General features: G+C 59.7%; 48 protein-coding genes, 1 tRNA gene, 2 rRNA genes and 4 pseudogenes (2 of these 55 cut by a window edge). 33 read left to right on the top strand and 22 right to left on the bottom strand.

All coding sequences use genetic code 11. The features are described from left to right. A protein-coding gene (locus LZK81_RS00575; protein ID WP_233954864.1) for an NADH:flavin oxidoreductase/NADH oxidase crosses the window boundary here: on the top strand, positions 1-901 show its 3' portion. Its footprint begins 203 nt before the window's first position; only the last 901 of its 1,104 coding nucleotides appear in the window; its start codon lies off the left edge, out of view; it ends in the stop codon at positions 899-901. 6 nt (positions 902-907) lie between these two features. Here LZK81_RS00575 and LZK81_RS00570 read toward each other — a convergent pair whose 3' ends face one another. Genes LZK81_RS00570 through LZK81_RS00545 form a run of 6 tightly spaced genes read right to left on the bottom strand, consistent with a single transcriptional unit; the run spans position 908 to position 5,553 of the window. Next, positions 908-1,411, bottom strand: a complete 504-nt coding sequence (locus tag LZK81_RS00570) for a hypothetical protein (protein WP_233954863.1) — start codon at positions 1,409-1,411, stop codon at positions 908-910. Next, on the bottom strand, positions 1,408-2,028 hold the full coding sequence (locus tag LZK81_RS00565; protein WP_233954862.1) for a hypothetical protein: 621 nt from the start codon (positions 2,026-2,028) through the stop codon (positions 1,408-1,410). Before LZK81_RS00565 ends, LZK81_RS00570 begins: the two co-directional genes overlap by 4 nt. Further along, positions 2,028-2,642, bottom strand: coding sequence for a hypothetical protein (locus tag LZK81_RS00560; RefSeq protein ID WP_046607782.1), 615 nt, complete (start codon positions 2,640-2,642; stop codon positions 2,028-2,030). The genes LZK81_RS00565 and LZK81_RS00560 overlap by 1 nt, the downstream gene beginning before the upstream one ends. Then, positions 2,639-3,400, bottom strand: a complete 762-nt coding sequence (locus tag LZK81_RS00555; RefSeq protein WP_233954861.1) for an ABC transporter ATP-binding protein — start codon at positions 3,398-3,400, stop codon at positions 2,639-2,641. The genes LZK81_RS00560 and LZK81_RS00555 overlap by 4 nt, the downstream gene beginning before the upstream one ends. Beyond that, positions 3,397-4,458 carry a FecCD family ABC transporter permease gene (locus LZK81_RS00550; protein WP_233954860.1) on the bottom strand — a complete coding sequence of 354 codons (1,062 nt, stop codon included), beginning with the start codon at positions 4,456-4,458 and terminating at the stop codon, positions 3,397-3,399. The genes LZK81_RS00555 and LZK81_RS00550 overlap by 4 nt, the downstream gene beginning before the upstream one ends. Before the next feature lie 3 nt (positions 4,459-4,461). Continuing rightward, positions 4,462-5,553 carry an ABC transporter substrate-binding protein gene (locus tag LZK81_RS00545; protein WP_233954859.1) on the bottom strand — a complete coding sequence of 364 codons (1,092 nt, stop codon included), beginning with the start codon at positions 5,551-5,553 and terminating at the stop codon, positions 4,462-4,464. 228 nt (positions 5,554-5,781) lie between these two features. On the opposite strand from LZK81_RS00545, the gene LZK81_RS00540 reads away from it, so the two are divergent. Then, a complete protein-coding gene (locus tag LZK81_RS00540) occupies positions 5,782-6,339 on the top strand; it encodes a nucleoside 2-deoxyribosyltransferase (protein ID WP_046607779.1) in 558 nt (185 codons plus the stop codon). Here the strand turns inward: LZK81_RS00540 and LZK81_RS00535 are convergent. Then, on the bottom strand, positions 6,336-7,064 hold the full coding sequence (locus LZK81_RS00535; RefSeq protein WP_046607778.1) for a GntR family transcriptional regulator: 729 nt from the start codon (positions 7,062-7,064) through the stop codon (positions 6,336-6,338). The genes LZK81_RS00540 and LZK81_RS00535 overlap by 4 nt on opposite strands. Before the next feature lie 240 nt (positions 7,065-7,304). On the opposite strand from LZK81_RS00535, the gene LZK81_RS00530 reads away from it, so the two are divergent. The 6 genes from LZK81_RS00530 (at position 7,305) to LZK81_RS00505 (ending at position 13,145) form a co-directional block, all read left to right on the top strand. Further along, positions 7,305-8,396 carry an ABC transporter ATP-binding protein gene (locus LZK81_RS00530; protein ID WP_233954857.1) on the top strand — a complete coding sequence of 364 codons (1,092 nt, stop codon included), beginning with the start codon at positions 7,305-7,307 and terminating at the stop codon, positions 8,394-8,396. Positions 8,397-8,432: 36 nt separating this feature from the next. Next, entirely contained in the window at positions 8,433-9,722 is a 1,290-nt protein-coding gene (locus LZK81_RS00525) for an ABC transporter substrate-binding protein (protein WP_046607776.1), read from the top strand. An 82-nt stretch (positions 9,723-9,804) separates the two neighbouring features. After that, entirely contained in the window at positions 9,805-10,722 is a 918-nt protein-coding gene (locus tag LZK81_RS00520) for an ABC transporter permease (protein ID WP_233954856.1), read from the top strand. A 19-nt stretch (positions 10,723-10,741) separates the two neighbouring features. Continuing rightward, the gene (locus LZK81_RS00515) at positions 10,742-11,560 is read left to right on the top strand and encodes an ABC transporter permease (RefSeq protein ID WP_046629103.1); all 819 of its coding nucleotides are present in this window, start codon (positions 10,742-10,744) and stop codon (positions 11,558-11,560) included. Positions 11,561-11,565: 5 nt separating this feature from the next. Further along, a complete protein-coding gene (locus LZK81_RS00510; protein ID WP_233954855.1) occupies positions 11,566-12,312 on the top strand; it encodes an aspartate/glutamate racemase family protein in 747 nt (248 codons plus the stop codon). Next, on the top strand, positions 12,309-13,145 hold the full coding sequence (locus LZK81_RS00505) for a GNAT family N-acetyltransferase (protein WP_233954854.1): 837 nt from the start codon (positions 12,309-12,311) through the stop codon (positions 13,143-13,145). Before LZK81_RS00510 ends, LZK81_RS00505 begins: the two co-directional genes overlap by 4 nt. Before the next feature lie 45 nt (positions 13,146-13,190). Here LZK81_RS00505 and LZK81_RS00500 read toward each other — a convergent pair whose 3' ends face one another. Beyond that, positions 13,191-14,012, bottom strand: a complete 822-nt coding sequence (locus tag LZK81_RS00500) for a bifunctional allantoicase/(S)-ureidoglycine aminohydrolase (protein WP_037086505.1) — start codon at positions 14,010-14,012, stop codon at positions 13,191-13,193. Positions 14,013-14,592: 580 nt separating this feature from the next. Between LZK81_RS00500 and LZK81_RS00495 the strand changes: the two genes are divergently transcribed. From LZK81_RS00495 to LZK81_RS00465, 7 genes are all read left to right on the top strand, one after another. Continuing rightward, positions 14,593-16,101 (top strand): ABC transporter substrate-binding protein, encoded by a 1,509-nt coding sequence (locus LZK81_RS00495; protein ID WP_233956409.1) that lies wholly within the window; start codon positions 14,593-14,595, stop codon positions 16,099-16,101. A 78-nt stretch (positions 16,102-16,179) separates the two neighbouring features. Continuing rightward, positions 16,180-17,133 (top strand): ABC transporter permease, encoded by a 954-nt coding sequence (locus LZK81_RS00490; RefSeq protein WP_046607771.1) that lies wholly within the window; start codon positions 16,180-16,182, stop codon positions 17,131-17,133. 3 nt (positions 17,134-17,136) lie between these two features. After that, the gene (locus LZK81_RS00485) at positions 17,137-18,030 is read left to right on the top strand and encodes an ABC transporter permease (protein WP_046629088.1); all 894 of its coding nucleotides are present in this window, start codon (positions 17,137-17,139) and stop codon (positions 18,028-18,030) included. Then, on the top strand, positions 18,027-19,088 hold the full coding sequence (locus LZK81_RS00480; RefSeq protein ID WP_233954853.1) for an ABC transporter ATP-binding protein: 1,062 nt from the start codon (positions 18,027-18,029) through the stop codon (positions 19,086-19,088). The genes LZK81_RS00485 and LZK81_RS00480 overlap by 4 nt, the downstream gene beginning before the upstream one ends. Before the next feature lie 2 nt (positions 19,089-19,090). Beyond that, positions 19,091-20,056 carry an ABC transporter ATP-binding protein gene (locus LZK81_RS00475; RefSeq protein ID WP_371674053.1) on the top strand — a complete coding sequence of 322 codons (966 nt, stop codon included), beginning with the start codon at positions 19,091-19,093 and terminating at the stop codon, positions 20,054-20,056. A gap of 69 nt (positions 20,057-20,125) precedes the next feature. Continuing rightward, entirely contained in the window at positions 20,126-20,803 is a 678-nt protein-coding gene (locus tag LZK81_RS00470; protein ID WP_233954852.1) for an aspartate/glutamate racemase family protein, read from the top strand. A gap of 104 nt (positions 20,804-20,907) precedes the next feature. Further along, a complete protein-coding gene (locus LZK81_RS00465) occupies positions 20,908-21,747 on the top strand; it encodes a MurR/RpiR family transcriptional regulator (protein WP_233954851.1) in 840 nt (279 codons plus the stop codon). A 52-nt stretch (positions 21,748-21,799) separates the two neighbouring features. Here the strand turns inward: LZK81_RS00465 and LZK81_RS00460 are convergent, their stop codons facing one another. Further along, positions 21,800-22,246 carry a hypothetical protein gene (locus tag LZK81_RS00460; RefSeq protein ID WP_233954850.1) on the bottom strand — a complete coding sequence of 149 codons (447 nt, stop codon included), beginning with the start codon at positions 22,244-22,246 and terminating at the stop codon, positions 21,800-21,802. Further along, on the bottom strand, positions 22,233-22,712 hold the full coding sequence (locus LZK81_RS00455) for a hypothetical protein (RefSeq protein ID WP_233954848.1): 480 nt from the start codon (positions 22,710-22,712) through the stop codon (positions 22,233-22,235). Before LZK81_RS00455 ends, LZK81_RS00460 begins: the two co-directional genes overlap by 14 nt. Positions 22,713-23,095: 383 nt before the next feature. Between LZK81_RS00455 and LZK81_RS00450 the strand changes: the two genes are divergently transcribed. The 7 genes and pseudogenes from LZK81_RS00450 to LZK81_RS00420 all read left to right on the top strand — a co-directional run bounded on the left by LZK81_RS00450 (position 23,096) and on the right by LZK81_RS00420 (position 30,328). After that, on the top strand, positions 23,096-23,851 hold the full coding sequence (locus LZK81_RS00450) for a response regulator (RefSeq protein ID WP_046629078.1): 756 nt from the start codon (positions 23,096-23,098) through the stop codon (positions 23,849-23,851). Then, positions 23,848-25,257 (top strand): sensor histidine kinase, encoded by a 1,410-nt coding sequence (locus LZK81_RS00445; RefSeq protein WP_233954847.1) that lies wholly within the window; start codon positions 23,848-23,850, stop codon positions 25,255-25,257. The genes LZK81_RS00450 and LZK81_RS00445 overlap by 4 nt, the downstream gene beginning before the upstream one ends. 777 nt (positions 25,258-26,034) lie before the next feature. Beyond that, positions 26,035-26,187 (top strand): annotated as a pseudogene (locus LZK81_RS00440) (alpha/beta hydrolase); the annotation flags it as partial. Positions 26,188-26,222: 35 nt separating this feature from the next. After that, the gene (locus LZK81_RS00435) at positions 26,223-27,083 is read left to right on the top strand and encodes a DUF3313 domain-containing protein (protein ID WP_233954845.1); all 861 of its coding nucleotides are present in this window, start codon (positions 26,223-26,225) and stop codon (positions 27,081-27,083) included. A 244-nt stretch (positions 27,084-27,327) separates the two neighbouring features. Beyond that, positions 27,328-27,459, top strand: a pseudogene (locus tag LZK81_RS00430) (ANTAR domain-containing protein); the annotation flags it as partial. A 336-nt stretch (positions 27,460-27,795) separates the two neighbouring features. Then, positions 27,796-28,896 (top strand): sterol desaturase family protein, encoded by a 1,101-nt coding sequence (locus LZK81_RS00425; protein WP_233954844.1) that lies wholly within the window; start codon positions 27,796-27,798, stop codon positions 28,894-28,896. Positions 28,897-28,924: 28 nt separating this feature from the next. Continuing rightward, on the top strand, positions 28,925-30,328 hold the full coding sequence (locus tag LZK81_RS00420) for a hypothetical protein (protein ID WP_233954843.1): 1,404 nt from the start codon (positions 28,925-28,927) through the stop codon (positions 30,326-30,328). Between the two features lie 22 nt (positions 30,329-30,350). Here LZK81_RS00420 and LZK81_RS00415 read toward each other — a convergent pair whose 3' ends face one another. Continuing rightward, on the bottom strand, positions 30,351-31,280 hold the full coding sequence (locus LZK81_RS00415; RefSeq protein WP_233954842.1) for a family 16 glycosylhydrolase: 930 nt from the start codon (positions 31,278-31,280) through the stop codon (positions 30,351-30,353). A gap of 42 nt (positions 31,281-31,322) precedes the next feature. Then, positions 31,323-32,465 carry a glycosyltransferase gene (locus LZK81_RS00410; RefSeq protein ID WP_233954841.1) on the bottom strand — a complete coding sequence of 381 codons (1,143 nt, stop codon included), beginning with the start codon at positions 32,463-32,465 and terminating at the stop codon, positions 31,323-31,325. A gap of 184 nt (positions 32,466-32,649) precedes the next feature. Here LZK81_RS00410 and LZK81_RS00405 point away from each other — a divergent pair, with 184 nt between their 5' ends. Together LZK81_RS00405 and LZK81_RS00400 are read left to right on the top strand one after the other, a co-directional pair. Beyond that, the gene (locus LZK81_RS00405; protein ID WP_233954840.1) at positions 32,650-34,296 is read left to right on the top strand and encodes a GMC oxidoreductase; all 1,647 of its coding nucleotides are present in this window, start codon (positions 32,650-32,652) and stop codon (positions 34,294-34,296) included. A gap of 61 nt (positions 34,297-34,357) precedes the next feature. Continuing rightward, positions 34,358-35,293 (top strand): NAD-dependent epimerase/dehydratase family protein, encoded by a 936-nt coding sequence (locus tag LZK81_RS00400; RefSeq protein ID WP_233954839.1) that lies wholly within the window; start codon positions 34,358-34,360, stop codon positions 35,291-35,293. Positions 35,294-35,337: 44 nt separating this feature from the next. Here the strand turns inward: LZK81_RS00400 and LZK81_RS00395 are convergent, their stop codons facing one another. From LZK81_RS00395 to LZK81_RS00385, 3 genes are all read right to left on the bottom strand, one after another. Further along, positions 35,338-35,619, bottom strand: a complete 282-nt coding sequence (locus tag LZK81_RS00395) for a hypothetical protein (RefSeq protein ID WP_233954838.1) — start codon at positions 35,617-35,619, stop codon at positions 35,338-35,340. Between the two features lie 152 nt (positions 35,620-35,771). Next, on the bottom strand, positions 35,772-37,106 hold the full coding sequence (locus tag LZK81_RS00390; RefSeq protein ID WP_233954837.1) for a polysaccharide biosynthesis/export family protein: 1,335 nt from the start codon (positions 37,104-37,106) through the stop codon (positions 35,772-35,774). Positions 37,107-37,132: 26 nt separating this feature from the next. Continuing rightward, the gene (locus tag LZK81_RS00385; RefSeq protein ID WP_233954836.1) at positions 37,133-38,251 is read right to left on the bottom strand and encodes a glycosyltransferase; all 1,119 of its coding nucleotides are present in this window, start codon (positions 38,249-38,251) and stop codon (positions 37,133-37,135) included. Between the two features lie 286 nt (positions 38,252-38,537). Here LZK81_RS00385 and LZK81_RS00380 point away from each other — a divergent pair, with 286 nt between their 5' ends. The 4 genes from LZK81_RS00380 (at position 38,538) to LZK81_RS00365 (ending at position 44,336) form a co-directional block, all read left to right on the top strand. Continuing rightward, positions 38,538-39,257, top strand: a complete 720-nt coding sequence (locus tag LZK81_RS00380) for a sugar transferase (RefSeq protein ID WP_080952669.1) — start codon at positions 38,538-38,540, stop codon at positions 39,255-39,257. Positions 39,258-39,625: 368 nt separating this feature from the next. Further along, positions 39,626-41,581, top strand: coding sequence for a glycosyltransferase family 4 protein (locus LZK81_RS00375; protein ID WP_233954835.1), 1,956 nt, complete (start codon positions 39,626-39,628; stop codon positions 41,579-41,581). A gap of 38 nt (positions 41,582-41,619) precedes the next feature. Beyond that, the gene (locus LZK81_RS00370; RefSeq protein WP_233954834.1) at positions 41,620-43,251 is read left to right on the top strand and encodes a Wzz/FepE/Etk N-terminal domain-containing protein; all 1,632 of its coding nucleotides are present in this window, start codon (positions 41,620-41,622) and stop codon (positions 43,249-43,251) included. Next, positions 43,248-44,336 carry a glycosyltransferase family 2 protein gene (locus tag LZK81_RS00365; protein WP_080954635.1) on the top strand — a complete coding sequence of 363 codons (1,089 nt, stop codon included), beginning with the start codon at positions 43,248-43,250 and terminating at the stop codon, positions 44,334-44,336. Before LZK81_RS00370 ends, LZK81_RS00365 begins: the two co-directional genes overlap by 4 nt. Before the next feature lie 5 nt (positions 44,337-44,341). Here the strand turns inward: LZK81_RS00365 and LZK81_RS00360 are convergent, their stop codons facing one another. Both LZK81_RS00360 and LZK81_RS00355 read right to left on the bottom strand, forming a co-directional pair. Continuing rightward, positions 44,342-45,778: an oligosaccharide flippase family protein gene (locus tag LZK81_RS00360; RefSeq protein WP_233954832.1), complete on the bottom strand. Its 1,437-nt coding sequence runs from the start codon at positions 45,776-45,778 to the stop codon at positions 44,342-44,344. 84 nt (positions 45,779-45,862) lie between these two features. Beyond that, a complete protein-coding gene (locus LZK81_RS00355) occupies positions 45,863-47,827 on the bottom strand; it encodes a hydrolase (RefSeq protein ID WP_233954831.1) in 1,965 nt (654 codons plus the stop codon). Between the two features lie 304 nt (positions 47,828-48,131). Here LZK81_RS00355 and LZK81_RS29300 point away from each other — a divergent pair, with 304 nt between their 5' ends. The 3 genes from LZK81_RS29300 (at position 48,132) to LZK81_RS00345 (ending at position 50,633) form a co-directional block, all read left to right on the top strand. Next, entirely contained in the window at positions 48,132-48,371 is a 240-nt protein-coding gene (locus LZK81_RS29300) for an FAD/NAD(P)-binding protein (RefSeq protein WP_326491501.1), read from the top strand. 71 nt (positions 48,372-48,442) lie between these two features. Then, on the top strand, positions 48,443-49,549 hold the full coding sequence (locus LZK81_RS00350; RefSeq protein WP_326491500.1) for an FAD-binding protein: 1,107 nt from the start codon (positions 48,443-48,445) through the stop codon (positions 49,547-49,549). Positions 49,550-49,556: 7 nt separating this feature from the next. Beyond that, positions 49,557-50,633 carry a glycosyltransferase family 4 protein gene (locus LZK81_RS00345; RefSeq protein WP_233954830.1) on the top strand — a complete coding sequence of 359 codons (1,077 nt, stop codon included), beginning with the start codon at positions 49,557-49,559 and terminating at the stop codon, positions 50,631-50,633. 21 nt (positions 50,634-50,654) lie between these two features. Here LZK81_RS00345 and LZK81_RS00340 read toward each other — a convergent pair whose 3' ends face one another. After that, entirely contained in the window at positions 50,655-51,386 is a 732-nt protein-coding gene (locus LZK81_RS00340; protein WP_233954829.1) for a hypothetical protein, read from the bottom strand. A 115-nt stretch (positions 51,387-51,501) separates the two neighbouring features. Beyond that, positions 51,502-51,666: a hypothetical protein gene (locus tag LZK81_RS00335; protein ID WP_233954828.1), complete on the bottom strand. Its 165-nt coding sequence runs from the start codon at positions 51,664-51,666 to the stop codon at positions 51,502-51,504. Positions 51,667-52,193: 527 nt separating this feature from the next. Between LZK81_RS00335 and LZK81_RS00330 the strand changes: the two are divergent. After that, a pseudogene (locus tag LZK81_RS00330) lies at positions 52,194-52,379 on the top strand (transposase); the annotation flags it as partial. Between the two features lie 62 nt (positions 52,380-52,441). Further along, positions 52,442-53,431 (top strand): annotated as a pseudogene (gene tnpC, locus LZK81_RS00325) (IS66 family transposase); the annotation flags it as partial. Between the two features lie 94 nt (positions 53,432-53,525). On the opposite strand, the gene LZK81_RS00320 reads toward tnpC, so the two are convergent. The 3 genes from LZK81_RS00320 to LZK81_RS00310 form a co-directional block, all read right to left on the bottom strand. Then, positions 53,526-53,602 (bottom strand) — tRNA-Met (locus LZK81_RS00320). Between the two features lie 255 nt (positions 53,603-53,857). Beyond that, positions 53,858-53,972, bottom strand: a 5S ribosomal RNA gene (gene rrf / locus LZK81_RS00315). Between the two features lie 260 nt (positions 53,973-54,232). Beyond that, a 23S ribosomal RNA gene (locus tag LZK81_RS00310) occupies positions 54,233-56,814 on the bottom strand (it continues 218 nt past the right edge of the window).

Here is a 56,814-nt window from a genome sequence, read left to right as displayed (position 1 = left end):
CACCTATGCGGATGTCGGGCTCTACGACGACGCGACCGAGAAGGCGATGGGCCGCACGCTCGACAGCATCCGCAAATGGTCGGACATGCCGATCTCGGTGCAGCTCGCCCATGCCGGCCGCAAGGCCTCGACCGACAAGCCCTGGTTCGGCGGCGCTCAGATCGCCCCGGATCATCCGAACGGCTGGCAGACCGAGTCGGCCTCGGCGATCCCCTTCAATCCGAAATACGTGGCCCCCGTCGCGCTCGACAAGAATGGGCTGAAGCGCGTGCGCGATGCGTTTGCGGCTTCCGCCGTGCGGGCAGCAAGGATCGGCCTCGATGCGATCCAGATTCATGCCGCGCATGGCTACCTGCTGCACCAGTTCCTGTCGCCGCTCTCCAACCAGCGTACCGACGAATATGGCGGCTCGCTCGAGAATCGGGCGCGTTTCCCGCTCGAAGTTTTCGATGCCGTGCGCCAGGCTTTTCCGTCCGACAAGGCGGTGACGGTGCGCGTTTCGGCGACCGACTGGGTCGACGGCGGACTCGACAGCGACCAGACCATCGCGTTTGCCCAGATGCTGGACGAAAAGGGGTGCGACGCCATCCATGTGTCGAGCGGCGGGCTGCATATCGAACAGAAAATCCCGCTCGGCCCGAACTATCAGGTGCCCTTGGCGCGCGCCGTCAAGGCTGCGGTAAAGATGCCGGTCGTGGCGGTCGGCCTGATCACCGAACCGACGCAGGCGGAAGCGATCGTTTCGACCGGCGATGCGGATATCGTCGCAATCGCCCGCGCTGCACTCTACGACCCGCGCTGGCCCTGGCATGCGGCGGCGGAACTCGGCGCCCAGGTGAAGCCGGCACCGCAATATCTCCGCTGCCAGCCGTCGCAGTTCAGGAACCTGTTTATCGCCTGAGGAGGCTCAGGCCTCTTCGTAGACCGCGTCGGCCGGCGCCAGCAGCAGCCGGTCGGCCATTTCCTGCTTCAGCCAAACCAGGCGTTCCTCTTCGGCCGGCGTCCGGTCCGGTTTGCGGCTGACGGCAATGAATTCCTCGCGGACATGGCCTTCCTTGAGCTGCAACGTCACGGTCTTACCGCGATAGCTGAGCTCGAAGACGTAGCGTTCGAGAATATTGCCGCGCTCCGGCTTTTCGAGCCCGTGATCGACCGTATAGCGGCCTTCGGTCAGGCCGCGCGTCACCATTTCGAAGGCGTCGCGGCCGCCGGGACCGCGGAACGCGGTGCGGATGACGATGTCGCGGCGCTCCGGCGGGCCATCGGGGCTCAAGAGCGGCATGGCCCGCTGCATCACCTTGAAGGCATGGGCGACACCGCCCGGAAAGCCGAAGCCGTGGAAATGCATCATGTCCGCATAGGTGTAGGAGAGTGGCTTGCCGTCTTCGAGAACGTCGATCTTGTCGGTCATTTTGTCCTTGCTCCGTCCAGCTCTTCGCGCATCCAGGGCAGAAAACCGTCCAGGAAACGAGTCGTCGCCGGCATGAAATGTGACCCGTGATGGAAGCACGGATCGAGGCTGGTGATGATCATGCGGCCGGGCGTCGTTACCTCGTCCACATAGAGAATAGGCTTTCCCTCGCCGTTGACGGCCAGCACGTCAACACCATCAGGCGGATCGAACCAGCCGTGCAGGTGCCAGGTGAGATCGTCCTGGCCGAGATGGCGGAACAGCGAATGGTCGGGGGAAGCGACGCGCACGCCGAGATCGGCACCGGGCGTCAGCCACCACCACCAGTTCGTCAACTGCGGCGTGAAGGTTATGCCCGGCAGGAAGACATCCCAGTTGGTTTCGCCGGTGGCGACGATCGTGCCTCCCTGCTCGAGATAGGCGCGCAGCTGGGCGGCATGCGGCACCAGGCGATCGGCCGGCGTGCGGCAGGGAATGAAGACGACGGCGTGTTCGGCAAGGTCCACGGAGGCCAGGTCTTCCGGCCGCACGAGCATGTCGAAATGGTGGGCGTAACGCGGCGCCTCAAGCGTCTCGATATGGTAATAGGCGCCGGGATGGATCGCGAGAATGCTCATCAGTTCAGCTCTCCGGCAAGCCAGGCGACGGCGCGGCTCGCCAATTGCTTCTTGATTTCGGGATCGTCGCCGCAACCCCAGAATTCGTTACCGGCATGGCTGAGGAACTCGCCGCCCTGTGGCCGGGCCCAGACCCAGTCGACCGGGGTTTGTGACGGGCCGAGTGCATTGATGACGACGGCTCCTTCGGGCGGAGGGTTGTGGCCGCGGCCGTAGAAGCCGGCGACGCCATGGTTGGTTTCCAGCATCTTCTGGTCGATGCCGGCGAAGATCGGGTGCTCGGAAAGCCGCGTCTGCACGAAATCCACCCGCTTCGGATCGGGGATTGGCTGATAGGTGCCGAGTTCGGCCAAGATCGGGCGAAGGATATGGCCGTGATAGATCCAGCGGCCGCCGCGGTCGAGGAACGCGGTAACATCGGTTGAGAACCGCTGGAAACCGACCTGATCGAGATGGGTGGTGGTAATCAGCCCGCGCGCCGTGGCGAAATCCTCGCCGGTCAGCTCCATCTCGCGCACGACCTTCATGAGGCCGGAGGCGATGGCATCGCCGAACAGCGGCGCGGTCATCGAGAACGGCTCCTGGTAATGCGACTGGATCATCAGGATGGTCATGCGGCACGGATTCCAGCAAAGGCGGGCAGAACGGCCCGATGGGTTTCGCCGGACGGGCCGGCCAGTTCGACGACGCGCATCGGCACGCCATAGAGGCTTTCCAGATGTTCCGGCGTGATCGTCTCGGCGACCGGGCCGAAGAGCGGGGGCTGGCCGTCCGGCATCATCAGCAGCGCATCGTCGGCGGACGAAAGCGCGTGGTTCGGATCGTGAGTGGTGAAGACGATCGCCTTGTCGCGCGGCTGGCGCAGCGTATTGAGCAGTGTCAGCAGCCGTTCCTGATTGTGCAGGTCGAGGGCCGCCGCCGGTTCGTCGAGGACCAGCACTTGCGAGCCCGTGGCAATCGCGCGGGCAAGCAGCACGAGCTGGCGTTCGCCGCCGGACAGGCGATCGAAATAGTGATCGGCGAAACGGGCGGCACCGGCCCGTTCCAGCGCCGAATGAGCGATCCGGAAATCCTCCGGCCCCGGCTGGCCGAAGATGCCGAGATGGGCGGCGCGGCCCATGACCACGACGTCAAGCGCGCGGTAACGCTGGTTGCTGGTACCGGTCTGCGGCACATAGCCGACGATATCGGGTGCAACCCTGCGGCCATCATCGAGCCGCTGAAAACCGAGCATGGCCTTCAGCGTCGTCGTCTTGCCGCGGCCGTTCGGGCCGAGGATGGCGAGCGTGCGGCCGACCGGAACCGAGAAGCTTAAGGCTTCGATGATGATGCGCGATCCGAAACGGACGGTGGCGTCTTCGAGGCCGATCATGAGCCGTTCCTTTCGCGGTAGTGATTGCGCAGGAGCATCGCGAAAATCGGCGCACCGACCAGGGCGGTGATGACGCCGAGCGGGATTTCGGCGGCAGTCGCGGTGCGGGCGAGCGTATCGATGATCACCATGAAACCGGCGCCAAGCACGACCGAGGCCGGCAGCAGGGCGCGGTGGTCGTGGCCGACCAGCAGGCGGGAAGCGTGCGGGATGACGATGCCGATCCAGCCGATAATGCCGGAGACGGCCACCTGGCTGCCGACGATGACGGCGATCAGCCCGAAGACCATCCAGCGTTCGCGGTTTGTCCTGGCGCCGAGGCTCTGGGCCTCCGACTCGTCCAGCGACAGGATGTTGAGGCGGAAGCGCAGCATCCAGAGAAGCACGCCGCCGATGATGAGGCCGGGCGCTGCGATCAGGGTACGCTCCCAGGTCGCGGTCGCGAAGGATCCCATCAGCCAGTAGACGATGGCGGGAAGCGAAGTGTTCGGATCGGCGACGAATTGCAGCAGCGAGACGACGGCCGAGAACATCGAGCTGACCACGAGGCCGGAAAGGATCACGGTGATCGTTTCGCTGCGGCCGTTGATGCGCGAGATCAGGCCAACGAGGATCACCGCCGCCATGCCGGAGATGAAGACCATGGCGATCAGCGGGAAACCCCAGACGCCGAGCATGATGCCGAGCGCGCCGCCGAAGGCCGCGCCTTGCGAGATGCCGAGGATATCCGGCGAGACCAGCGGGTTGCGGAAAACGCCCTGCAGGGCCGCACCCGACAGAGCGAGCCCGGCGCCGGCGAGCGCTGCGAGCACCACGCGCGGTGCCCGGACCAGAAGAACGATGCGCTCGTCGATCGTGGTGAGCTCCCGCCACGGGTCGGTGACGCCGAGCCAGATCAGCTCCAGCGCACGGGTTGCCGGGACAGAAAAACGGCCGACGCAGAGGCTGACCACGAAGGCGACCGCAAACAGCGCCAGCAACGCTGCAAAAACCAGCGCCTGCCGGGCCAGATGCGAGCGGACCATCGGAGCCGCCTCGTCTTCAGTCAGCGCCGCCATGACCTACTTCGCCTTGAACTGAGCGTAGTTGGCCGAGCCGCTCTGATCCTTCATCCACAGGATGCCGTCGATATCGGCATCGGTGATGTCGTAGTTGTAGAGGGTCTTGTAGGCAGTCTTCATCTCGGCACGCAGATCGTATTTGAAGACGTCCGGCTGGGTGATATTGGCCGTCCACATCCAGGCCAGCGGCGATTCCTGGTTCGGCGGATCCCAGCGGTAGCCACCAAGCGGCATCTTGTAGACGCGCTTGTTCCTGGCCGCCTTGGTCAGCGACAGGATCGGGTCGTTATAGACCCAGTCGATGTTGAGCCTGGCTTCGAAGGCGTTGAGGAAGATGATTTCCGGATCCCACTGAGCGATCTGCTCCTTGTTGATCGTCACCGTGCCGTTGAGTTCGGCCGAGGCGTTCCTGCCGCCGACGAGTTCCATGTACCAGGCGTTATAGCTGCCCTTGGTTCCCGTCGTGGCGATGTCGGTCAGCGCGCGGGCGATATAAAGCGTGGTCGGCTTCTTGCCCTCCGGGATCGCCTTGGCCTTGGCCTCGATGTCCTTCTGCACCCGGTCGCGCCACTCGACCAGTTCCTTGATGCGCTCCGGCTTGCCGATCGCCTTGGCGGTCATCGTCATGTAGTCGCGGGTCAGCTGCTCGGTTCCGTAGAGGATCAGCATGGCGTTGAGGCCGGCATTGGTGATCGGCGCGACGATATCGTTGCCGCGGCCGCCCCACTGGATGACGAGATCGGGATTGGTCGCCGTCAGCGCCTCGATGTTCGGCACGAAATTCGGCGCGGTCACGTCGGACGGGATGTCCTTGGTTTCCGGAAAAATCTTGCTCAGGATGCCTTCGAGCACGGCGCTCTTGGCGGTCGGGTTCATGCCGACGAGCTTCTTCGTCCCGCCGTCAAGCGCGATTACCGTGGAGGCCATCGGAATGACGATCGAGACGATGCGCTCGGCGGCTTTCGCGAGTTTCACCTCGCGATTTTCCTGATCCTTGAAAACAATCTCCTGGGCGGCCGCACCATGCGCCAGCAGGCCGGAAAGTGCGGCGGCCTGAAGGCCGCGCGAAGCGAAACGAGTGAGCGAAACCATGATCTATCCCCTGCCGGTAACGTCGTCGGGGAGCATTCCTAATGCGCGTGATTATTCTTGTCTACAAATCTCCACTTTTAAAACACGCTTTGGCCCAACCTGATACAAAGAGATGAACTGAACAGCTTCTCGGCGACTCAAGTCGGTCGGCCGGCGCATTCATGCTCGCAATGCACCGGACAGGGCGCTATGGAACACTAGCGCTGACCGATTCATCAAAGGATTTTCATGCCGACCATCTATCTCGCCGGCCCCGAAGTATTTTTGCCCGACGCCCAGACCGTGATGGGCGAGAAACGCCGACTCGCTCGCAGCTTCGGTTTTGAGCCGACCGGCCCCGGCAGCGACGAAAACCAGGCGCCCGTAGGCCAGCTGACGGCAGCCGCGATCTACCAGCGCAACGATGGCGCGATGCGGCGGGCGGATGTCTGCCTCGCCAATATCACGCCGTTCCGCGGCATCAGCGCCGATCCCGGCACCGTCTACGAAATCGGCTTCATGATCGCGCTCGGCAAACGGGTCTGGGCCTATACCAACCATCCCGACGACTATGGCACGCGGGTGCGGTCGATCTGGTATTCCGGGCTCGATATCGACGAGAGTAGCGGGAGACCTCGCGGCCCGGACGGCCTGTCGATCGAGAACCATGGCAAGGCCGACAATCTGATGATCGACATCGGCATCGAGGAAGGTGGCGGCCGGGTCATTCGCGCCGCCGCACTGCCCGCCGACCCGGAACGGGACCTGGCCGCCTATACCGAGGCCTTGCGACACTTGCGCGGTTAGGCGAGCGACAGGGCGTCCTTGAGACCCGACCCCTGCTTCAACTGAAGATCGAGATCCGCTTCGATATGGTCGATGTGGTGGATCATAAGCTTGGCGGCCCGCTCGCCGTCGCCCTTTTCCAGGGCATCGAGAACGGCGGTATGTTCCGAATGCCCGCAGCTCGACACGCCGGAGCGGCCATAGAGTGCGATCACCAGCGATGAACGCGCAACGAGTTCGTCCATGAAGCGCTGCAGGATGACATTGCCGGCAACGGATGCCAGCATCAGATGGAAATCGCCGGACGCCTTGATCTCGGCGCGGCGGGCGGCCGGACCGCGCTCGTTCAGATAACGCTGTTCCTCGTCGAGCTGACGACGGAACTTCGCAATGTCCTCAGGCGTGATCCGCTCGACCGCGGCCGCGACGATGCCGGGCTCGATGAGCCGGCGGGACGCAAAAATCTGCCGCGCTTCTTCCGGCGACGGATTGGAGACGAAGGCGCCGCGATTGCGTTCGGTCTTCACCAAGCCTTCGAAGGCGAGCATCTGCAGGGCGGCGCGGGCGACCGTGCGGCTGACGTCGAACAGGGAGCCGACTTCGCTTTCGGAAAGTTTCGTGCCGGGCGCCAGACGTCGGTCGATAATCGCATTCCGCAAGGATTCCCGAATCGCCATGGAGCGGTCTTCCTGGGAGCGGTCCTCTGGCGCGGTATCCGTAAAATTGATTTTTTCGCTGATATTCATCTCTGCGGTCCAATGTACGGCCTTTGTAACCCGAGTGTCCACTGGATGCCAAGCAACTTGTTTTTGATCCAATACTCAGATTGCATACGATTTGCCCAATGGATCGAAAACGATCGCCTGATTTTTGCGCACCGGCAAAACCCGACCGCTGACCCTTTCAGGTAAACTCAAGCCTTTCTAGACGTTTAATCGAGTTGGCATGGCTGATGCATAACAATATCAGACGCAAGGGAGCGCCTGATGAGCAAAGCCGCCGAAATCGACATCGCTTCAGTCTCTAAGATCTACGGAACAACCACTGCCGTTCATGCGATCAGCTTGAAGATTCCCGCCGGAACCTATTGCTGCCTGCTCGGCCCTTCCGGCTGCGGCAAGACCTCGACGCTCCGGATGATCGCCGGGCACGAGAGCATTTCCTCGGGCGACGTCCGCCTCGGCAATACGGTTGTCACCGACCTGCCGCCGGCCAAACGCGGCACGGCGATGATGTTCCAGTCCTACGCCCTATTCCCGCATCTCGACCTCGTCGACAACATCGCCTTCAGCCTGAAGATGAAGGGCGTCGACAAGGACGAACGGCGCGCCAAGGCGATGGACATGTTGCGGCTGATGCAGCTCGAAGCCTACGCGACCCGCCGCCCGGCCCAGCTTTCCGGCGGCCAGCAGCAGCGCGTGGCGCTTGCCCGCGCGCTGATCACCGATCCGGAAGCGCTGCTTCTCGACGAGCCGCTCTCGGCGCTCGACCCGTTCCTGAAGATTCGCATGCGCGCCGAGCTGAAAAAGCTGCAGACGTCGCTCGGTATCACCTTCGTGCATGTGACGCACAGCCAGGAAGAGGCGATGGCGCTCGCCGACCTGATCGTCGTCATGAACGACGGCCGCATCGAACAGGCCGCCCATCCGCGCATCGTGTTCGAAAAGCCGGCGACCGCCTTCGTCGCCAAGTTCATGGGTGACCATAACGTCATCTCCGGCCGGGTGACGCAGAGTTCCGGCGACAAGCTGATGCTGTCAGTGCCCGCAGGCGGCGATTTCCTCGCCACCGACGATGGAGCCGCCGGGTTGACCGACGTGGCCGACATCGCCATCCGCACCGACCATGTGCGCATCGGCGAGCCTTCGGAAAAAGGCCTCGGCTTCACCGGCTCGGTCTCGAACGTCGAATATCGCGGTTCCTCGGTAAAACTCTCGGTCAATGGTGCCGGGATCGAGGATTTCACTGCGATCCTGACCGACGCCGAATTTTTCGCCAATCCGGTCAAGGTCGGAGAAGCGATCCCGCTTTCCTGGGGCCGCGAGGACGCGATCGTCCTCGGCCGCCTCAAGAACTGATGCCACCAAAAAACTCAACCAGAGGAGAACAAGGCAATGACTGAGACCAAGAAGACGACCAAGGGAATTTCGCGCCGCACGCTTCTGAAGACGGCGTCCGCCGCGGCCGGTCTTGCCGCCGGCTCCGGCGCCATCACCGGCTTCCCGACCATCTGGGCCCAGAACCCGATCACGCTGCGCCAGTTCGGCACCGGCGTTTCCAACCTCAACGCGATCGCCGAGAAGTGCAAGGCCGACCTCGGCATCACGCTCGAAATGACCGCGACGGATAGCGACGCCGCCGCCCAGCGTGCCGTCACCCAGCCGAACTCCTACGATATTGCCGATATCGAATACTGGATCCTCAAGAAGGTCTATCCGGCCGGCGTCATCCAGCCGATGGATACGACCAAGCTCAAGTATTACGACAAGATCGTGCCGCTGTTCAAAAACGGCAAGCTGAAGCCGGACAGCGTGATCGCTCAAGGGACCGCGCCGCACACGGTCGGTTATGTCGCCAAGCCCGGCGACAAGACCTTCGCCAAGGAAGAAACCAAGTGGTTCACGATGGTTCCGACCATCTACAACGCCGACACGCTCGGCATCCGCCCGGACCTCGTCGGCCGCGAGATCTCGACCTGGGCCGATATCATGGACCCGAAGTTCAAGGGCAAGGCCTCGATCCTCAACATCCCCTCGATCGGCATCATGGACGCCGCGATGATCATGGAAGCCATGGGCAACATCAAGTATGCCGACAAGGGCAACATGACCAAGGCGGAAATCGACAAGACGATCGACTTCCTGATCAAGGCCAAGCAGGCCGGCCAGTTCCGCGCTTTCTGGAAGTCGTTCGACGAGAGCGTCAACCTGATGGCGTCGGGCGAAGTCGTGATCCAGTCCATGTGGTCGCCGGCCGTCGCCGCCGTCCGCTCCAAGGGCATCGCCTGCAAATACCAGCCGCTGAAGGAAGGTTATCGCTCCTGGGGCGGCGGTCTCGGCCTTGCTGCCCATCTTTCGGGCGCCAAGCTCGATGCTGCTTATGAATATCTCAACTGGTACACGTCCGGCTGGGTCGGCGCCTATCTCAATCGCCAGGGCTACTATTCGGCCGCGATGGAAACCGCCAAGGCACACATGTCCGCCGACGAATGGGGCTACTGGATCGAAGGCAAGGCTGCCAAGGGCGATATCGTTGCTCCGGACGGCAAGGTCATGGAAAAGGCCGGCGCAATCCGTGACGGCGGCTCCTTCGAGGAACGCATGGGCCACGTGGCCTGCTGGAACTCGGTGATGGACGAGGACCGTTACATGGTCCGCCGCTGGAACGAGTTCATCGCGGCGTAAGGCATCTGCCGGCCTGTCCCTCCCCCTTGTGGGGAGGGAAACCCACTGCACCGCTGAAGCCTCCAGAGGGAGACATCAAGACATGGCGACGATTGCATCATCCGAGCCGGAAACGGCCAAGACCGAGGGCGCAAAGCCCAGAAGCTTTCGTCTGTCGCCGGCGCTGATCTCCTATCTTCAGGCAACGCCGCTGGCGCTGATCCTCGGCGCCTTCCTGCTGCTGCCGATCCTGATGATTACAGTCGTCAGCTTCTGGGACTACGACTTCGCCCAGATGTATCCGGATTTCCTGTCGATGAACTATGCCGAGACGCTCGGTTCGTGGGTGACCTGGAAGACCTATCTGAATACCTTGAAATTTGCCTTCCTGGTTTGGGCGATCACGCTGTTCGTCGGTTTCTGGGTTGCCTATTTCCTCGCCTTCCACATCCGCACCACGGCCATGCAGATGGTGCTTTTCCTCGTCTGCACGGTGCCGTTTCTCACCTCCAACATCATCCGCATGATCTCGTGGATTCCGGTTCTCGGGCGCAACGGCCTCGTCAACACGACGCTGATCAATGCCGGGATCATCCCAGAACCGATCGAATGGCTGCTCTATTCGGATTTCGCGGTCGTGCTGGCGATGGTGCATCTCTACACGCTGTTCATGGTGACGCCGATCTTCAACACGCTGATGCGCATCGACAAGTCGCTGGTCGAAGCCGCACGCGACGCCGGTGCCACGAGCACCCAGATCCTCACCAACGTCATCATTCCGCTTGCCAAGCCCGGCATGGCGATCGGCACCATCTTCGTCGTGACCCTGGTCATGGCCGACTTTTCGACCGTTCAGGTGATGTCCGGCGGCCAGAGCGCTTCGGTGGCGCTGATGATGAAGAACCAGATGTCGCTGCTTCAATACCCGGCAGCCGCCGCCAACGCGGTCGTGCTGCTCGTCCTCGTTCTCCTGATGGTCGCGGGCATTCTTCGCATCGTCGACATCCGCAAAGAACTTTAGGAAAAAGGGGAGCTCTGAGATGCACAGCGACAAGCGCGGCCGCGAATTCTACCTTCTCGCCATCTTCTTTACGATCTTCGTGCTGTTCCTCTACGGCCCGCTTTCGGCGATCCTGATCCTCTCCTTCCAGGGGCCGAACGGCGGCCTGACCTTCCCGCTGAACGGCGTGTCGCTGCGCTGGTTCGCCAACCTGTTCGAGACCCAGGCGGTCGGCGATTTCGGCGGATCGTTCCGCCGTTCCGCGATGCTCGGCATCATGGTGATGATCGTCACCGTCGTCGTCTCGCTGCTCGCGGGCCTCGCCTTCCGCCGCCGCTTCATCGGCTCGACTGCGCTGTTCTATCTGGCCGTAGCGAGCCTCGTCGTGCCGTCGATCATCATCTCGCTCGGCATCGGCGTCGTCTTCCAGCAGCTTGGTTTCCAGCCGTCCTGGTACACGTCGGCTTTCGGCGCGCACCTCACCTGGACGCTGCCCTTCGGCGTGCTGATCATGTTCGCCGTCTTCAACCGCTTTTCGCCGGCCTACGAGGAAGCCGCGCGCGATCTCGGCGCTTCGTCCTGGCAGACCTTCCGCCACGTCGTGCTGCCGATGATCGCGCCGAGCCTCGTCGGTGTCGGCCTGTTCGGCTTCACGCTGTCCTATGACGAATTCGCCCGCACGCTGATGACGTCAGGCTCGTTCAACACGCTGCCGCTCGAAATCTACGGCATGACCACCAATGTTACGACGCCGGTGCTCTACGCGCTCGGCACGGTGACGACGGTGTTCTCCTTCCTCGTCATCGCCGGCACGCTCGGCCTGATCGTCCACCTCAATCGCCGCCGCCTGCGGTCGTGAACAGAATGCGCATTCTTGTCGTAAACCCGAATACCACCGCCAGCATGACGGCGACGATCGCCGATTCCGCAACCCGCGTCGCAAATGCCGGCACCGAAATCCTTGCCGTCACCTCCTCCATGGGGCCGGTCTCGATCGAGGGCTATTATGACGAGGCCTTCGCCGTGCCCGGCCTGCTGATCGAGATCGCCAAGGGCGAGAAGGTCGGCGCCGATGCGGCGATCATCGCCTGTTTCGACGACACGGGGCTCGACGCCGCACGGGCACTGGCCAACATTCCTGTGGTCGGCATCTGCGAAGCGGCACTCGCCACCACCGCCTTCATCGCCCAACGCTTCACCATCGTCACCACCATGGAGCGCTCGCGCCTGCCGCTCGAACACCTGGTTCATCGCTACGGCATGGCCGGACGCTGCAAGGTGCGGGCCGCCGATATTCCGGTTCTGTCACTGGAAGACCCGAATTCCAACGCCCGCGACCGGCTGCGCAGCGAGATCGCGACGGCGCTGCGGGACGACAAGGCGGAGGCGATCGTGCTCGGCTGCGCCGGCATGGCCGATCTCACGGCCGAATTGCGCCGCGAATTCGGCGTGCCCGTGATCGACGGCGTCGCGGCGGCGGTGAAACAGGCCGAGGCGCTGGTGACATTGGGCTTGTCGACGGCCAAGCGTGGCGCTTATGCTTCTCCGGTCCGCAAGTCCTATAAAGGCCTGCTCGAAGATTTCGAGCCCGGGAAGCTCACCGCCTCATGAACAATCATCCCTCTATTCGCGCACTCTCCTCTTCCGAGGTCGAACAGCTCGTGGACTGGGCGCGGATCGAAGGCTGGAATCCGGGTCTTGCGGATGCACCGGCTCTTCAGGCCGCCGATCCCCAAGGTTTCATCGGCTGTTTCGTGGACGGCCGAATGGCCGCCGGCATATCCGCAGTCCGCTATGGTGCCGATTTCGGCTTCATCGGCCTTTATATCGCCAACCCCGATTTTCGCGGCAAAGGTTTCGGCAGAATGGTCTGGGATGCCGGTATGGCGCATCTCGACGGCCGGACGATCGGCCTCGACGGCGTGCCGGAGCAGCAGACGAACTATCGCAGCATGAGTTTCGAGCCGCTCTACGAGACGTTTCGCTGGAGCGGCAGCCTCGCCGCAAGCCGCGATGCCGATGTAATCGCGATCACCGACGATCTCGTGCCCACCATTCTTGGTTATGACCGAGCTTTCTTCCCTGCGGAGCGCGATACTTTCCTTACCGCCTGGCTGAAGCCACCGCGGGCTGCCAAGGTCATCATCCGTGACGGCAATGTCTGCGGCTATGCTGTCTGCCGCAAATGCCATGACGGTTACAAGGTCGGCCCGTTGTTTGCGCAGACCGTCGACGACGCGCAAAAACTGCTGAGCGCCTGTGCCGCCGAGATCGGCAACGAAACCATGCATGTCGACGTACCGGCCTTGCAGGCGGAATTTTCCGCCTATCTCGAGACTCGTCGTTTCGTGAAAGGCTTCACGACCGCGCGGATGTATCGCGGTCCGGCGCCGGCGGTGCGTATGCCGGGCGTGTTCGGGATTACCACTCTCGAACTCGGCTGACGGCGTCCCGATGCAAGGACGCCGCTGGCGCTCGCTAAGCAGCGACTACCACAGTTCGGTGTGGCGGTTGACGTCCTTGTAGAGCAGGTAACGAAAGCGGCCGGGGCCGCCGGCATAACAGGCCTGCGGGCAAAAGGCGCGCAGCCACATGTAGTCGCCCGCTTCGACCTCGACCCAATCCTGATTGAGCCTGTAGACCGCCTTACCTTCGAGAACGTAGAGGCCATGCTCCATCACATGGGTCTCCATGAAGGGGATGGTCGCGCCCGGCTCCAGGGTGACGATGTTGAGATGCATGTCGTAGCGGACGTCGGAGGTGTCGACGAAACGGGTTGTTCCCCAACGGTCGCCTGTGTCCGGCATCCATGAAATCGGATGCTCGTCTTCATGGGTAAAGACCGCCGGCGGAGCTTCCAGCCCCTCGACCGCCTGAAAGGCCTTGCGAACCCAGTGGAACTTGACCGGCGCCGTGCCGCGATTGCGCAGCTTCCACGGCGATCCGGCCGGGATATATGCAAAGGAGCCTGCCCTCAGCGCATGATCGTTTCCGGCAAATTCGATCGACATCTCGCCCTCGACGACGAAGATCGCCGCTTCGGCGCGCGCGTTGGGTTCCGGCCGGTCGCTTCCGCCTCCGGGCTGAACTTCCACGATGTATTGCGAGAATGTCTCCGAAAACCCCGTCATCGGGCGGGAGATGATCCATGCCCGGGTTCCCTGCCAATGGGGAAGCAGGCTGGCCACGATGTCTGACATGACGGTTCGAGGGATGACCGCATAGGATGTCGTGAAAACAGCCTTGCTGGAAAGCAGATCGGTCTGCGGCGGCAAACCGCCGAGGTTCGAATAATAATCTCTGTTGGTCATGGGTCTGTTTGCGGTCCAATTTCGCGGCGTCTGATAGGCATATGCTTTAAGCGCCGCGCGCCTCTAAGCAACCGATAAATTCGACCCGGCCAGCCGTGGCTCCAGGTTTTCGCCAATTGTCTGTCCAACCGGTGATCTCGGAGCCATGCCGCGAAGTGCAACGTCCTGTCTCTACGACCCAACTGAAGCACCCGCTCAGGACACCCACCACACATCGACCCGCTATGACTACCGGCGCGGTATTTTTCGGCAGACGCCTCGCATTCTCGCCACAGAATTCGGCACGAGCCGTCCGTATCTCGAAATCAAGCTCATCTACCTGCGCCATTCCTTTTGAGATAAGTGAAATCCTGGTTTCACAGAAATTGGCATGAAATCTGCATCTCCTTTGACGACTGGGTCAAAATCCAGCGACTTCAATAAAAGAGGGAACAGCATGACCAACACATCATCAAGTCGCCGGCATGGCATCGGCATTTTCCGGAACCTGCGGTTGACGACGGTATTTGGCGCGACCGCGGCTGCACTCCTTGCAGCCGCCGCGACCCCCGCGCTGGCGGCTGGAACGCTACGCATCGGCATGACCGCTTCCGATATCCCGCTCACCACCGGCCAGACCGACCAGGGCGGCGAAGGCCAGCGCTTCATGGGTTATACGGTCTACAATTCTCTGATCGAGTGGGATCTTTCGAAAGCCGACAAACCGTCCGCCCTCATTCCGAGCCTTGCGACATCCTGGCAGGTCGATCCGACCGACAAGACCAAATGGATCTTCAAGCTCCGCGATGGCGTCAAGTTCCATGACGGCAGCGCCTTCGATGCGGATGCAGTCGTCTGGAACCTCGACAAGCTTCTGAAGGCGGACGCTCCGCAGTTCGACAAGCGCCAGGCGGCCCAGGGCAAGTCGCGCATCCCGGCGGTCGTTTCCTACAAGGTCGTGGATCCCCTGACGGTCGAAATCACCACCAACACGCCGGATGCGACGCTTCCCTACCAGCTGAGCTGGATCCTGATTTCCTCGCCGGCAAACTGGGAAAAGCAAGGCAAGAACTGGGATACGGTTGCCCAGAAGCCGTCCGGCACCGGACCGTGGAAGATGGAAAGCGGCTTTACGCCCCGCGAACGGGCCGAACTGACACCCAACAAGGACTACTGGGACAAGGCGCGCGTTCCCAAGCTCGACAAGCTCGTCCTGATCCCGTTGCCGGAACCCAATACCCGTGTCGCGGCGCTTCGCTCCGGCCAGGTCGACTGGATCGAGGCTCCCGCCCCGGATTCGGTGAAATCACTGAAGGAGGCCGGCCTCAAGATCATCACCAACTCCTATCCGCATAACTGGACCTGGCATCTGTCGCGCATCGACGGTTCCCCGTGGAACGATATCCGCGTCCGAAAGGCCGCAAACCTTGCCGTTGACCGCGATGGTCTCAACGAGCTTCTCGGCGGACTTTCCGTACCGGCACAAGGCTACATGCCGCCCGGCCACCAGTGGTTCGGCAAGCCGACCTTCAAGGTGGAATACAATGTCGAGGAAGCCAAGAAGCTGATGAAGGAAGCGGGTTATGGCCCCGACAAACCGCTCAAGACCAAGGTCATCATCTCCTCGTCAGGCTCGGGCCAGATGCTGCCGTTGCAGATGAACGAATATATCCAGCAGACGCTTGCCGAAGTCGGCATCAATATCGAATACGAGGTCGCCGACTGGAACACCGTCATCAACATCTGGCGGGCGGGTGCCAAGGATCCGAGCGCCAAAGGCGCCACCGCGGTCAACTACAGCTATTTCATCCAGGATCCCTTCACCGCCATGATCCGCCAGTCGCAGTGCAAGCTCGCCCCGCCGACCGGCACCAACTGGGGTTATTATTGCGACAAGGATATGGACGCGCTGTTCGACAAGGTGCGCAATACCTTCGATCCCGTAGAGCAGGACAAGGTGATGCAGCAGGTGCACGAGAAATACGTGAACGATGCGCTGTTCCTGATGGTGACGCATGACGTCAACCCTCGCGCCATGACCACCAAGGTCAAGGGCTTCGTCCAGGCCCAGAACTGGTTCCAGGATTTTTCGACGATTACCATGGAGTAATCCCGAGCAGGCGGCGCGCCGGGCGATCGGCGCGCCGCCTTTCATGATGCCCGATCAACCTCTCCCGGTGAGGACACCATGCTGCTCTATGCCCTGAAACGACTTCTGCACGTCATTCCCGTCACGATCGGCGTGAGCATCGTATGCTTCATGCTGATCCATATCGCTCCGGGCGATCCGCTCGCCGCGATCCTGCCTTCGGATGCCTCCGCCGAGCTGCAGACACAGATGCGCAGCTTCTACGGCCTCGACCGGCCGCTTCCGGTCCAATATGCCCTTTGGGCATGGCATGCGCTGCAGGGCGATCTCGGTACCTCGATCGCCAGCGGCCGGCCGGTGCTGAACGAGATCCTGGATGCATCCGTCAATTCCATCATCCTTGCACTAGCGGCCGCCGTTATCGGCTTCGTGGCAGGTTCTTCACTGGGTTTCCTTGCCGGCGTCTTCCGCGGGGGCTGGGTAGATCGCCTGGCATCGGCGGTTTCGATGCTCGGCGTCAGCGTGCCTCATTATTGGCTCGGCATGGTGCTGGTCATCGCCTTTTCCGTCACCCTCGGCTGGCTGCCAGCCATGGGCGGCGGACCGGAGGGATCGTCGGGCAGAAACCTAAGCTGGGCTTATCTGCAGTTCCTCATCCTGCCTGCGGTCACCATGTCGGTCATCCCGATGGGCATCATCGCCCGCACCATCCGATCGCTGGTCGCCGATATCCTCTCCCAGGATTTTACCCAGGCACTCGCCGCCAAGGGGCTGATGACACCGCAGATCCTGCGCCACGTGGTACGCAACGCCGCGCCGACCGCGCTCTCGGTCATGGGACTGCAGCTCGGTTACCTGCTCGGCGGCTCGATCTTGATCGAGACGGTTTTCTCCTGGCCGGGAACCGGCTTCCTGCTGAACGGCGCGATCTTCACCCGCGACCTGCCCATCCTGCAGGGGACGATCCTGGTGCTCGCCATGTTCTTCGTTTTCCTCAACCTCGTCGTCGATGTGCTGCAGAGCGCGATCGATCCCCGCATCCAGAGGAGCTGACACATGGCTGTCGTCACCGCAGACATCGCGGCCCCTTCCCCTGCCGCCATCGCCAAATCCCCCGGCTTCTGGAGCGGCGTGCTGCGCCGCATCTGCCGCGACCCGGTCGCCATGACGGCCCTCATGATTCTTCTGATCCTGGTGCTGATCGCGATTTTCGCTCCCTATATCGCGCCCTACGATCCCTCCAAGGGCAGCGTCATCCGCCGCCTCAAGCCGATCGGCACGCCAGGCTATATCTTCGGCACGGACGAACTCGGCCGCGACATGCTCTCCCGGCTGATCTATGGCGCGCGGCTTTCGCTCATCATGGGCGTCATCCCGGTGCCGATCGCCTTCATCATCGGCTCGACGATCGGCATCGTCGCCGGTTACGCGGGCGGCATCGTCAACACGCTGATCATGCGCACGGTCGATGTCTTCTACGCCTTTCCGTCGGTCCTTCTGGCCGTGGCGCTGTCGGGCGCACTCGGCTCGGGGCTCACCAACGCGCTCGTCTCGCTGACCGTCGTCTTCATCCCGCAGATCGCCCGCGTCGCCGAAAGCGTCACCACCCAGGTCCGCAAGCTCGACTACGTGGACGCGGCGCGGGCCTCCGGCGCCCCGCCGATGACGATCATCCGCGTCCATATCCTCGGCAATGTGCTCGGCCCGATCTTCGTCTTTGCCACCAGCCTGATATCCGTCTCGATGATCCTCGCCTCGGGCCTCTCCTTCCTCGGCCTCGGCGTGCGGCCGCCGGATGCCGAATGGGGGCTGATGCTGAACACGCTTCGGACGGCGATCTACAACAACCCGTTCGTGGCGGCCCTGCCCGGCCTGATGATCTTCATCACCTCGATTTGCTTCAACCTTTTCTCAGACGGGCTGCGCTCAGCCATGGATGTGAAGTCATGATCAGCGTCGTCCAAGAACCCGCCTACGATCTTCCCCTCGGCGAAAGGGGCGGGCCTGCTCAGCCGCTCATCTCCGCGCGCGGCCTCATCAAGCATTTCCCGGTCAAAGGTAGCGGATTCATGAAGCCGAAGAAGGTTGTCCGCGCCGTCGATGGCGTGGATTTCGATATCTTCAAGGGCGAGACGCTCGGGGTCGTCGGAGAGAGCGGCTGCGGCAAGTCCACCACGGCGCGGCTGCTGATGCAGCTCATCTTGCCCGACCGAGGCGATATCCTGTTCGACGGTGAGACGGTTGGCGGCGCGCTGCCGCTTTCCGACTACCGCCGCCAGGTCCAGATGGTCTTTCAGGACAGCTACGCCTCCCTCAACCCCAGGCTGACGATTGAAGAATCCATAGCGTTTGCGCCGCGCGTGCATGGCATTGCTGCGGGCAGGGCGATCGCCAGGGCCCACGACCTGCTGCACCGGGTCGGGCTGGAGCCGTCGCGCTTTGCCGGCCGCTACCCGCACGAACTGTCGGGCGGACAGCGGCAGCGCGTCAACATCGCCCGGGCGCTCGCGCTCGAACCGCGGCTCATCATCCTCGACGAAGCTGTGTCGGCACTCGACAAGTCGGTGGAAGCCCAGGTCCTGAACCTGCTCCTCGATCTGAAGCGGGATTTCGGCCTGACTTACCTGTTCATCTCCCACGACCTCAACGTCGTGCGCTTCATGTGCGACCGGGTGATGGTCATGTATCTCGGCAAGGTGGCCGAGATCGGCAGCCGCGATGCGATCTTCGAGAACACCCGCCATCCCTATTCCGCGGCGCTGCTCGCCTCGATGCCCAAGATGGACCCCTCCGAAAGAACCTCCGAGCCGCCGCTCTCGGGCGACCCGCCGAACCCGATCGATCCGCCGCCAGGCTGTCGGTTCCATACCCGCTGTTCGTTTGCCGAGAGCGTCTGCAGCGAGAATTTGCCGCCGCTTGCCAGCGTCTCCGAAAGCCAGTCCGCAGCCTGCCTGATGTCCGTACCGGGCTCCCGCCACAGCCGTGCACCGGCATTGATGGAGGCATGACCATGCAAACCGCCGCGATGATCGATATTCGCAATCTTTCCGTGACGTTCAACCGCGGCCGGAAGCCCGTCAAAGCCGTCAACGGCGTCAGCCTTTCGGTACAGCCGGGCGAGGTTGTTGCGCTGCTCGGCGAATCCGGGTCCGGCAAGAGCGTCACCATGCGCTCGCTGCTGCGCCTGCACCCCAAAGGCACGACGATCGAAGGCTCGATGACGGTCGCCGGCCGCGATGTGACGGGATTGACGGCCAAGGATCTCGGTGCCTTTCGCGGCGCCGTCGCCTCGATGGTCTTCCAGGAGCCGCGGCTGGCACTTGACCCGGTCTACACGCTTGGCCGCCAGATAGAAGAAACCATCATGCGGCATGAGGGCATCTCGCGCTCGCAAGCGGCGGCGCGCGCGCTTGCGCTCTTCCAGAAGGTCAAGATCCCCTCCCCGGAGCGCCGGCTGCAAAACTATCCGCATGAAATGTCCGGCGGCATGCTGCAGCGATCGATGATCGCCATGGCGCTCGCCTGCAATCCGAAGGTCCTGCTCGCCGACGAACCGACCACGGCCCTCGACGCAACGGTCCAGATCCAGATCCTCCTGCTGATCCGCGATTTGCAGAAGGAGTACGGGCTCTCCGTCATCTTCGTCACGCATGATATCGGCGTCGCGGCGGAAGTCGCGGACCGGATCGCGGTGATGTATGCCGGGCGGATCGTCGAGGAAGGCAGGGTCGCCGACATCATCCGCGAACCGAGACACCCATATACCAAGGGGCTGCTCGGCGCCCGCGTCGAACTGGCCCACGGACGCGACCGGCTGATCACCATTCCCGGGGCGCCGCCGGACCTGGCCGCCATGCCGCCTGGTTGCGCCTTCGCGCCGCGCTGCGCCCAGGTTTCCGATCTCTGCCGCACGGAAGTACCGGCCTTGATGCCGGTCGGCGGAGCCGGCAGCGTCGCTTGCGTGCAATGTGCCTGAACGCCAAAGATGATGAGAGACGATAACAATGCAGGGAGGGCGTCCGTGCAATCGCGCACGGAACAAGACATGACGCGTATCACATTGATCAATCCGAACACGTCCCGGGCGACGACGGTCATGATGACCGAGATCGCCCGGAAATACCTGCCGGAAAAATTCTCCCTGGAGGGTGTCACCGCCACGAGAGGAGTATCGATGATCCTGAATGGCGAGGAGCTTGCCGCAGCGGCCGGCGGCGTCGTCGAAATGGGATTGACCGCGGAGGAAACCAGCGATGGGCTGATCGTCAGCGCATTCGGCGATCCGGGCCTCGATCGCCTGAAAGCCCTGTCCAGCCTGCCGACGGTCGGCATCTGCGAGGCGAGCATGTACGAAGCCTCTGCCGGCGGCCGGCGGTTCGGCATCGCGACTGTCACCCCCGACCTCGTGGCGAGCTTCGCCGCCAAGGCTGAAACGCTTGGCCTTGCCCACCTCTTTACCGGTACACGGCTGACCAGCGGCGACCCGCTGGTCCTTGCCTCCGACCCCGCGCGTTTGCACGCGGCCCTTGAGATTGCGGTTCGCGAATGTCTCGAACGGGATGGCGCCGAAGCCGTCATCATCGGTGGCGGCCCGCTGGGCCAGGCGGCCGACGATCTTCAGCAGGCTCTCTCGTCACCGGTGATTGCGCCTATCCGCTCCGCTGTCGAACTGCTGCTTTCCCGGATCGCCCATCCTCCTGAAGCCGGATCGAGGGCGAACTGATGGGGGCATCTCCCAGGCAATGCCATGGAGGGGTCGTTTTTTCTGTTGCAAGTCGCGGCGTCCCACCGGAAAGTCCGCGCGCTGATGTCTTGGCGGAGCTTCCCGTGCCGAAGGATAAATCGTTCCTGTATCGCGTAAGGCAGGCAATTCCCCAGCTGCACCCTGCCGAGAAGCGCCTGGGGGAGTTCGTCTGCGACTTTCCCGGCGAGCTTGCCAGCTATTCCGCGCAGGAACTTGCCGCGCTTGCGCATGTCTCCAAGGCCACGGTGACGCGTTTCATCCACCGCCTCGGCTACGAAAACTACGAGGAAGCCCGTCGCCATGCCCGGGCCGAAAAGCAGACCGGTTCCCGGCTCTTCCTGACGGCGGCCGCCGACGCCGCGGCCGCCCAGTCGATGCAGGCGCATGTCGCTCAGGCGATCGCCAATCTTGAAGCAACGTTTCTTTCCATTTCCGAGGGCCAGATCGAGGCCGTGACGGAAGCGATGATTGCGGCCCGGAAGGTCTGGGTGCTCGGTTTCCGGAGCAGCCATCCCTTTGCCTCCTACGTGCAATGGCAGTTGACCCAGGTCATCGAGGATATCGTCGCAATCCCCGGCGCGGGGCAGACGCTTGGAGAACATCTTGTCAGCCTGCGGGAAGACGACGTGGTCATATTCTTCGCCATGCGCCGGAGAATCGCTCAGGTGGACGCCATCCTCACCCAGCTTCGGAAGTCAAAAGCGAAGCTCCTCTACATCACCGACGAGGGTGCCGCGTTCGACACGTCGGCAACCTGGCATTTCCAATGCCAGACCTTGGCGCCCGGCCCATTATTCAACCATACGGCGGTCATGGCCCTCTGCCATCTGCTGATCACCCGATGCCTGGAGAAGGCAGGCGTCGAGGGGAGAAAGCGGCTACGCAACATCGAGACGCTGAATGAAGGGCTCGACGAACTCTGATGCGGTCGGCGCCGATGGCGAGAAGACCCCCCGCACTCAATCTGGCTGCTAGTCAACGCTGACCGATATCGCCACGGGCTTCAAACGGATCGGAATGAAATCCGACGTCCACGATCACAGCAGCGAGGTAACAACCTCGCACAGCGAGCAGGAAAAAGAAGGCCACTGACGTAAACAGCACGATATAGTGCCTGAGTTGCGACCTCCTTGGCAGTCTTGATGCAAACAGGGTCGCGGCATGCCGCACAAGCCGGCCCACTGCCACGATCAGAAACAGAATTGCTATGATGTACCCGCTCAACGAGGCGGCGCTTATAAGCCAGTAAACCAAAAGACATATCCCGAAAAAAGCCTGCTCCTGCCGTGGAGCTGCAATCCGCCAGAGCTCCATCGTCCAAGGCTCCTGTCCGGCTGCGGTTATTCTTTTTCTGTTGGTGCTTCCCTCTATCGCCGGACTGAAGCCGGCCTCGACCGCTGAAAGCCTCTCAGGATCGAACATCCTTCAATCCTTCTCGCCGGCGCGGCAAACCCAAGATGGACTTCACCGCCACCCACCATCGGGGCGTCCTGGGTTCTCGCATCCCTTCATTCTTTGCCTGCTCGACGCCAGCGTGTTCAACTCTCGTTGCCAGAGGCTGAACAAGGAACTCGATCCGTTTCAGGAATGCGCTGCTGTCGAACCGTTTCGACGTTATCAACGGACCATCGCCGGAAGGCTCCGTGTGAAAGAAAATCTCGAGATTGACGACTGGTATGGAGCGGACGTTGCGCAGGAGATCGATCTCAGGTCGGGTCGTTATGGCGAAGGAATAATTGTCTGAACGGAGTGCAGTAAAAGCCTCCGGAAACGTCGACACTGCAACGGACTGATGCCCATGGGCCGCCAGTTTCGCGACGATCGCATTGGCCGCCGCCTCGGGCAGAAATACAAGAATTCTCTTCGGACGAATGGTTTCGATAGACATGGCGAGTTCCTCATACGGAGATGAGAAAACCTAGCTTTTGCCGGTACAAGAGTGTGTTTGGTTTTGTTTGATTTTGTTGCAGCCGCCGTCTGCGGGTCAGCGGCGTCGACCGGGACAACATTTCTTGACATCACAAAACCCAAGTTAACGACGTCGCCTGGGACAGTGCGCTCCGCAAGAGGCCGGCGCTTCGGGCTTCACACCTGCACGCCGAAAACTCTCTACCGGATCCCGGGAGCCAATTCGAATGTCATTGACCAAGTCCCCTTTAAGCCGTCCGCGGCGTGTCGCCATCGCTGCAACCGCAGAAACAAAATTAAACATAATTGTTGCTGACAACCATGCTGCGAAACGGGCTAACTGATAATCGGGATTCCGGCACAATGGCCAAGCCTATGAATAACGTCGCATCCAATGTTCTTGTACAGGGGGCAGCCCGAATCCTGGTCGTCGAGGATGATCGGGATATCGCCAGCATGCTGATCGATCTGATCAAGGAGGCGGGTTATGTCGCGGAGGCAGTCGGATCTGCGGTTGAAATGGACGGCGTACTGAAGAAGAAGGAATTCGACCTTATAGTGCTGGATGGAATGCTGCCGGGTGAGGACGGTTTCAGCATATGCAGAAGAATCAGGTCGTCCGATACAATACCCATCCTCATGCTGACGGCGCGAACGAAAGAGATAGACAGAGTTGTCGGACTGGAACTGGGCGCCGATGACTACGTCACAAAACCGTTTAAATCCAGGGAACTTCTGGCGAGGATAAAGGCGCTCCTGCGGCGGTCGTCGTATTCAGCGCAGGTCAAGCCAAAGCAGGAACCTATGACGTTTGCGGGTTGGCGGATTGACCCGGTCACGCGAGAATTGACCGACCGCGACGGTTTCCATGTGTCGCTCACGACGGCGGAATTTGATGTGCTGCTGGTGTTTTGCCAGAACCCCCGGCAGGTAATGAACCGGCAGGAAATACTGGCCCATACCCACGCAGGCTCTGCAGGACCTGTCGAACGTAGCATTGATGTACACGTCAGTCGTGTCCGGCAGAAAATCGAACCGAATTACAAGGAGCCGACATTCATTAAAACTGTGCGCCTTGGCGGATATGTTTTCACTCCGGAGGTTGCGATAGCACCATGATTGGCCGCTTCCGCAAGGCATCCATACGAACCCAATTCATGGTGTTCGCATCTATTGTTCCGCTGCTCGTTATCTGTCTTATCGCGATCCTCCCTGAGCCATTCATTTTCCAGAATGAAAAAATGCTTATAGGCAAAGGCGCTCAAATCGAGCTGCTTGCGCATCAGGTCAGAGGCGCCAGAAATGACGCCGAAATCGAGCATCTTGTGAGGGCAAGCGCCTCCAGCAGTCTTGAATTGAAGGTTCTGCCATGGAGTGACGTCAGTAGCGAATTGGCGCGTCAAACGGATGATCACCTCATCTCGGATGCACTTCAGGACGTATTGCCTGCCGATTTTGAAGCGGTGGTTCTTGAAAACACTTCGGACGGCGAGGGACACAGTACGGTGGCGGTGCGCCTTGACGCGCAACGTGCTCTCGTTATCGGGTTCGCCGGTGCCGATGTTTCCCCCTCGTCTTTCAGCGCAGTCGTCGAGTTCATCGCCAAAGCCAACATCCTGATGCTGCCGATACTCCTCCTGGTGCTCTATATAAGCCGCATGATCACGTCGCCTCTCGTCCGCTTTGCCGACGCGGCAAAGAGACTGCGCCTCGACGGTAACGAAGGAGAGCAATTCACCGCCGAAGGTGCCAGGGAACTTCGAACACTCGCGACGGCACTCAACAACATGCGTCACCGCATCCGTAAAATGGTCGATGATCGCACACGGATGCTGACGGCTGTTAGCCACGATCTCAGGACGCCTCTGACACGACTGCGTATGCGCGTGGAGCGTTCGAAGGACCCCGCGTCCAGGGAAGCGATGCTGGCGGATATTGACAACCTTACCACCATGATTGAGGAAAGCCTTCAGTATTTAAGCAGCACCGTTACAGCCGAACCGCTTCGAAAGGTCGATATTTCCAGTCTTCTGCGGACCATCGCGTCGGAATTTTGTGATCTCGGGCATGACGTAATTTACTGCGGACCTGAGCGGTTTGGATACGTGTGTCAACAAAAGGCGCTCATACGCGCTATCACCAACATCGTGGAGAACGCGGCAAGGTTCAGCACGAAGGTAGCTGTCGAATTGCGCAATAGCCCGCAGGGTGGAGCGGTAATTGTTGTGAGCGACAACGGCCCAGGCCTTGAAGAAGGGCTCCAGGACAAGGTCCTGGAGCCCTTCTTCAAGGTCGACGAGGCCCGGTCACTAAATTCCAGCAGCGGTTTTGGGCTGGGGCTTTCGATTGCGGATGAAATCGTAAAGGGCCACGGTGGCTCGCTGCTGCTTGAAAACGTATTGCCGCATGGTCTGCGAGTGACGCTACAATTGCGGCCGGTGGAGACTATTCCGCATCGAAGCAGCCAGGCCTCATCCGCGAGAGAACAGGCGCCGGCTCAAGAGGTTCTCGTCAAGCAGAGGTAATCGACCACATGCCGGCGAGGTCCCCGATGACGGTCATGCCGTGAATGCGCTGGCCTTCTCGCATTCGCGATTGATCATCACCAAGAACTATTCAAGAATTCCATTCGGCACGTTGCCGATCAGCTGGTGGCCGCTGACGATACTGACGGCAACTTCAGCCTCAAGGATTGCCGGCCGGACGAGGTGGCGCATGTCGCTCCGGCGGTCTCCGGAGAGGGCCAGGTTTCCTTCGGAATCCCCCAGGCCGCCTCGCGAAGCAGTTTTTTCATCTCTCTCAAAGACACCCGGTCTGCCCGCATCATTTGCCGGATCAGAGGATCCTTCAGGACCTCGGCAATCGTCATCTCATCATGGGTCATAACGACCTCCCGTTTTACTGCCGGGATCGATAACCGCGGCAAGCAACCGCGCGATGTCAAAACAGGGACGAAACCAAGGCGATCGATGAAGTTTTGTTGCGGGATATCAATCGGGAATGCATGGCCGTTGTTCGTCAGCCGGTCGCGACATGAACAACTGCCAGGCCTCGGCGATCCATGAAGCTGCCGCCGACCCGATGGTGGACACCCGATCGCAGCGGCCAATGACTCTTAACATTACAAAACCAAAGGCAACGACAAACTCTGAATTAATGCCGCCAGATTAATTCCGAGGGACGTTACAGTGAATTTCAAAGGTTATCTGGTAAGGCCACCGCGTTGGACGATCGGTCCACTATGGGGTCTGCAAGCAGCATCCGCGGATAATGTCTGCTGTACGGTCGGTGGAAATTTCAACGTCGCCTACGCCATCACCGATCCGTTCAACACCAACTACATGCGTGCGGTCTTCAACCTCGGATACGCAAGAATGGCGAACGGCAGCCTGTGGAAAGACAGGCCTTCGTTCGCCGACACGCTCACAACGGCACAGACAGCACAGTGGCGATAGCCGCGCCGACCTCCCCCCTCCAATAGGAGAACGAAATGTTACATCCCCGCCTTGGCTTGGCAGGCATCCAACCGTGCCGTCGGCTGATTGCCCTCGCTCTCCTTGCTTTGTCGCTTGGCGGCTGCGCCGCTGTGCCACTCGAACGGGCGAGTTCACTCGCGTCCTACGAGAGTTTGACATCGAACAACGGGCGAATGACCAAGGCAAATTATCGGGTCGCTTCAACCGATTTTGTATCCGCCAGAACGATTTATATCGAGCCAACGAAGGTTTCAGGCGGTGCTGCGCTATCAATCAGGAAATCTTCCGATCAGGTCCTGGTCGCGAATGTGATCAGCCGCGCCCTCTGTGTTGGCGTCAGCGATCGTTTCGTCGTCGTGGAGCGAAAAGAGGATGCTGACCTCGTCGTTCACGCAACCATCACCCGCATCGCGCCGACCAATGCTGTGGTAGCCGGCCTGTCGACTGCAACGTCGCTCGGAGCCAACTTCGTCGTTCCGGTGCCCGTCCCGAGGCTGCCCATCGGGCTTGGAGGTCTTTCCGTAGAGGCCGAGGCAACCACAAGGGAAGGCAAGCAAGTCGGTGCGATGGTATGGGCAAAGGGAGCGAACTTCGTGACCACCAGTGCGCGCGTTTCGCAGATTGGCGACGCCTACTCGCTTGCGTCGAGCTTCAGCAGTGATTTCTCCAAGATGCTCGTCACCGGTAAGACGCCCTTCAAGGGCCTCCCAAAGATCCCGTCTGGACAGAGGATCAAGTCCGGGCTTGGCGGAAAACCGAAATACCCTGCGTGTGAAAAATTTGGCCGGTCGCCCGGCCTGGTGGACTTTGCAGCCTCTCAGGTCGGGATGCCGCCCTCCTGGACCGACAAGCAGCCTCCTGCACAGAACCGATAGACCGACGAGACTGCCAAAATCGCGCTCCATGCCAAGGCCTCGGCGACCAGATCGAGATGGTGCGGCAGGACGTCCAGGGCATGCTGAACGCCGTATTCGAGGTCATCGACCACGGAGCCAAGGGCGCCTCGCTGATCGAGATCCCGCCTATCTTTGCCGATAGCGACTATGCACTCGCCAATGATCCGACGGCGTGACCGGCCGGCGGCGTGCTTGGTAAGCCGGTCGTCCCCGTAGCCGCCCGCGAACAATGAATGGCCTCGACGAGGACGCCGCCTACAAGCTGCTTCGCGATCAGACGACGGCGAACCGGGTGCCGATGGCAACCGTCGCGGAATCGATAATCGCGGCCGTTCACTTCAAAGATACCGTCTAACTCGACCCTCAATGATTTGGCTGCGACGAATGTCGATTCTTCCTAAACCTTTTGATGCTGTTGCCAGGACGGTTCAAAGCGATACGATCCACTTGCGATACGGAGATAACCTGGGGCTCGGCTCGGAAAACGACCGACCTTGGGTTTTGCCGTAACTTACGAAGCACGGCGAAGGCTCGAGCCTTGGGACGGATGGAGCGCGAGCCTTGGAACGGGCCTTCGGCAGATTCGTCGCCGCGTTGTATGCCTTGCCACCCATAGCCACCATACACAGTCCCCCAATGCGTCCTGACGTGAAGCACGTTCGGCTCCACGCAACGAGTGAAAGGGATCAAGATGGAAAATCTGCAGGCATATTTTCTGAATTTTCCGCAGTTCGCCATTACATGGGGGATTTTCTTCGGGGCCGGATTGCTGAGCTTCTTCTTCCTGCTGCGGAGAGACCGCTCGGACTTTTCATTCCGGGAAATGTTCGAGCACTGCGTGCCTTTCAACGTGCTCACATCGAAAAGTTTCCACATGGATGTCATCATCTATGTCTGGAGAAAGCTGACGGATCTCGTCTTCGTCGCCCCGGGCCTCGCGGCCACGGCTCTGGTTTCCGGCGCGACGGATTTTGGCTTGCGATCCGTCTTTGCAGACTTTTCGCCGCTGGGTATCAATTACGTCGTGACGTTCTCGTGCACGATCGTGATGCTGATTGCTGCCGAGTTCGCCGATTACCTGGTACATTATCTCGAACACAAGGTGCCCGCCTTGTGGGAGCTGCACAAAGTCCATCATTCGGCCGATTTCCTCAATCCCCTGACATCCAAGCGCGGCCACTCGTTCCCGCTGGTCTACGGTGGGATCGTTGCCGGCGTGATCACCGGCATGTTTGCCGGGTTGTTCATGTTCCTGTTCGGCATCAGCCTCGTCGAAGCCGTCGCCCTGCGGGCCGTCGCGAGCAAGATATTCACTATCTGGACCCTCGATCCCCTCAAGCACTCGCATATTCCGGTCAGTCTGGGTTGGTTCGACCGGTTCCTGATCAGCCCCCACATGCACCAAATCCACCACAGCAAGGTCGAGCGCCATTGGGACAAGAATTTCGGAACCAACCTTTCGATCTTCGACTGGATGTTTGGAACCGGCTACAGGCCTGAGAAAGGAGAAAAGGCGGTGTTCGGCATTTCCGGCTACAGCGACGCCTCGTTGCAGAAATTCAATACGTTCAAGGGCGCCTATTTCGATCCGGTCCTGAGGAGCTGGAAGGCGATCGTCGCGCAGGTGCGCCCGGACGCCGGTGCCAAGCCTGGCGCCAAGCGGGACCCGCCAACTTTCATCATCGAAACGCAGAAGAGGACGGAGCAAGGCGCCGAAACGTCCGGTTCGGCTCCGGCCGCCATGGCCCCGCGATCTCCTTCGCCGACATCAAATACCGGACCGATTGGCTGATGGGCACCGGCAACGACAGGTATCGCGCATGAGTTTGGAACCCATCGGGATATTTACGCTCGTTCTGGGGGTCTACTGTCTGTTCGCGGGACACTATGCGAGCATCGTCGTCTTCATCGGCCTTTCCGTTTTCGGTGCTGCGGCCGCGATCCTGGTGGGTTCCGCAAACATTCAGCCGGCGCACCTCTTTCTCGCATTCCTTGCTCTTAGCGTCCTGACCTATCGAGACAAGTTCAGCATCGCGCTGAAGGCATTGTCCTTCCCCAAGCCCGGGTTCTGGCTAGCCTGCCTGCTGATCTACGGAACAGTGCTGGGTTTCTTCGCGCCGCGCCTGCTTGCGCGCATGACGGACATCATCCCGCTCGGCTCTTCCGAATATCCATCCACCGGCAGCACTGTGCCTTTGGGGCCGGTCTCCAGCAATTTTACCCAGGCCGTCTACGTTTCCGCAGATCTTCTCGCCTATGTCCTGATCCTGGCGATCGGATCCACCATGGCCGGCTTCAGGGCGATCACCGTCGGAGTTCTGGTATTCGCCGGCGCGAATGCCTTCTTTGCCCTGCTCGACATCGCGACCTATGGCACCGGGGCTCAAGACCTCTTTCTCTACATCCGCAATGCCCAATACACATTTCACGACGATGACGTCGTGGCCGGTGTCAAACGTATCGTCGGCTCATGGCCGGAGGCGTCTGCATTCGCCGGCATCAGCCTCGCCGCGGTCGGGTTTACCGGCACGCTGTGGCTCTGCGGGCGCGATCTGAGATGGAGCGGCGCCCTTTTCCTTGTCACGACCCTGCTGGTGATACGCTCTACGTCGTCGGCTGGCCTGTTGGCTTTGCCGCTTTGCTTCGTGATCTTGTATATCACCGCCTTCTTCCGCTGTGGCGGGCAGTCCGGAACCAGGAACAGTTCGGCGATCGTGCTGTTTGCACCGCCGCTGATTTGTCTCATCGCATTGGTGATTGCCCTCAACGACGCGCTTTTCCGACAGCTCTACGACTATTTTGACCTGCTTATCTTCAGCAAGTCCACATCGCCTTCCGCGGTAGAACGCGGTTCCTGGAACACCTATGGATACCAGAATTTTCTCGATTCCTACGGTCTCGGGATTGGCCTCGGCACCTCCCGCACATCAAGCTTCCTGTTCGCCCTGCTCTCCAATGTGGGAATACCCGGAACGATCATGTTTTCGCTCTTTGCGATCTCGGCATTCTCGAAACGGCGCGGGATGCCACGCACCTTCACCTCGGATGTCCGGCTTGCCGCGCGCAACGGCTGCGCCTGCCTGATGATCGGCGCCATGGTTGCGGGGCCGACCGTCGATCTCGGCCTTGTGTTCTTCATCCTGGCCGGCCTTTCAAGCGCCGAGCCCGAGCACGAAACGCTGACAGCCCCGTCGACCCGCTACATGACCGTAAAGGTGAGTTGATTGCGCGCCTTAAGCTTGTCCGTCAGGCATAGACCCGGAAATAATCGACCCGCATACGTGTGAGCGTGTCCGCGGGCAAGAGTGGCTGTGGATAAGGGACATCCGAACGCAGGGCAAGCGTGAGGACCGGCCAGAACACATCCTGCTCGGCATCGAGTTGTGCGGAGCGGTTGATCGTCCAGACCGCCGGCATTCCGGTCCTGGTATCAATGATGGGCTGCCGTTCGAAATAGATCGTGCATTCGGTGTCGGTGACCAGCACCCCGTATCGGCAATAACCGGCTGTCATGTCGATCGGCGTGGGCACGCCGGTTCCTTCATTGTGCTCGCCGGGTTGCCCCCATTCGTGCAGATAGGCCCCGTAGAGCGTGGGTTCCCAGCCCTTATGCTCGACGACGTCGATTTCGATGCTCGTCTGAGGACGCAGGATGCTGCGTCCGTTCATCATCCAGAAAGCCGGCCAACTCAGCGGGTGTCTCGGAAACAGCATCCGCGCCTCGAAATAACCGCGCCGCCAACCTTTCAGGATCGTGCCATCGCGCTTGGCCGTCTGAATGTTGCCCGATATCCATTGAAACTCGGCGAGGTCATTGCCGTAATAATTTGGGACCTTCATCGGCCGTCCGATGTGTTTTGCAGCCACTTCCAACGCCCTGCCGTCGCTCGCGTGCGGGTCGTCGACAATCGCATAGGGATTGAAACCCTCTTCGCCGCCGTCTCTCGCGAAGGCCGAACGGCCGTAAAAGCCCGGATCGGAGGTCGTCGGCTTCGGACCGGCGCTCCAGGTCGACCAATCGAGCCTGGTAAAATTGTCCTCAAATATAAGGGCCCGCCCGCTGGTCGGGTCCTCCGGGCGCGCGGATGCCTTCGATCGCCAAACGAGGCCTCCGAAAAGGCTCGCCGAGGCCAAGGCGCCGACCGCGAATGAGCGGCGGGACAATAACGTCGTCATGATCCACCTCACGTCGTATCATTGAGGCCAGTCCGCAAAGACCTATGCCGCTGCCGCATTCCGCAACGCGTTGGCATGCACCTCAAGCACCCGCTCCGGGCTGTAACAGTCAATGAACTCCTGGCGGAAGCTGGCATGGGCCTGCTCGGCACGCAGATTGTCGCAATAATAAATCATCGCGTTCACGAGCTCTTCGCTCCGATCTACCGGCACGAGCAGGCCCAGCCTGCTGTCGACGAGGATATCGCTCGGGCCGAATTCGCAATCGGTCGCGATGACGGGCAGCCCAAACCGCAACGCTTCGCAGATCGCCAGCGACCACCCTTCCCATCGGGACGTGGAGACATAGACGTCACTTGCCGCCAGCGCGGGCTGGGGATTTTCGGGATGATGCTCCAGGCTTACCACGTCCGTGAGGCCCCGGCGGTCGATCTCTGCACGCAAAGCCGCCTCCCCGTCGCCATAACCGACGATTTTCAGCAGGACATTGCTGCGTTTTTTCCGCAGCTCGGAAAACGCGGCAAGGAGAATGTCCTGGCCTTTCTGAAACGAGAAGCGACCGATATTGATGAAAGTGACGTTATCGCCGACGCGTGCCTGGCCGGCATCGGAGAGGTCAAACTTTCGCACGGGGTTCGGCACCCAATAATGCGGGCGCTTGCTCTTGAACATCGCATTGAATGAGGTGAGCTGCCGCGGCGAGGTTCCGAAAACCGAGGCGATCTTCGGCAGGAAAAGCGTCTTCATCAACAGGAAGAGGATCTTGGCCTTGATATGGCTGCGCTCCAGCTTTGGATTGCCGTGAAGATGGACGGCAAACCGGCGCCGGATGCCGATGCAGGAGGCCATGCAGATCACCGTCGGCTCGATCTGCGGCACGACGATCAGGTCATAATCCTTGCCGGCGATGACGGCCCGGAAGTTGCGCATCAGTTCGATCCGGCTCGAAGCCACGCGGTCGATAATGGTGTAATTCCTGCCCTCCGTCGGGCGATTTTTGTGAACCGAGGTGTAGAGGACGTCCACCTCGAAGTGGCTCCCATACCGATCCATCAGACCGGAGCAGATCGTATCCACGACCCTCTCGATACCGGCGAAAGCGCTCGTACCCGGTTGGACATAGAGGATCTTCAAAGGTGTAGGGGGGCTAAGTCTTTCGGAGTAGGGTATGGTTGCTATTTGCATATACCTTAACCTCTTTGAATTTTCCGAAGATCCTGTATAGTAAGGAAAATCTCCCATAAAAACATCGGAAACATCCCTGCTGAAACATTAAGTCAAAACTGGCGGCAGACAAGAAATTCTTCACCGTCCAGAGCAATAACATTGATACAATGTCGATGAGATTGCAACAGCAAAGGCTTTCTGGATGTCCGTCATCGAGTTAAACGTGACTTTTGGAGAAACTGTACTTCCGCTGCCATCCTGCGATATCTGCATTGTCGGGTCAGGACCAGCTGGCACGACGCTTGCCCAGGAATTGTCGAATACGAACTTGCGCGTCACTCTTCTGGAGAGCGGCGGCATGGCCCGCGATCCCCGGATGGATGCGCTTGACGAGATCGACAATGTCGGCCGCCCGCGTGCCAGTGACCAGTGGTCCGTTCGCAATCGTATCGTTGGCGGAAGCTCCCACACCTGGGGTGGACGTTGCGGCCCCTTCGACGCCATCGATTATGAAGAACGGCCTTGGGTTCCGTATTCCGGCTGGCCGATCGATGGCGCTGATCTCGAACCTTATCTGGCGCGCACTGCCTCCCATCTCGGCCTGGCTTTCGGCAATGGCTACAATGATGAACGGTTCTGGGCGATTGCCAATCGCCAGCGACCGGCGCTCGATCTCGACCCAGAAATCCTGATCCCTGTCTTCTGGCAGTTCAGCCGGGATACGGAAGAAGCTTACCCATACGAATATATGCGCTTCGGTCGTCACGTGGCCAAGCGGATCGGCCCCAATGTGACGCTCGTCACCGGGGCGACGGTGCAGAGCGTCCGGGTATCGGAATCGGAGGATGCCATCCGCGGCGTGCGATTTGTGGCAGCCGACGGCAGTCAGCAGGTATTGACCGCATCCGTCGTGATCCTGTGCTGCGGAGGCGTCGAAAATGCACGCATACTGATGAACTCCGACGAGACGAAACCTCATGGAGTGGGAAACGACCATGACCAGGTGGGACGCTACCTCATGGACCATCTGAGGGGTTCGGTGGCGACCTTTTCGCTGCCGGGTTCCGGTGCTCTTCAAAAGCGCTTTGGCCGATACAATGTCAGTCGCCATTTCTTTCGTGCCGGATTTCGGCTGAGTCCCGATATTCAACGGCGCGAGCAGCTGCTCAACAGCGCCGGCTGGCTCGGCGAGGTGTTGGCAAAGGATGATCCCTGGGATGCCTTGCGACGGATGGCGGGGCGCACCCCGAAACTGCCGCAGGACCTGTTCCATATCATCGCGAACAGCAATTTGCTCGTCAGGGGGGTGAAGGACTTTCTGGGCGCGAAGAATGGGGTCCCGCGCAAGCTGACCGAACTCGACCTGCAATGCATGTGCGAACAGGTGCCCAATCCCGACAGCCGCGTGACCTTGTCGGAACGACGCGATCGGTTGGGCATGCGCTTGCCGCGAGTGGACTGGCGCAGCCACAGCGACGAGTCCCGCACGATGCGCAGAATGGCGGAATTGGCTGTCCAGGAACTGCCGAAAGCCGGCCTGCCCGCGCCGAAGCTGGAGGAATGGGTCAAGGATGGCGCCGAAATTCCCGCGACATTCGTCGATGTCGCTCATCCGACAGGAACGACGCGCATGTCCACGGAGCCCGGTCGTGGCGTCGTCGATGCCAACTGCGAAGTGCATGGCGTCAGCGGTCTCTTCGTGCAGGGCAGTTCGGTCTTCCCGACAGCCGGGCACTGCAATCCGACCCAGATGATCGTCGCACTGGCTGTTCGCCTCGCCGACCACATCAAGATGAAGCACCCATATCGAGAACCAGTTCCGGTGACGGCCCATGCCAGATGTGCTTAAGGCAAAGCCGGTTCTGGTGACCGGCGCGACTGGCAGGATCGGCAGGATCGTCGTCGCGGATTTGATCGAACGCGGTTATGCCGTACGCGCCACCACATCGAAGCCATTGGCGGCGGATGGAGGCGAGGTTGACGGTCTCCTGGAGTGGCGGCGGTTCGACTTCATGACGGATGACAATTGGGATGGGCTCGTCAAGGGCTGCTGCGCCGTCCTGCACCTTGCGGCCGAGCTCGGCAAGATGGAGCGCATGCAGCGGGTCAATGTGGAAGCCACTCGACAACTCGCGCAAGCCTGCGAGCGTGAGGGTATTGCCGCCTTCTGTTATGCCAGCACCGTTTCGGTTTACGGGAGCGGACGAAAACGTCTGATCGATGAGGCGTCGCCGGTGTTGACCACCGATCGGGATATCCCCTCGCAATACTGGGCTCTCGACTATGTTCGAATGTATGGGCGAACCAAGCTGGCAGGCGAGCTCGCATTGCGCGCCGTTGCAAGACAGACCCGCTTTACGATCGTGCGGCCCGCCGTGGTCGTCGATATCAACCAGATCATCGGCATTCGGGACTGGAATCCAGTCAAGCGACTGCTCGGCGCGCATCGCCATGCACATCACATCTATGTTCGCGACGTCTCCGACGCGATGATCTGGCTTATCGTGCGTGGACTGGCCGGACATGGCCAGCCGGGCCAGGTCGAGGTCTATAACCTTGCGGAGGACGATTGCCCCGATCCACGGCACATCGATTTCATGCGAAAGGCTTTCTCTATCAGCCATGACCGACGCTATAGAAGCATGCCGATACCGGCGGTCGCCGATTGGCTTCACGATTTCCTGAGATTTAGAACCCTGCCTTTGAGAAACCCTCTGTGGCGAATGCGCTTTTCCAACCAGCGCCTGAAGGAGGCCGGCTATCGCTTTCGTTACGGCATGGCAGACGCCCAACGCCTTGCGCTTTCCACCCTTGGAAAAACCGCCGGAAATGGAGGGGCCGAGTGACGAAGCATCGCGTGGCTGCGCTCATATGCGGGGTCTTGAGCTTCTCATTCTCCCGAGTATTTCGAATTCACGCCCAGCGAGGATTGTTCTCGCTCGTTTACCCGCCTCCGGACATAGAGCAGATAGAAGATTCCATTCATGGCGACACACCCCGCCTCAAGCGCCACCGCCACCAGGAACGCCCAGGTCAACGCATCGGATATCGAATAATCGAGAACAATTGCGGTTGTCGCCAAAACGATGACGACTGCCAGAACGACAAGCGTGAAGATCAAAATTGGCAATCGGGCTGCGCAAAGCAAGCCGATGATGAATGCAATGACCAAGACCCAAGTCATCAGCGTCCTTTGACCAGTTTCGTCTCCGGTATTTGAGAATTTTATTCTAACATGTGCTGAATGTCCCTAGCAAGCGGGAATCGACTAGCTTCCAGCTTCGAGCCGGATGGCGATTTTGTGCTCTGGGCTCTGGCTGCGGCTTAGAAATTCTTCGGCCGAATATCTCTTGCTCGTCTTTCCACCCGCACGACGTCGCCCGGCCCCACCTCGTCATTGTCACTGACGACCAGGGTCTGCATCGCTCCATTGATCGTCCGATTGACCTTGATGACAAACGCCGGCTCGCCGTCGGCTTCCAGAGCGGCAAGGGCGGCGGGAGCGCGCAATTCGAGGTTTGCCAGAAGCGCACGCGCCGTTTTCGCCTTTTCGGAATTGACCGCCAGCCGATCCCGCAGGTCCACGGCCTCGCTAAGCGCGTCACCTCTGTATTTCTGGCGGAAATCGCCCATTTCCTGATCAAGCTTGGCGAGATCCTGCTGCGTCTTGAGAATTGCAAGCGAGACATCCAGGCTGCGGCTTTCGAGATCCGCGAGGCTTTGGTTTGCGCCCAGCTGCCGAGACGATACCGTCAGCCCCTGGGACACCATCTTGTTGACGGCGTTCAGATCCTTTGCCGCCATTTCGGTCTGCCTGGCGAGCGAGCTTTCCTTGAGCCGCAGGGTTTCGAGCTGGTTCGTGGCCAGAATCTTGGCCTGACCAAGCCTGTCGAGTTCCGTGTTCATCAGGTGCAGCCGGGTCTCGAACAATGCCTGCTCATCCTGCATCACACGCGCCAGCGCCGGTCGGGAGGCTTGCGACGTCAGATCCTGCGGGAACGAGATCGTGGTCGCGCCGGCCAAAAGCGCCTCGACACGCGCTTGACGCGCCAGAAGGCCATAATGTTCGAACTCCAGTTGGCCGAGGTCCCCGTGACTGACCAGCGCATCGTGCTGGAGAGCGAGCATTTCAGGATCTCCCTGCCCGAGCCCGCCAGCCATGCTGATTGCCTGGATCACCGTCAGGCCAGGCACGTAGCCGTATTTCCCCGGCTTGGACACCAAGCCGGTTACGAAGAATGGCCGATAGACCGAGACCTCCACGGAAGCGTTGGGCCGCTTCTGCAAGCCGACCTGTTTCTGAAGCTGCTCCCCGATCAAGCCTGATACGTCATCCAGCGTCTTGCCGGCGACCGAAACGGTGCCGATGATCGGAAGCGACAAGGTGCCTGCCGCGGAAACGGAGAATTCACCGGTCAACGGCACCCATTCGAACGCCACTCCGGCATTCGGCCGCCATTCGAAGACGCGAATTTTAAGAACGTCCTGCGGCCCGAGCGTGTAATCGGCCGCATGCGCCGGAACGCCGGGAGAAAAAACCGCAAACCAGGCCATCAGCACCATGAGAAGCTTGGCCAGGTAACGCAGCCGGAAGGCTGACCCGGCCGATACCCTGACATGCATCGCAAACGGGCGCTGCAAAAAGCTCAGTTGCTGCATCCGGTCACTCCTGCTCTCAAGTTGGCTTAAGCTATTCGCACGTCATCCCAGATCGGCCCCTGCCCGGTGAGATGATTGGCGTAGGACCTGAATTTGTCGATGAAAACCGACGTCCTGAAATCCTGCGCCCGCGCCACGGCATCGGCGGGGTTGAGAGCCATTTTATCGAGACGCTCCACGGCATCGATGACGGCCTCGATCGATTGGATGGGGAAAAATACACCGGTCTTGCCGGCGACGACGGTTTCCGTCGCTCCGCCCCGTCCATAGGCGATGACAGGGCGACCGCTTGCCATCGCTTCAACAGGCACGATGCCGAAATCTTCCTCGCCCGGAAATACGAGTGCCCTGCAGCGTGCGTAGTGATGCTGAAGGACGTCGAATGGCTGGGCACCCATGATCGTCACGGTCGGCCCGGCGATCTTGCGCAGGCGAGCCAGCATTTCGCCGCCGCCGATGACCACCAGCTTCGCCTTCATCTGGTTGAACGCTTCCACGGCGAGATCCGGGCGTTTGTAGCTCACCAGTTCCCCAGCCATCAGATAATAATCCTCGAGGTCGCGGGTGGCGACCGGTCGAAAGGCCTGGGTATCGACTGGCGGATGGATGATGTGCGCATCCCTGCGGTAATAGCTCTTCACCCGTTGCGCCACCGTCGTGGAATTGGCGATGAATTCATCGACGCGGCTGGCCGCCGCGACATCCCAGGTCCGCAAATAGTGCGCCAGCGGCGGCATCATCAACCGCGTCAACCTGCCGGAGGTTTCATAGTACTTATTGTACATGTTCCAAATGTATCGCATGGGCGAATGACAGTAACAAATATGGATGGCCGGCGAGGTAGGTATTACTCCTTTTGAGGGTCCCGACTCGCTACTAATGACGAGGTCATAGCCACTGAGGTCCAGCTGCTCCAAAGCCATGGGCATCAGCGGCAGATATTTTTTGTACATCCGCTTCGCGTAGGGCAGGGAATCGATGAAGGTCGTCTGGATGCGATGCTTCCGGATTTCCGCTGAAATTACAGCGGGATCATACACATGGGTATAGATATCGGCGCCCGGATAAATTCGGCAGAGCGCCTCCAGGACCTTTTCGCCGCCCCGCATTCCGACCAGCCAGTAATGGACAATTGCCACCCGCATGAAGTTTCCCCAATGACCGAGCAATAGCCAAATTCTTCAGCCATTACACCAATTTGGCTCACGCTATAGATCGAAAGAAGTAGATATGGTTATCTACCCCGGAATGTGCAGTTTAATTCGCCCATATATCGGTAAATAGTGCCGATACATTTCATGATTGCCTAAATAGTGCGCCGCAATAAAAGTATTGTCAAATGAAATACCAGGCGCTAACGTGGGTGTGGATGCCGCTATAGATTGTCTGCCCATACCCTTTCGTCTTTCTTCTAGAGTACGGAGCCAGCAGATGAATGACATGAATGTCAGTGGTAATTTGAATGCGATGAACGGCACGCATCTTCAGGCACCCGAACAATTCGCCTTCCCGAGGATCGGAAACGAGGCCTCTCATCGTCTCTCGGTCTATCTGAAACGGGCTCTCGACACGGTCATTTCTCTTATTGCCCTTATCGTTCTCATGCCGATGATCGTGATGCTGATCGCCCTGCTTTATGCCGTTCAGGGTCGCCCGATCTTCGTTGGGCACCGCCGGATTGGCAAGAATGGGGTGATGTTCCCTTGTCTCAAGTTCAGGACAATGGTCCCCAATGCCGATGAAGCTCTGCTTCGGCATCTCACCGCCAATCCGTCGGACGGGGCGGAATGGGCTGCCACGCACAAACTGAAGAACGACCCCAGGATTACGCCGCTCGGCGCCTTGCTGCGCAAGAGCAGCGCCGACGAGATACCACAGCTCCTGAACGTCATACTGGGGCAGATGAGCATCGTCGGCCCGCGCCCGATCGTGTCGAGCGAGGCGGAGTTCTATGGTCGCCACTTTGTGGATTACATCCGGGTTCGGCCAGGCCTGACCGGGCTTTGGCAGATCAGCGGCCGCAACGACATCAGCTACAACGCACGCGTCGAACTCGACATGCGTTATGTTCGAGAACAAAGCATCTGGGGGGATATCGTCATCATGGCCAAGACCGTCCCGGCGGTCCTACGCGCACACGGCAGCTATTGATTATTGCACGCGATCCCGCCGGGGCGGTTAAGAAATGGCGGACGTACCGCGCGGGATCGGGCGCAATATGGCAGACGCAATGCAATAGCATCGAGGGATCAGCACATCTTGCAAGCCAGTTTTGAGATCGTCAGCAGGAACTTTCAGCAAAAAGAGACCGCCATCTGCTTGTCGCCGCGGTCTTGTTTTTCGCAAACCGGAAAATTCGCAGATGAGCGGGGCTGCCTCGTCCACCGCCCTTGGTACCCGCACATTGCCCCCCCTTTCCGCGCGAACGATGATGGAGGGCAGTCGTGAGCTCAATCGAGCACTGCGCCATCAACGGACGGTTCCTGACGCAAAGTGCGACCGGCGTTCAGCGCTATGCGATGAATGTCGTCAAGGCTCTCGACCGCACCTTCGGTCATGAAGAGCGACTACCGATAATCGCGCCCGTCGGCACGCCGGACCCGGGTTTTGCCCGACTTCCGCTGGTCACCTCCGGCGATTTCGGCGGGCACGCGTGGGAGCAGACCGTGCTTGCCCGGACTTGCCAGGGGCCACTGCTCAATCTTTGCAATTCGGCACCCGTTCTCAAGAAGGATCAGATCGTCTGCATCCATGACGCCAACATTTTCGCCGCCCCGGAAAGCTATAGCCGCGCCTTCCGTATGGCCTACTCCCGACTGCATCCGCTCCTGGTTCGACGTTCCGCTCGCATCGCCACCGTCTCTCACGCATCTGCGCGGCAACTCGCCCGCTACCTGCCTGTCCGACAGAAAGACATTGCCGTCCTTCCCAATGGCCACGAACACGCTCTCGAGTGGGACGCCCGGCTGGCGAAGGTCGCGCCGCAACTGGTCAGCGCCATAGGCGCAAGAGGCCGCCAATTCGTTCTGGCGCTTGCCTCTCGTGCCCAGCACAAAAACCTTGGCTTGCTGATGAAGGCTGCAGCGGCTCTTGACGACCTGGATATCGACATCATCGTCGCTGGCGGAGGTGCCGGTATTTTTGCCTCTGACCTTCTCGAAAAACGGCCCAACCTCCTTCTCGTGGGGCGCGTGTCGGACGACGATCTTGCCTATTTTCTGAAACACGCACTTTGTCTGGCGTTCCCCTCCATCACCGAGGGCTTCGGGCTGCCCATTGTCGAAGCCATGGCCCTGGGTTGCCCCGTCGTGGCGTCCGATTGCGCAAGCATGCCTGAAGTATGCGGTGCGGCGGCGCTGACGGCGTCTCCCTTCCAGCCGGAGGAGTGGATCAGGCATATCGCAGCCCTGAAGGGGTCCGATCTGCTCAAAGGCGAGCTGCGCGGTCAGGGCTTGGAGCAGGTGCGCAACTTTTCTTGGACGAATACCGCAGCGGGTTACCGGGAACTGCTTCAGAACCCCGGGAAAAACCTTGTTCCGCATAAATCGCCAAGGTCGAGGGAACTTAACCTGGCGGTTGTCATCGCCACCCGCGGTCGCCCGGCCGTCGTCAGCGCGACGGTGCGCCATCTTCTCGCAACCCAGACGGTTCGACCGGATACGTTGGTGGTGTCCTGCGTGGATGCGTCCGACGTCGGCGATCTGGTTTCCGATCCCAAAGTGACGATCGTCACGGGAAAGGCCGGCCTTGCAGCCCAACGCAACAAAGCGCTCGCCAACCTGCCTGCCGGAACGGACGTGGTCGTCTTTTTCGACGATGATTTCGTCGCCCACGCAAATTGGCTGGCATCCGCCATCTGCGCGTTTCGCGACGAAAGCCGCCTCGTTGGGTTGACGGGGCACGTGATCGCCGACGGAATCAAAGGCCCCGGTATCCCCTTCGATGAGGGCCTTCGCCTTTTGGATCGTGCGCCATCCCCTGGTTCGAGGTGGCATGAACCCTACAGTCCCTATGGCTGCAACATGGCCTTCCGCATGTCCGCCATAGGCGACGCAAGGTTCGACGAACGGCTGGTCCTGTACGGCTGGCTGGAGGATCGTGATTTCGCGGCCGCGCTTGCCAAGCAGGGTGGACGCTTCGTCAAATCGGATGAGGCCTGCGGCGTACATATGGGCGTCAAGAGCGGCCGCGTGAGCGGTGAGCGGCTGGGATATTCTCAGATCGTCAACCCGCTTTACATGATGCGCAAGGGCACCATGACGCTTGCGCAGGTTGCCGACCAGGTTCTGCGCAACATAGCCAGCAATTTCGGCCGGCTGTTATGGGCGGAACCGTTTATCGATCGACGCGGGAGGGTCAAAGGCAATCTCATAGGCTTTGCGGATGTTCTGCGAGGACGCCTGGAGCCTGAGCGTGCTGCTCGGTTGCCGGTATTCAGCGCTCGTCCGCTGCGAGCCGGAGGGAAGGCCAAATGACTTTCAACAGGCCTGGCCCTCTGGAGGAAGCTTCCCGCATGTGGCGCACAGATCGCGCACCGATAGGCGATGGCAGCGAAGGTCCTCTCGCGCTGCTCCGCCTGATGATCGCGCTTGCGTGGCGTAACAAGATACGGCTTGTCGCGTGCACGGCGGCGGGGTTTCTGCTCGCCTTTCTTTATGCGAACTCTCTCCCCAAGGTGTACAATGCCACGGCAACGCTTCTGCTGGAGCCGCGGCAATTTGCTTCCGCCGGCCGCGACATCAGCGGGCAACAGAACCTGGACCTGAACAGCGCCGAAAGCGAATTGCAGATCATCCGTTCGGAGCGGCTTCTATCCGCCGTCTTCGACAGCCTTGTCCTTCAGGGCGACGCCGAACTCGGTCCCCGGCCGCCGAAGGAATTCAGCGGGCTGGCGGTTCAGGTGCAGGACACGGTGTCGACGCTCGTGGACAACGGGTTGACAACGCTTGGCAAGACATCAAGGCGGGCCGAGGATGCTCTGGACCCGACCGCGGACCCCCGTGAAAACGCCCGCCGCATTGCCTTCGCGAATTTCGTCAAACGGCTGAGCGCGCGGCGGGTGGGGCAATCTTACGTCGTCGAAATCGAATTCTGGTCATACAACCAGAACCTTCCCGCCCGTGTCGCAAACGCCATGGCGTCGGGATACATCCTCCAATCGATTGCCTCAAAAGAACAGATGGCGCGCGCTGGCACGGACACGCTGCAAGGACGACTGGACGCGCTGGCTGCCCAGGTCAACGCTGCCCGAGAGGCGATGAGGAACGGCACGTTACCCGTGCTGGCCACGCCGGATGCCGATGCGCGGATCATCGGCGCAGCACTTCCGCCACTCGATCCCTCCGGCCCCCGCAAGACACTGATCGCCGCATTGGGCGGGCTGCTGGGGTTTCTGATCGGTATGTCGACCATAGCTGTCAACGTGGCCTTTGATCGCCGGGTGCGCGATACGAAGGAACTCTCGCAGGAAGCCGGCATTCCATGCCTGGCGACGGTCCCCGACACCGGAAAAACGGCAGGCATCGGGTGGCATTTCGATAGCCCGGCGCTTCAACGATACGCCAGCGTCATTCGCGACTTGAAAACCTCCGTCGATGTCGCCTGCGCATCACAACGGCGGGAAAGAAACATCGTGATTGCATTCATCGGGGCAACGGCTGCGACCGGCGTTTCGACCCTATCTCTCAGTATGGCGCAGCTTCTGAGCCGAAGCGGCCACCATGTGACGTTCTTCTATTCGGGGCTGCCGTCCATGGTCGAAGAAACATCCAGTTCCTCAACCTCCCTGGCCGACGTGGCAATCTCAGGTCTGAAGGCGGATCAGCTGTCGTTCGGCAATCTCGACGGCATTGCCACTCTGCCGATCCACTCGACGGACCCGCATATCGATATCTTTGCGGACTTCCGCCATCCCAGCGTATTGCGGATTCTGGAGACGGCTCGGTTGAAGGGAGATGTCATCTTCGATCTTCCTGCCCTTGATACTTCCTTGGATGCGCTGGCGCTGGCATTTCATGCCGATGCCGTCTTGATCGTCGCAAAGAGCGGACGCACGACAATTGACGAGGTGAAGGACGTTCACAACCAGCTACGGCGCGCCGGCGCGCCGGTGATCGGCACCGTAGTCAACAGGGTGAGGTCATGACCGCAGGCCCCGTGGCTTCCCCGCAAACACCTCCACAGGTGCAGGATTGCTCCGGATCTGAACAATCCACGGATGATCCGGAGGGCCGTATCTGCAAGCTTGCGATCATCATCACCTGCTTCAACTATTCGCAATTCATCAGGCGCGCGGTTGAAAGCGTCCTTTCGCAAAAGTGCAGGCACTGCCAGATCCTCGTGATCGACGACGGCTCCACCGATGGTTCGTGGGAGGTGATCCGCGAACTGGGGGTGCGTGCGTTTCGGCTTGCAAATGGCGGTCAACGCAGGGCCTGTCTTTTTGGCCTTGAGCATACACAGGCACCCTTCGTCCTGTTCCTCGATGCCGATGATGAGCTCCTTCCCGAGGCATTGGAGGTGATCATCGCCAACCTGGACGACGGCGTCGCGAAACTTCAGTTTCCGTTGAAGCGGATCGATGGCGACGGCAATGTCATCAGCGGCCCGATACCCGAACTCCAGGCGTTCAGAGGGCGTGAACTGGCCGGACGGGTCTTGCGTACCGGTGTCTACGCGACGCCTCCGACCTCAGGCAACGTTTTCAGACGCGACGTGTGCGAGCTCCTGAAGGACGCAGACTATGACAGGGCTGTCGATGGCATTATCCTGTTCGCGGCTCCATTCATCGGCGACGTGGTGAGCCTGCCGCAGCCGCTCGGTCTTTACCGGGTCCATGACCGCAACGATTCCGGCTTCGGTGACGAATTGAATACACAGGCTTTGCATCGGGATCTTCAGAGATTCGTCGCCAGGACGGAGCATCTACGCCGGATTCTGCCAGGCTATGGCTATCGGTCCGGTCTCGTATCCGCCGAGCATGCCTATTTCTATCGTGAGCGGCGCTTTTATCTTGCGGTAGCGGAGGACGAACGGATTTCCTTCGCCAGCCTGTCTGGGCTTGTGGGGCGGTTGTGGCGGGACAAAAATCCGCTGCGGATGAAGGTTTCCATGACACTGTTTTTCACGGCCATCAGTCTGCTTCCCAGAGATCGCGCCCGAAAGGCGCTTGCCTATCGTCTAGGCGCGGGGACCCGCTCGACGCGCGGGCTCATTCGGGCGCTGACCTGAGCGGACTATCGATCGACCAGATCAGGTCTTCCGGCTGTAAGGGCAATCCGCATGCCCAGCGCGAACAGTGTGACGAGGTAGGTGGCTGCGCCCGCGCTCGCTACCGCGATAAGCTGTATCGCGACGGGCAGACCGGACGCCGGCATTCCCGTTCGCAACCAGATGACGGCAATTGCCATGACCGCCGCGGAAGTCAGAACTTTCCAAAGGTTCCGGAGCTGCTGCCATGGCCCCGGCCCGAACAGCCGCCGCGCCTCGACAACGTAGAAAACAGCCATGACGGAAGCGACCAGGATTCGGCCAATACTCGCTCCATGGGCTGAAAAAAGATAGAAGCCGGCAGAGATCAGAACGACCCGGAAGCACAGGTCGATCGCATTGAGCCTGAAAATGACGGAAGGACGATCGAGAGCGAGGCTCGCCGAATAGAGCGTCTGGAAATACGGTATCGGAATGACTGAAAGGGCGAGCAGGCTGAGATAAGGAGCCGCGTCGCTCCATTGCGCTCCGAGCAGGATAGCGGTCACGAGATCTGCCGTCAGGGAGAGGCCGACGCAAACAGGAAGCGAAATCAGCATCGCGAAACGGCTTGCCTTGAGGAAAGCCGTCCTCATTCGGTCCGCATTCGAACTAATCTGCGAAAACGCTGCCATGACCGGCTGCAGCGCCGGGCCGATTATGCTCTGGGTCGGGATGACGGCGATGTCACTTGCAACGGCGTAGCGGCCGAGCATGGCGCTGGTTCCGGCAGAGCCGATCAGGAAACGATCAAACTGCCAATTCAAGGCGGACACCAATTGCGCCGAACTGAACCAGCCGATAAAGCCCGCAAAATCGGAGAGCCGGTTCAGCGAGAACGCAGGTCTGTAAGGGGCCACGGCATAAGAAGCGACGGTGGCGACAAATGCGGTGGTCACGAAATTGACGACGATCGCCCAATAGCCGCCTCCGGCAGCCACGGTGGCGACAGCGGCCACAAAAGCGCAGAGCTTGCTGATCGTTTCAATCGCGAATGTCGGGCGGAATTCGAGCGCGCGGGCAAAATGCACCATGGCAGGACTCATGAATCCCTTCGCGATAGGGCCGAGCGCCATGGCGGCGATCACCGGAACGAGCAGGGGATTTCCATTCACCAGCGAATACGGCCAGGTCGCGACAAGGAAGATCACGGCGATCGCCGAACTTCTCAACACACCGAGTGTGAAGCCGGTATCAAGGTGGCTCTTATCGAGTACCGGCAGTCGCACCAGTGCCTGGGTGACCGGAACCTCCAGAACCGTATCGATGACCACGACCAGCGCCATTGCGAGCGCCGCCAGTCCAAATTCCGCCGGGGACAACAGGCGAGCCAGAATGAGTACGTTGAAAAAGTCGATAAACCGTCCGACAAAGCGGGAAAAGACGAGCCAACTGGCTCCTTTGAGAGCTGCGAACGCAAGCATTCTTCACCATGCCTCTGTCTCACTACCGGGCTCCAACAAGAAAGCCTGCTTCGTTCCGTCGTTGGTATTGTCCTCGAATGCGCTTCAACGGTTCAGTTTGGCCGAGAAGCCTCGAAGGACATGCGCCATTCCAACGGCGCGGAGCAAGGCCGGCTTCAACCGCGGAAACTCCTGCGCAATCGCTCCTTCGCGCCACAGCTGAGATTTCACCGCCATCAACTTGCGTGCCATCCCGGCTCGTGTCGCCGGTGCAACCGTCGCGATGAATTCACCTCGCCCGAAATCAACCGATCGGGGAGCGACGCCCAAGGCGACCATGTCCGCCTTGGACGGATTTATGATCGCTTGTTTAAGTCTCAGCCAGGCTCGATCCGCATCGCCTAGGACCTGCGCGCCGCTGGAGAGACCATCGATGTAGCGTAGCGCGCCGGTGAGAAGCGGATTGCCAGCGGCTGGATCGAGCCTGCCGAAGCGAATCTCTCCCGAATTGCCGAGCACCGTGCCGTCATGTCCCATGCTGAGCGTTTTGACGGAAGGTATGGCCGGCTCAAAAAGACTCTCGATGATGTGCCAGTACCGCAGGACCACTGTCCTCGTCTTGAAGGGATTGTAGAAGCGATCCTCCACCACGAGACCCGCCACATTGGGAAAATGGTCTTCGCTAAGCCCCTTGTAATTGCATCGCGCAAACTGCACCGTTTCGAAACGATGCTCCGGTAGCCCGGCGGACAGAAGCCTTTGGGTGCTGCCGTAGAGCCCGGTGTCGCAGAGGATAATACGTTTGGCATCACCTGCGATTTGCCCGATATGGATCTTGAAGCAGGCATTCTGACTGTCGATGTCTTGCGCGACAACGCTGCCGGCAGTCGTATCGAGCATGTCGAAAAAGCGGCTCGCATCGAAAACCTGCCGCCACTCGTCGGGGAGATCATAAGAACCGTTACCGAGCGCATGTGCAACGGCGGCGAAACTTGCGCATTCGAATTCGCGCGCAAGCTCATCGAGCGCAGCCGGGCTTCTGGCCGCCACCGCTGAGCGCGCAGCAATCAGGCGCGAAATCAGGATATTCTCGCGTTTTAACGAAAGAGGCAGGTCGAGCACGGATTGGAGGCGTTCGAAAGCTTCCCGTATGCCAAGTCCCCCGCGCGCGCAAAACAGCATCGTCGCATCACGGTCCGAACTCACCTGCTGCCCATATAGCCATAAAAAGAGACAGAATTCTGCGACGATCGGGCCGAATACATGTTCGCCGAAGTGAACCTGATCGCCGATCGGCGGTATCACCCCGCGGGAGGCCGATCCACTTCTGACTTGCCGCAGCCCTTCTGCCAGGGCTCCGTTGCCTTTTGAAACGAGCCGCTTGAGGCGGGTCTTCGGCATATGGATGGTCTGTATCCCCATGCTCTTTGGTACGAGGCAATCGGCAAGGAGGTCATCGCCGATGTGCAGGGTGCGCGAAGCGTCCACCCTTTCAGCCTCCAGAACCAGAGAAAACAGATCGCCCTGTCGCTTGCTGGCCTTCAGGTCCGCGCTTGAATAGATCTTGTCCACGAGGCCGGGGCCGTGAAAATGGTCGATGAGTTCGCCGACTTTTTCACCGGACAGCCCCGTATCGGTGATCGCCACGACCCTCACACCGGCTTGACGATGGCGCCTCAACAGCATGGCAAAATCGCCATTCGCAAAAAGCGCCCGCTTTTCGATTTCAATCTCGATAGCGATCCGCTTCTCTATTACGGAGCGCGACAGCCCGAGAATGGCGAGTTGGCGGCAGATGACATCGGAAAGGCACACCTCGCCCCGGCCGCCTCCCATGTTCAGGGCACGATATGCCATCTTTTCGGCAAGCAGTCTGGCCCGGATCAGTTCGTCGGGGCACATGGGCGAACCCTGGCCTTGCAGAAAGCGGGCAAACATCTTTTCACCCGCAATGATGCGCGACCGCTGGGACAGGCCGTTGCGCAACAAGAGGGTATCGAACACGTCTGTCGCAATCAGCTCTATGGAATGAAGGGGTCGATTGAGATCATCGAGGCTCCAGCGCGGCATCCAGCATTCCCCTCGCAAGTTACCGGAACAAGCGCGCCTTGACGGACCAGCGCCAATCCAAAATCCCTGACCGAAGTTTCCCCCGAACGCATCCGCAGAAGAAGGACGCATCCGTACCTATGGCGGAGTGTAACAGACATAGACAAATGCCTTCAAGTTAAATTACTATATACCAATTAGTATATCTGCCAAAAATATAACCATTCCGGTATTTATTTGAGCAATAACGAGATGTATCAAATATATATTGAATTTCTTTCGCCATAATAACTCAGAAGTACTAGATCAAACGATGGAGACCTGCATGCAGGAGACGAAGTTCCCTACCCCGCAAAAGGCAGCGGACCTTGAGTATGATGCCATTGTTTTGGGAGCGGGGGTTAGCGGCCTCGTTTCGGCTGCCGTGTTGGCCAACCAAGGATGTCAGCAAATCCTGATTGTCGACGAATACGGCCACATCGGCGGGAACCACATGGACTGGTCGACGAATGGATATACATTCGACATGGGAAGCCTGATTTTCCAGGACGATTCCCCCTACTGACGCATTTTCCCGAACTCCTCCCTCTCTATGTGCCGATTGAGCCTCGCTGGGGTCGATTGAACCCCCAGAAAATGGTCACGGATTATCCGATTTCGCTGCGGGATGATATTTTGCGCGCCGGCGCCAAAGGGATGATGCGCATCTTCGGGTCGGTGTTCTATGCACGCCTGTTCCAGCGCGAAATGCGCAACGCAAGAGACTTTTCACGCTACTGGATCGGCGCCGAGCTTCTCCGGCGGTCCGGCCTGGAATCCTATATGCGGAGGTTTTACGGGATCGCGCTTGATCAGATCGACATCGATCTGGCGAAGAAAAGGATGCTGTGGATCAGCGAACATGCCTCGCTGGGCAACCTTGCTCGTCGCCTTTTTCGTACCCGACGCCAGGGCCCGACCAACAAGCAGCTTGCCCGCCCCAAATCCGGATTTGCGCCTCTTTACCGGCTCGCTCAACAAAACCTGGAGAAACGAGGGGTGCAATTCGCGCTGGGCGTCAAACCAGTCGCAATCGATCGATTGGAGAACGGCTTTCAATTGAGGCTGGAGGGCCGGGTGATTACCGCAGGTCGGCTGTTTTCGACGATTCCGATCGAGCGGGTGCAGGCCCTGTGCGCCGTCGAGCGACAGCACGTTCTCAATACCACCACCCTGATCAGCCTCTATTTCAGCTTCAGCGGAGAGCGTGGCTTTCAGCAGCCGATCGTCTACAACTTCTCGCATGATGGCGCATGGAAGCGGTTGACGGTCTATTCCGACTTCTACGGCCGGACCCACGGGCGGGAATATTTCGCGGTCGAAGTCGTTGCCGATCGACCGGATAGCCCGGTTGAGGTGGCCGAGTTGGATTTTCGCGCGCATGTTTCGGCGAACGGGTTGTTTCGAGGGGATCTGAAACTCGAAGGCGCCCAAGTCCTGACCAATGCCTATCCCGTCTACAGCCGGGACGCCGCCCGCCAGGCGGATGAAGCCATCGCTGCACTGCGTGCGTTTGGAATACAGTCCTACGGACGCCACGGCGGGTTCAACTACCAGCCGACGGCACGTGTCTCCACCCTCGATGCGGAAGCCGCCCTCGGATTCGAACGGAAGGCCCCTCAACCGCCGGGAGCGATCGAAGCTTCTCCTCACAAGGAGCAGGCACCCTCGCCGCTTCTGATATCCTCTCCCACAACCCCGTGAGCCCCCTATGCGGATCATGCATGTTCTGAACCACACCAGGCGATTGAACGGCAATGTGCATGCGGCTGTCGACCTCGCCTGCGCTCAGGTAAAGCTCGGCCACACTGTCTGCATGGCAAGCGGTGGAGGCGATTTCGACGGATTGCTTGCACGCAACAGGGTAGAAACGTTCTTCGTCGATCAGCAGAGAAAGCCTCTCACCGTACTCAGGTCACTTTGGGCGCTGCGACGCCTCATCCGCGACTGGAAGCCGGATATCGTGCATGCGCATATGATGACGAGCGCTGTTCTCTCGGTCCCCGCCAGTCGTTTATCGTCGACGCCGCTTATTACTACCGTTCACAATGCATTCGAAAAAAGCGCCGTGCTGATGGGGCTTGGCACATGTGTGATTGCCGTTAGCCAAGCCGTTGGAAAGTCGATGCAGGAGCGCGGCATAGCGGCGTCGAAACTGCACGTCGTTCTCAACGGCACAATCGGATCGGCTCGGTTCGAAGGGCGCGACAGGACGCCTGCGTCCCTTCGCAGTCCAAGCATACTTTTCGTCGGAGGGCTGCATCCCAGAAAAGGGCTGCCCGACCTCCTGGAAGCCTTCCGCCTGGCGCACAAGGAATATCCCGACAGCCATCTTTATATCGCCGGCGGCGGCCTGTTCGAAGCCGCCTACCGGCAATTGGCCAACGAAACGGGCTGCGCAAACGCCATCACATTTGTCGGCGCCATCGACGAACCCTTTCCCTACATGTTAGGCGCCGACATCTTTGTGCTTCCTTCCCATGCCGATCCTGCTCCGCTCGTCCTGTCGGAAGCGCGCGAGGCGGCCTGTGCGGTGATCGGCACGGAGGTGGATGGCATCCCGCAGCTGCTCGGTTTCGGAGAGGCCGGGGTCCTTGTCCCACCGCGCGATCCACAAGCCTTGGCAGCCGTTCTCTGCGACCTGCTGGCGGATCCCGAGCGGCTGGATATGTGGAAGGGGCGGAGTCAGCTGCATATCAACAATCTGACGATCGAACGCGTCGCCCGCGAGACGCTCAGCGTCTACAAGTCCGCCCTGTCGCCTGGAGCCGCGGTCGTCCCGGCCTAGTCGGCGACGGGAAATATCGGATTAACCCCGGCCGAGCTGCCGCTTCAGGTAACTGTCGGCGTGCGGATCGGCATAATGGAACAGCGCCGTCGCCCGCACAGCGCCTTCGTCGACAGGCTCATTCGTGTGAATGCTGCGATAGCCCCAGAAGAGATAGAGATTGCCCGGAACCAACGACACATGCTTGATGCCCTTTCCACCTGGTGCGCGGCTGCGCAGGATGCGTTGAGTGAGCGCATTGTCGAGGATCGCTTTGTCGGCGAGATTAAAGAGGTAGTTCGATCGGATTCCGCGGGTATTGGGGATAATCAAGAAATCGCCGCGCTTACCGAATTTCGGGATTTCGATCGGTAGCAGGGCCGTGATCGCGTAGGAATCATAGTGAAATATCAAGGAGTGTTCCGTCACGCTTTTACCCGTAAGGCAGCGAAGAATCTGATAGAACTTAACGTCAGGCGCAGGCCGGCCTAAGCCGATGGAATAGAGGCGGGAAAAGAGGGCCTTGAATTCCGGGGAATTGCCGAGGTCGTCGAGGCCTGATCCCGCGAGCTCATCGCTTTTCAGCGAAATCGTCTGGCGGCCCTCGCGCGTAATCGCGGAGGCGACAAAATTTTGCATCTGGCTGAGATCTTCGGCTGCCAGGAAGTTGGGAGAGCAAAAAATTCCGTCTTTGTCGATCTGCAGAGCGACGTCACGAACGTCCCTATCCGATAGCGCAGACAGCCAGTATTTGGCATTGCTGAGATAAGACATGGCAGGCTCCGTATCGGCGCGTGGTTCTGTTCCTGGAACGTATCAGAAACACTAGGATCAGGCGATCAACAGGATCATCCGGAAAACCGAGCCGACTTGGCGCGGCGGCCGAGGCTCAATCGACCCTTCCTATGCGCAGCCGCCGCCTGGGCAAAGCCGGCAGCACGTGATCGTCCTGGTTTCCTTCCAACGGCAACGGCGAGGTCATCCGCTCCGGATCAAGCACCCGCCATTCTCTTTCAAGCCGCAGCCTGATGGATATCCAGATGTCGTTCGTCATAACTCACCCTTCGATCAGGATAAAAATCGGTCATTCCAAGGAGTCAAACTACGATGATTTCCGCCTAACCTCGGACCATACCATGTAGAAGATACCCGCGAAATAGCCGGATTGCATAAGAATGAAGCAAACCAAAGTATAAGCAAGAGAATTAAGGAAATCTACCTGGTAGTTATATGTAATTATACCAAGGATAATCGAAGCAATGGTCATCTGCGCCAACGCTGCTGGAGCCAGCAATTTCATCGATTTTCTCAAGAACAAGCTCATGCGCGCCACTCGCTTCGCTGGTCTTCCTAATGCACCAACACACCATTCAGGCCATTGACGGTTCAAGGCTTCACCGCTTTCCGCCCTTCGATGAGAAAAGACGGGAATGCGCCTCCGCTTCGGAACTCGAAGCGAACAGCAAATCGCACCGGGAAGGAAGAAGCTCTTTGTGATGATGCACTACGCCCTATGACGTAAATCCACGCCGGGGCCCGGACCGTGCCGGGCAAGCGAGACGCCGACAGGAGCTAGTTTTTATGGTGTGGCACGTGGGACGCGACGGCCGACGTCGGTATGATCCAGCCTCGAGAGGTCGGCTTGTCGCGGCGTGTTTAGAGCCCGGCGTTTCGGTCTCACGGCTGGCGTTGGAACAAGGCGTCAATGCCAATCTCGTTCGGAAATGGATAAAGAAGGCCCAGCAGGTTCGGTCTGGGCCTGTGGCTTCGGCCCATTCCGGTGCAGCGGGGCTGGCTGGGATACGCACTCCACTTCTGACGATGAATCCAACACGCCTGTCGTGATCGCGCCAATGCCGACGCAGCCCCTGCCGGGCAGTATCGCCACGGCCTCGACGCGGGACTTTGCCCTCGTTCACAAATATGTCGACGGCACACCGCTTTATCGCGTGGCTCAGACATTTCGAGCGTGCCGGCGTCCCGATCAGTCGCGGCGCTCTTGCTCACTGGTTAGTCGGTTCGAGCGAGAAGCATCTGCACCGCATCTATGATGCGCTGAAACTGCGGTTGCGATCGCAGCCTCTCATTCATGGCGACGAGACGACGGTTCAGGTCCTGAAGGAGAAGGACAAGGAAGCCATCAGCGCATCGTATATGTGGGCTTGTCGCAGCGGCAGGACAGTGACGAGCCGATCACTGCTTGATTATCAACCGGGCCGCGGTCGGATTAGCCCCCGGACCTTCCTTGGCAATTACCGCGGCATATACTGATGAGTGACGGCTACACAGCCTAGCGCACATTGGATGATGCGACCCATGTAGGATGCCCATGGCCGATTCACGGCGGCGCTTCGTCGGGGCTCTTAAAACCAGGAAGAAAGGGGGGCGGACCGCCGGAACAGGCGCTCCGGTTCTTCGAACGGCTCTACCTGATCGAAAGGCTGGCTAGAGACTGGCTCGACGGCATCGCCCCAAAGGTCGTGCCGGATACCAAGCTCGGCGATGCCGTCTCCTACACTTTGAACCGGTGGGATTATCTGACGCACTACATCAGCGATGGCAGGATGCCGATCGATAACAACATTCTGGAACGTGACATCAGAGTTTTTGCCACCGGCCGGAAATCCTGGTTGTTCAGCGATACGGTCGACGGGGCCAAGGCCAGCGCCGTAATCTACAGCTTGATGCTGACCTGCCGTGCCTGCGGCGTCGAGCCGTCATCGTGGTTGCGCCACGTGCTCACCGAGTTGCCGCAGCGCAACGAGGACGCCGATATCGGCGACTTGCTATCCTTCAACTCCTCCAAAACCACCCCAGCTCTGGAAGAGCTCATGAGCCGATCGGGGACGATTGACCAGAAACGCCAAGATCCCCGTGGTGGGGCTTTGTTGTTGATCGTTTGCGTTTGATGTTTGGTTGCGGGGGCAGGATTTGAACCTGCGGCCTTCAGGTTATGAGCCTGACGAGCTACCGGGCTGCTCCACCCCGCGTAATAAGGTTTTTGCCTACGGCAAAAGACCGTGCGCAAAACCGTTTTGGTTTTGTCGCGTTGGCGTAACCGCTTGGGCGGTTATGCCTTCTGCAGGAGCAAATTGCCGAAGGCGATTTACTCCTGTAAGGGACGCAGAACGATTGCACCCCGAAGTTTTCATATTCTGCACAGCAAAAGGGCCGCTTTGTGGGCGGCCCTTGGGTCGGCCAGGGGCCGCAGATTTCGTGATGAGAAGATATGTTGCGTTTGGCAGACCTGGCAGCGACCTACTCTCCCGCGTCTTGAGACGGAGTACCATTGGCGCAGGGGCGTTTCACGGCCGTGTTCGGAATGGGAACGGGTGCGGCCGCCCCGCAATGACCACCAGGTCAGCGAAGCGCAACATTTGAGAAGCTGGTTGAGGCGAACCTCATTTTTTAGTCTTTGAACACGTCTTTGAACCTTTCCAGATCTGACGAGTGCTTTTGGCACCCATACAGGCCAGCGGCCGTCGCCTTTCGGTTTTTGCCTTCAGGCAAAATACCGTTTGGCGGGCCGTCCGCAGCGTAGCGACCCATTGGGTCGCGTCAGCGTCAGGACAAAGGTCTCAGGCACATCGAACTTCGTTCGATGAGCATAATCAATGAGAACGATCAAGCCAATCGGGCGATTAGTACCGGTAAGCTTCATGCATTGCTGCACGTCCACACCCGGCCTATCAACGTGGTCGTCTTCCACGGCCCTGATAGGGAATACTCGTTTTCAGGTTGGTTTCCCGCTTAGATGCCTTCAGCGGTTATCCATTCCATATATAGCTACCCTGCTATGCCCTTGGCAGGACAACAGGTCCACCAGAGATATGTCCATCCCGGTCCTCTCGTACTAGGGACAGATCCTGTCAATATTCCTACACCCACGGCAGATAGGGACCGAACTGTCTCACGACGTTCTGAACCCAGCTCACGTACCGCTTTAATTGGCGAACAGCCAAACCCTTGGGACCTGCTCCAGCCCCAGGATGCGATGAGCCGACATCGAGGTGCCAAACAACCCCGTCGATATGGACTCTTGGGGGTCATCAGCCTGTTATCCCCGGCGTACCTTTTATCCGTTGAGCGATGGCCCTTCCACGCGGGACCACCGGATCACTATGACCGACTTTCGTCTCTGCTCGACTTGTCAGTCTCGCAGTCAGGCGGGCTTATGCCATTGCACTCGACGACCGATTTCCGACCGGTCTGAGCCCACCATCGCGCGCCTCCGTTACTCTTTCGGAGGCGACCGCCCCAGTCAAACTACCCACCATACACTGTCCCGGATCCGGATGACGGACCGCGGTTAGACATCCATGACGATAAGGGTGGTATTTCAAGGATGGCTCCACGAGAACTGGCGTCCCCGCTTCAAAGCCTACCACCTATCCTACACATGCCGACACGAATGCCAGTGTAAAGCTATAGTAAAGGTGCACGGGGTCTTTCCGTCTGACCGCAGGAACCCCGCATCTTCACGGGGAATTCAATTTCACTGAGTCTATGTTGGAGACAGCGGGGAAGTCGTTACGCCATTCGTGCAGGTCGGAACTTACCCGACAAGGAATTTCGCTACCTTAGGACCGTTATAGTTACGGCCGCCGTTTACTGGGGCTTCGATTCAAAGCTTGCACCTCTCCTCTTAACCTTCCAGCACCGGGCAGGCGTCAGACCCTATACGTCGTCTTTAGACTTCGCAGAGCCCTGTGTTTTTGATAAACAGTCGCTACCCCCTGGTCTGTGCCACCCCATTATGGTTGCCCAAAATGGGGTCACGCTTCTTCCGAAGTTACGCGTGCAATTTGCCGAGTTCCTTCAACATAGTTCTCTCAAGCGCCTTGGTATACTCTACCTGACCACCTGTGTCGGTTTCGGGTACGGTCTATACGGTGGAGCTATTTCCTGGAACCGCCCCACTGCCCAACCAATCCAATAAGGTTGAACAATTTTTGCGATCCGTCACTACCACCAGGCCCACGAATATTAACGTGGTTCCCATCACCTACGCATTTCTGCCTCGGCTTAGGGGCCGGCTAACCCTGCTCAGATTAACTTTAAGCAGGAACCCTTGGTCTTTCGGCGAGAGGGTCTCTCACCCTCTTTATCGTTACTCATGTCAACATTCGCACTTCCGATACCTCCAGAGGCCCTCACGGGTCCTCCTTCACAGGCTTACGGAACGCTCCGCTACCACACGTGACAAGTCACGTATCCTCAGCTTCGGTGCATGGCTTTAGCCCCGTTACATTTTCGGCGCAAAGACCCTTAATTAGACCAGTGAGCTGTTACGCTTTCTTTAAATGATGGCTGCTTCTAAGCCAACATCCTGGTTGTTTTGGGATCCTCACATCCTTTCCCACTTAGCCATGACTTGGGGACCTTAGCTGGAGGTCAGGGTTGTTTCCCTTTTCACGACGGACGTTAGCACCCGCCGTGTGTCTGCCGATTAGTACTCCCGGGTATTCGGAGTTTGGTTAGGATCAGTAAGACGGTGAGTCCCCATAGCCCATCCAGTGCTCTACCCCCCGGGGTATTCGATCGACGCACTACCTAAATAGTTTTCGCGGAGAACCAGCTATTTCCGAGTTTGATTGGCCTTTCACCCCTAGCCACAAGTCATCCCAATCTATTGCAACAGATGCGGGTTCGGTCCTCCAGTTGGTGTTACCCAACCTTCAACCTGCTCATGGCTAGATCACTCGGTTTCGGGTCTAATGCAACTAACTGAACGCCCTGTTCAGACTCGCTTTCGCTGCGCCTACACCTACCGGCTTAAGCTTGCTAGTTACACTAAGTCGTTGACCCATTATACAAAAGGTACGCCGTCAGGGTTGCCCCCTCCGACTGTTTGTAGGCATCCGGTTTCAGGTTCTATTTCACTCCCCTTGTCGGGGTGCTTTTCACCTTTCCCTCACGGTACTTGTTCGCTATCGGTCATGCACGAGTACTTAGGCTTGGAGAGTGGTCTCCCCATGTTCAGACAGGATTTCACGTGTCCCGCCCTACTCTAGGACAATCAGTGTTCTACGCCTACGGGGCTATCACCCGCTACGGCCGCCTTTTCCAAAGCGTTCGGCTTTATTCCTGATTGCCACTGGCCTGGTCCGTGTTCGCTCGCCACTACTTACGGAGTCTCGGTTGATGTCCTTTCCTGCAGGTACTTAGATGTTTCAGTTCCCTGCGTTCGCTTCTTACCCCT

Source organism: Neorhizobium galegae, assembly GCF_021391675.1.
In the GTDB taxonomy this organism is placed as follows: domain Bacteria; phylum Pseudomonadota; class Alphaproteobacteria; order Rhizobiales; family Rhizobiaceae; genus Neorhizobium; species Neorhizobium galegae_B.
The sequence above is the reverse complement of the archived record's forward strand: the minus strand, read 5'-3'. Positions and strand labels throughout refer to the sequence as shown.

Excerpts from the sequence above, each read along its gene's own strand:
- LZK81_RS00475 (WP_371674053.1), top strand. The coding sequence starts at position 19,091 with ATGCAAACCGCCGCGATGATCGATATTCGCAATCTTTCCGTGACGTTC.
- LZK81_RS00415 (WP_233954842.1), bottom strand. The coding sequence starts at position 31,280 with ATGACGACGTTATTGTCCCGCCGCTCATTCGCGGTCGGCGCCTTGGCC.
- LZK81_RS00435 (WP_233954845.1), top strand. The coding sequence starts at position 26,223 with ATGTTACATCCCCGCCTTGGCTTGGCAGGCATCCAACCGTGCCGTCGG.
- LZK81_RS00510 (WP_233954855.1), top strand. The coding sequence starts at position 11,566 with ATGCGCATTCTTGTCGTAAACCCGAATACCACCGCCAGCATGACGGCG.
- LZK81_RS00380 (WP_080952669.1), top strand. The coding sequence starts at position 38,538 with ATGAATGACATGAATGTCAGTGGTAATTTGAATGCGATGAACGGCACG.
- LZK81_RS00530 (WP_233954857.1), top strand. The coding sequence starts at position 7,305 with ATGAGCAAAGCCGCCGAAATCGACATCGCTTCAGTCTCTAAGATCTAC.
- LZK81_RS00470 (WP_233954852.1), top strand. The coding sequence starts at position 20,126 with ATGACGCGTATCACATTGATCAATCCGAACACGTCCCGGGCGACGACG.
- LZK81_RS00485 (WP_046629088.1), top strand. The coding sequence starts at position 17,137 with ATGGCTGTCGTCACCGCAGACATCGCGGCCCCTTCCCCTGCCGCCATC.
- LZK81_RS00360 (WP_233954832.1), bottom strand. The coding sequence starts at position 45,778 with ATGCTTGCGTTCGCAGCTCTCAAAGGAGCCAGTTGGCTCGTCTTTTCC.
- LZK81_RS00345 (WP_233954830.1), top strand. The coding sequence starts at position 49,557 with ATGCGGATCATGCATGTTCTGAACCACACCAGGCGATTGAACGGCAAT.
- LZK81_RS00335 (WP_233954828.1), bottom strand. The coding sequence starts at position 51,666 with ATGACGAACGACATCTGGATATCCATCAGGCTGCGGCTTGAAAGAGAA.
- LZK81_RS00405 (WP_233954840.1), top strand. The coding sequence starts at position 32,650 with ATGTCCGTCATCGAGTTAAACGTGACTTTTGGAGAAACTGTACTTCCG.
- LZK81_RS00535 (WP_046607778.1), bottom strand. The coding sequence starts at position 7,064 with ATGAATATCAGCGAAAAAATCAATTTTACGGATACCGCGCCAGAGGAC.
- LZK81_RS00500 (WP_037086505.1), bottom strand. The coding sequence starts at position 14,012 with ATGACCAACAGAGATTATTATTCGAACCTCGGCGGTTTGCCGCCGCAG.
- LZK81_RS00515 (WP_046629103.1), top strand. The coding sequence starts at position 10,742 with ATGCACAGCGACAAGCGCGGCCGCGAATTCTACCTTCTCGCCATCTTC.
- LZK81_RS00565 (WP_233954862.1), bottom strand. The coding sequence starts at position 2,028 with ATGAGCATTCTCGCGATCCATCCCGGCGCCTATTACCATATCGAGACG.
- LZK81_RS00550 (WP_233954860.1), bottom strand. The coding sequence starts at position 4,458 with ATGGCGGCGCTGACTGAAGACGAGGCGGCTCCGATGGTCCGCTCGCAT.
- LZK81_RS00545 (WP_233954859.1), bottom strand. The coding sequence starts at position 5,553 with ATGGTTTCGCTCACTCGTTTCGCTTCGCGCGGCCTTCAGGCCGCCGCA.
- LZK81_RS00340 (WP_233954829.1), bottom strand. The coding sequence starts at position 51,386 with ATGTCTTATCTCAGCAATGCCAAATACTGGCTGTCTGCGCTATCGGAT.
- LZK81_RS00490 (WP_046607771.1), top strand. The coding sequence starts at position 16,180 with ATGCTGCTCTATGCCCTGAAACGACTTCTGCACGTCATTCCCGTCACG.
- LZK81_RS00560 (WP_046607782.1), bottom strand. The coding sequence starts at position 2,642 with ATGACCATCCTGATGATCCAGTCGCATTACCAGGAGCCGTTCTCGATG.
- LZK81_RS00370 (WP_233954834.1), top strand. The coding sequence starts at position 41,620 with ATGTGGCGCACAGATCGCGCACCGATAGGCGATGGCAGCGAAGGTCCT.
- LZK81_RS00520 (WP_233954856.1), top strand. The coding sequence starts at position 9,805 with ATGGCGACGATTGCATCATCCGAGCCGGAAACGGCCAAGACCGAGGGC.
- LZK81_RS00425 (WP_233954844.1), top strand. The coding sequence starts at position 27,796 with ATGGAAAATCTGCAGGCATATTTTCTGAATTTTCCGCAGTTCGCCATT.
- LZK81_RS00355 (WP_233954831.1), bottom strand. The coding sequence starts at position 47,827 with ATGCCGCGCTGGAGCCTCGATGATCTCAATCGACCCCTTCATTCCATA.
- LZK81_RS00525 (WP_046607776.1), top strand. The coding sequence starts at position 8,433 with ATGACTGAGACCAAGAAGACGACCAAGGGAATTTCGCGCCGCACGCTT.
- LZK81_RS00450 (WP_046629078.1), top strand. The coding sequence starts at position 23,096 with ATGGCCAAGCCTATGAATAACGTCGCATCCAATGTTCTTGTACAGGGG.
- LZK81_RS00540 (WP_046607779.1), top strand. The coding sequence starts at position 5,782 with ATGCCGACCATCTATCTCGCCGGCCCCGAAGTATTTTTGCCCGACGCC.
- LZK81_RS00555 (WP_233954861.1), bottom strand. The coding sequence starts at position 3,400 with ATGATCGGCCTCGAAGACGCCACCGTCCGTTTCGGATCGCGCATCATC.
- LZK81_RS00455 (WP_233954848.1), bottom strand. The coding sequence starts at position 22,712 with ATGTCTATCGAAACCATTCGTCCGAAGAGAATTCTTGTATTTCTGCCC.
- LZK81_RS00505 (WP_233954854.1), top strand. The coding sequence starts at position 12,309 with ATGAACAATCATCCCTCTATTCGCGCACTCTCCTCTTCCGAGGTCGAA.
- LZK81_RS00445 (WP_233954847.1), top strand. The coding sequence starts at position 23,848 with ATGATTGGCCGCTTCCGCAAGGCATCCATACGAACCCAATTCATGGTG.
- LZK81_RS00365 (WP_080954635.1), top strand. The coding sequence starts at position 43,248 with ATGACCGCAGGCCCCGTGGCTTCCCCGCAAACACCTCCACAGGTGCAG.
- LZK81_RS00495 (WP_233956409.1), top strand. The coding sequence starts at position 14,593 with ATGACCGCTTCCGATATCCCGCTCACCACCGGCCAGACCGACCAGGGC.
- LZK81_RS00350 (WP_326491500.1), top strand. The coding sequence starts at position 48,443 with ATGGTCACGGATTATCCGATTTCGCTGCGGGATGATATTTTGCGCGCC.
- LZK81_RS00480 (WP_233954853.1), top strand. The coding sequence starts at position 18,027 with ATGATCAGCGTCGTCCAAGAACCCGCCTACGATCTTCCCCTCGGCGAA.
- LZK81_RS00570 (WP_233954863.1), bottom strand. The coding sequence starts at position 1,411 with ATGACCGACAAGATCGACGTTCTCGAAGACGGCAAGCCACTCTCCTAC.
- LZK81_RS00390 (WP_233954837.1), bottom strand. The coding sequence starts at position 37,106 with ATGCAGCAACTGAGCTTTTTGCAGCGCCCGTTTGCGATGCATGTCAGG.
- LZK81_RS00460 (WP_233954850.1), bottom strand. The coding sequence starts at position 22,246 with ATGTTCGATCCTGAGAGGCTTTCAGCGGTCGAGGCCGGCTTCAGTCCG.
- LZK81_RS00410 (WP_233954841.1), bottom strand. The coding sequence starts at position 32,465 with ATGCAAATAGCAACCATACCCTACTCCGAAAGACTTAGCCCCCCTACA.
- LZK81_RS29300 (WP_326491501.1), top strand. The coding sequence starts at position 48,132 with ATGCAGGAGACGAAGTTCCCTACCCCGCAAAAGGCAGCGGACCTTGAG.
- LZK81_RS00385 (WP_233954836.1), bottom strand. The coding sequence starts at position 38,251 with ATGCGGGTGGCAATTGTCCATTACTGGCTGGTCGGAATGCGGGGCGGC.
- LZK81_RS00420 (WP_233954843.1), top strand. The coding sequence starts at position 28,925 with ATGAGTTTGGAACCCATCGGGATATTTACGCTCGTTCTGGGGGTCTAC.
- LZK81_RS00375 (WP_233954835.1), top strand. The coding sequence starts at position 39,626 with ATGAATGTCGTCAAGGCTCTCGACCGCACCTTCGGTCATGAAGAGCGA.